This window comes from Pseudomonas anguilliseptica, from assembly GCF_021375795.1.
GTDB lineage: Bacteria > Pseudomonadota > Gammaproteobacteria > Pseudomonadales > Pseudomonadaceae > Aquipseudomonas > Aquipseudomonas anguilliseptica_A.
Genome location: NZ_JAEIOI010000001.1, coordinates 336,962 through 391,276 on the forward strand (window position 1 = coordinate 336,962; position 54,315 = coordinate 391,276).

Genomic DNA, 54,315 nt, shown 5'->3' on the forward strand with positions numbered 1-54,315 from the left:
GTCAGTGTTCTAGCCATTGCTGTGCTCCATTGCTTCTGCTTCTAGTTATGGGGTCAGGGTGTGCTGGCGGCGGGGCGATCCAGGGCCTGGCTGTCCTGCGGTAGCCAGGCCAGGGCGACTTCTTGCTTGGCGCTGAGTTGCGGGGCGCTGCTGTCGTTCATGTTCTTGACCACCAACTCGGTGCCGCCGGCGGTTTCGAAGTGGTAGCGGATGTATTCGCCAACGTAATGCCGGGTGACGAAGCGCGCCATGACCTGATTGCCGGCGCTGCCGAGGCGGTCGGTGAAGCTGAGTTTTTCCGGGCGGATCGACACTGTGGTGGGTTGGCCGATTTCGGTGCAGTTGGCTTTCAGGGTGCTGACCAGGCCGCCGTCATCCAGGCGTACCTGTACGTTGTCGGCCCCGACGCTTTCGATCACGCCCTTGAGCTTGTTGCTCTCGCCAATAAAGTCGGCGACGAACAGGTTGGCCGGGCGCTCGTAGAGCACGTGGGGCGGCGCGCACTGCTGGACGATGCCGTTGTTGAACACGGCAATACGGTCGCTCATGGTCAGCGCTTCGGTCTGGTCGTGGGTCACGTAGATCACGGTGAAGCCAAGTTGCTCGTGCAGGCGCTTGATCTCGAACTGCATCTGCTCGCGCAGTTTCTTGTCCAGCGCGCCGAGGGGTTCGTCCATCAGCACGATGTCCGGGGCAAAGATCAGCGCACGGGCCAGAGCCACGCGCTGACGCTGGCCGCCGGAGAGTTGGCCAGGGAAGCGGTTGCCGAAATCCAGCAGCTCGACCAGCGACAGGTACTCATCAACCTTGGCGCGAATCACGTCCTTGGGTTGCTTGCGGATTTTCAGTGGGTAGGCGAGGTTTTCGCGCAGGGTCATGTGCGGGAACAGCGCGTACTGCTGGAACACCATGCCGATATTGCGCTGGTAGGGGGCGATGCTGGTGACCGAGCGACCGTTGATCAGGATTTCGCCGCTGGTCACGTCCTCGAACCCGGCGAGCATCATCAGGCAGGTGGTTTTACCCGAGCCGGAGGGGCCGAGCAGGGTGATAAATTCGCCCTTGGCCACATCCAGGTTGAAGTCCTTGACCACCAGATGCTTGTGGTCGTAGGTCTTCTTGACGTTGGTGAATTGCAGGAATGCTTTATCCCCAGCCTGGTCAGCCATACCCCTCCCCGATTGTGCTCTGAACAGCCAGCCGCTTGTGGCCGTTGGCTGCATGCTTGGATCCGCAAGCCCGTCGTCTGTGGTAACGGGTACTTGTTTGAATGATCAAATTACGCAAGCACTGTGCCAGTGGACACCGCTGTGTTGCGATGGCGTGGTTACTGGGGGGTAAGCCTAGCCCAGGCGCGGGGTTGCGCCAGGCGGTGTGGGGAGTGGTAACAAGGCGGGAGAGAAAGAAGCACCTGCTGAGCTGCACTCAGCAGGTGCGTACTGTTCAACTGCTGGGCAGCAGGCGTACGGTCAGGCTCTTGATATAGCGGGTCTCGTTGATGGCTGGATGCACCGGATGATCCGGGCCCTGGGCGCCACGTTCGAGCAGCTGGATATTGCGATCCAGATGGCGCGCGCTGGTCAGCAGGATGTTCTGCAGGTTGTCTTCTTCCAGGTGCATGGAGCAACTGGCACTGACCAGGATGCCGTCTTTGTTGAGCAGGCGCATGGCTTGTTCGTTGAGGCGACGGTAGGCGCCTTCACCGTTCTTCTGGTCTTTCTTGCGTTTGATGAAGGCGGGTGGGTCGGCGATGATCACGTCGAAGCGTTCTTCGGCGGATTTCAGCTGTTTCAGCGCTTCAAACACATCGCCTTCGACGCAGGCGACCTGGTCGGTCAAACCGTTCAGTGCAGCGTTGCGTTCCACACCGTCGAGGGCAAAGCCGGAAGCGTCCACGCACATCACGTCGCTGGCGCCGAAGGCTGCCGCCTGCACGCCCCAGCCGCCGATGTAGCTGAACAGATCGAGAACGCGCTTGCCCTTAACGTAGGGCGCCAGGCGCGCGCGGTTCATGCGGTGGTCGTAGAACCAGCCGGTCTTCTGCCCCTCGATCACCGGTGCTTCAAATTTAACGCCGTTCTCTTCCAGGGCCACCCATTCCGGTACTACGCCGAAGGCGGTGTCGACATAGCGCTCCAGGCCTTCGGCATCACGGGCGGCGGAGTCGTTCTTGAACAGGACGCCGCTGGGTTTGCACACCTGGATCAGCGCAGCCAGCACGTCATCCTTGTGGCGTTCCATGGTGGCGGAGGCCAGTTGCACCACCAGAATGTCGAAGAAACGGTCAACCACCAGCCCCGGCAGCAGGTCGGAGTCGCCGTACACCAAGCGGTAGCAAGGCTTGTCGAACAGCCGCTCACGCAGGCTCAGGCAGACGTTGAGGCGGTGCACCAGCAGAGACTTGTCCAGCACGTGCTTGACGTCACGCGACAGCAGGCGCGCGCAGATCAGGTTGTTCGGGCTCATCGCGACGATGCCCAGCGGTTTGCCGCCTGCCGCTTCGAGGACCGCCTGGTCGCCTGCGGCAAAACCGCTCAGCGGCGTGGCGGTGACGTCGATTTCGTTGCTGTAGACCCACAGGTGGCCGGCGCGCAGGCGTCGATCGGCGTTGGCTTTCAGGCGCAGGCTGGGCAGGGACATGCTGGGGGACTCCGAAAAAAGAGCGGAATTATAGCGGTTTCATAAAGCGCGCGTCGGTTACAAAAGTCGCCTGTGGAAGTTTTGCGGCTTTAGCTAGACTGTGTCACACCTCACACTCCGGTTGTGCCTGTCATGCCTCAAGAGCTTTCCGCCGAATATATCCAGCAGGTGCTGCAAGGCATCAGCGTGCCGCCGCAGCCGCAGATCATGGTGGATTTGCAGATGGAACAGGTGATGCCCAGCCCAGACCTGCGCGCCATCGCCAAGCTGATCAGCCAGGATCCGGGGTTGTCAGGTGCGTTGTTGAAACTGGTGAATTCGCCGTTCTTCGGCCTGACCAATCGCATCGCCTCGATTCAGCAGGCGGTCAACCTGCTGGGCTGCAATACGGTAATCAACCTGATCAACGCGCAGTCGATCCGTGGCGAGCTGACTGACGAAGCCATCGTTACCCTCAACCGCTTCTGGGACACCGCCCAGGATGTGGCGATGACCTGCCTGACTCTGGCCAAGCGCATCGGCTATCACTCACCGGACGAGGCCTACACCCTCGGTTTGTTTCACAATTGTGGCATCCCGCTGATGCTCAAGCGCTTCCCCAATTACATGACGGTGCTGGAAGAGGCCTATGCCAGTGCTACTGATGAACGCCGGATAGTGGATACCGAGAACCGTCTGCTCAACACCAACCATGCTGTGGTCGGTTATTTCACTGCCAAGTCATGGAACCTGCCGTTGCACCTGTGCGAAGCCATCGCCAGTCACCACAACGCGCTGGCGATCTTCACCGAAGACTCCAGCCGCGATGCGCAGCTGAAAACCCTGTTGGCGATCCTCAAGATGGCCGAGCACATTTGCGCCAGTCACCGGGTTTTGGGTAACCAGTCCGATGATTTTGAATGGCAGAGCATCGAGCAGATGGTGCTTGAGTATGTCGGGCTCTCGGAGTACGACTTCGAGAACCTGCGCGAGAGTATCCGCGACATGGGCGCAAACTAGCCCAGGCTGCCTGTCTCGTCGCTTGTGTGCATTCCTGCTAAGGTGAGCGCCCGATTTTCGGCTCACCTGACGACCTGCCATGCCAGAACTTCCAGAAGTAGAAACCACTCGCCGCGGCATCGCGCCCTACCTTGAGGGCCAGCGCGTCAGTCGGGTTGTCGTGCGTGAACGGCGCCTGCGCTGGCCGATTCCCGAGGACCTGGATATCCAGTTGTCGGGGCAGCGCATCGAGGGCGTTGAGCGACGTGCCAAATACCTGTTGATCAAGGCTGAAACCGGCACGCTGATCAGCCATCTGGGAATGTCCGGCAGCCTGCGTCTGGTCGAGTGCGGCCTGCCGGCGGCCAAGCATGAGCACGTGGATATCGAACTGGAATCCGGTCTGGCCCTGCGCTACACCGATCCACGGCGCTTCGGTGCGCTGCTCTGGAGCCGTGAGCCGCTGGAGCATGTGCTGCTCAGTAAGCTAGGCCCAGAGCCTCTGACCGATCTGTTCGATGGCGAACGGCTGTTTCAGCTGTCCCGTGGTCGCGCCATGGCGGTCAAACCGTTCATCATGGATAACGCGGTGGTGGTGGGCGTGGGCAACATCTACGCCAGCGAAGCGCTGTTTGCCGCCGGTATCGACCCGCGCCGTGAAGCCGGTTCGGTATCGCGGGCGCGTTATCTAAAATTGGCGGATGAAATCAAGCGCATCCTCGCCTATGCCATCGAGCGTGGTGGCACCACGTTGCGCGACTTTGTCGGCGGCGATGGTCAGCCGGGGTATTTCCAGCAGGAGCTGTTCGTCTACGGGCGCGGCGGTGAGTTCTGCAAGAACTGCGGCAGCACCCTGCGCGAGGTCAAACTGGGCCAGCGTGCCAGTGTTTATTGTCCGCGCTGCCAACGCTAGGGTTGTTGCGCCGGGCTAGAGTCGCACCGGTAACCAGCTGCGAAACGGATTACACAACAATAAGAAACACCGAGGTTTATTGATGTCCGGTAACTATCTGCCCCGTAACCCGTTGGCTGAGTGGGTCGGTCGTGTGGCGCTGAAACTGATGGGTTGGCGTATCGAAGGCGAACTGCCGAAGCTCGACAAGTTTGTGGTGATTGGGGCGCACCACACCTCCAACTGGGATTTCGTGATTTTTATCGCGGTGAAGTTCGTTTTGCGCCTCAATGCCCGCTGGTTCGGCAAGCACACCATCTTCCGCTGGCCGTTCGGTGCTCTGATGCGCCTGTGGGGCGGTATCGCCATCCGCCGTGAACGCCAGGGCAATACTGTCGAGCAGGCAGTACGGGCCTTTGCCGAGCATCAGCAATTTATGCTGATCCTCTCGCCCGAAGGCACGCGTAAGAAGGTCGAGCGCTGGAAGATGGGTTTCTATCATATTGCCCTCGGCGCCGGCGTACCGATTGTGCTGGGAGCGCTGGACTATCAGAATCGCCGGGTTTTTATCGGCCCGACCTTTGTACCGACGGGAGATGAAGCGGCCGATATCAAGGCAATTCTGGCGTTTTACCGCCCCTTCATTCCGAAAAAACCTGAATATGCCTTTTATGGCGATTGACGGCCATCACGCTGACAATTGCCAATGCGCTGTTATAGTTAGTTCCACCGCCTCCTAATAGCTGAAGGATCGCCCCATGAAATTGTTCCGCTCCACCGCTGCTGCTCTGGCGCTGACCACTGGCTTGCTGGCCCTGCCAGCTCACGCTGACGTGGCGCAGCAGAACACTAGCGGCGACCCGATGTATACCACTGAATACCCAGCAGCATTTTCCATGGTTGGCGATCTACTGATTGCCCGTCCGCTGCTGATCGCGGCTACGGCTATTGGGGCGGGTGTGTTTGTTGTCACGCTGCCATTCTCAGCGGCGGGCGGCAATATCGCTGATGCTGGAAAAGCACTTGTTTTGGAGCCAGGCGAAGCTGCTTTTGTACGTTGCCTGGGTTGTACCACCAGCGGTTACAAGAAAGACTGATTCGGTTTTTCTGCCGCCAAACGGCCTCTCGTCTCTGACAGAGCGAGAGGCCGTTTGCATTTCAGCGGAGTCAAAAAAGGCCAGTAATTGAGGCCTCCGATGTGTCGCTGTGTTACTGCTTTGCGGGAACTGCCAGGCCGATGCCGCGTGGATCGCTGGCAGCCTTGACTGCGCCATTGACCTTGTTCCAGAGCAGCACTTGCTGGTTACCGTACGGCCTGCCTGTGGACTTCAGTTGATGGCCGAGCGCTGTCAGCGCTGAGGTTTCTGCGGCGGAGAAGGCCTGTGGCTCATGCTCGATCACGTCGGGCATAAACTGATGGTGGAAGCGCGCCGCCGGCCAGTGTTCGATTGGCTGCTTATCCAGATACTCCAGCATCGCCAGTAGCACCATGCTGGGTATGCGGCTGCCGCCCGGCGTGCCGAAGCTGGCGAACTCTTCAGCGTTTTCGATAAAGCTTGGGCTCATGCTCGACAGCGGCCGCTTGCCGGCGGCGATGCTGTTCGCCTGGCTGCCGCTTAGGCCGTAGGCATTACTGCCTTGTACATCGGCGGCAAAATCATCCATTTCATTGTTCAGCAGCACCCCGGTGCCGGGTGCTGTAAAAGCCGCGCCAAACGGCAGGTTGATCGATAGGGTCGCCGCCACCGCATTGCCCTCGCTGTCGAGCACCGAGAAGTGGGTGGTGTGATCACCTTCCTGCCAGGCCTTGCTGGGCGGCAGACTGCTGCTCGGTGTCGCGCGTTGTGGGTCGATGCTGCTGGCCAGTTGCTGCAGGTATGTCAGGTCGAGCAACTGCTGCACGGGGTTATGAACAAAGTCGGGATCGCCCAGCAAGCCGCGATCTCGATAGGCGCGTCGCAAGGTTTCGACGATCAGATGGGTGCGCTGCACGCTGTCTGCTTGCCGCCAGGGCAATTGCTGCAGGATCAGCAGGCTTTGCGCCAGGGCAATGCCGCCAGCCGATGGCGGCGGCGCGCTGATCAGCTCACGGCCCTGCTCCAGTGCAACGCGTAGCGGCTGGCGTTCAACGATGCGGTAGTCGGCCAGGTCCTTGAGGGTCCAGATACCGCCTGCATCATGCACAGCCTTGACCAGTTGCTCGGCCACCGTGCCGGCGTAGAAGCCCTGCAGGCCCTTTGTACCAAGCAATTCAAGAGTACGCGCCAACTCTGGCTGGCGCAGCAGGCCGTACTCCTCAGGAATTTCCCCCTTGTCGAGGAAGATTCGCGCGCTTTCCACGTCCTGGCGCATGGCTTCGAGACGCCAGCCCGCGCGTTCTCGGTAGACCCGGTCGATGCTCACGCCGCTGCTGGCCAGGCGGATTGCCGGGGCCAGTGAGTCGCGTAATGGTAGACGGCCGAAGCGCTCGGCCAGCTCGACCAGTGCGGCTGGCAGGCCGGGAATAGCGGCGGCCAGCGCGCCATTCAGTGAAAGGTCTTTATTGATCTTGCCGTCGACCCGGTACAGGTCGGCATGGGCGGCTTGCGGAGCGCGTTCGCGGGCATCGAGAAAGCGATAGGTCGGTGAGTCGCCGGCTTCGCGCAGCAGAAAGAAACCGCCGCCGCCCAAGCCTGAGCCGTAAGGCTCGACCACCGCCAGCGCGGCGCTGATGGCCACCGCGGCATCAAAGGCGTTACCGCCCAGGGCCAGGGTTTCCTGGCCGGCCACGGTGGCGGCGGGGTGGGCGCTGGCAATGGCGATGCGTTCAGGCTGAACGGCGGCCTGCAGCTCGAGGGCGCAAAGTAGGGCAAGCGCAGCAAACAGGGTGCGCCAGGGCAGAAGGCCGCGGATCAGGCGGCCGCTCTTCATGCTTTGCCGGTAATGATCAGGTACTTCTGCATCAACTCATCCTTGCTCTCGACATTGTTCTCGTCGAGTGGGATGCAATCTACCGGGCAGACCTGCTGGCACTGGGGCTCGTCATAGTGACCGACGCATTCGGTGCACAGATTGGGATCGATTTCGTAAATTTCTTCGCCCTGGGAAATCGCAGCATTGGGACATTCGGGTTCGCAGACGTCGCAGTTGATGCAGTCGTCGGTGATGATCAGGGACATGACAGAACCACTCCTGCTGCGCCCCGCAGGTGCAGCCTAGATGTGTACATAAAACGGTAGGGCAAATTGTGCCGCATCGAGGCCGCGCATGCACGCGGCCGTGCGGTAATGGCTCAGCGTTTGAAACGTTCGGTCAGCGCGGCGGCGACGGCCGGGTGCACGAAGTTGGAGATATCTCCGCCCAGTGCGGCGATTTCGCGGACCAGGGTCGAGGAGATAAACGAATACTTTTCCGACGGGGTGAGGAACAGGCTTTCCACGTTCGGCGCGAGCTGGCGGTTCATATTGGCCAGCTGGAATTCGTATTCGAAGTCAGACACCGCACGAAGACCGCGCAGAAATACGTTCGCGCCCTGCTCCTTGGCAAAGTGCGCCAGCAGGGTGGAGAAACCCACCACTTCCACGTTGGGCAGGTGCTTAGTGACTTCGCGGGCCAGCTCGACGCGTTGCTCCAGGCTGAACAGCGGGTTCTTCTTCGGGCTGGCAGCCACTGCAATGATCACGCTGTCGAACAGCCGTGCGGCACGCTCGACCAGGTCGCCGTGCCCCTTGGTGATGGGGTCGAAGGTGCCTGGGTATAACACTCGATTCATCGTGACGTCCTGGCGGGTCCGTTGGGGAGTCGGATGGTAGCGCAGCGTTTCCCCGTGGCCAAGTCAGGTGCCATCGATCCGCGCGATTCACGGGCCGACAAGGGCCCGTGAATACCTCGCTATCAGGCGGTCTTGAGGCGCTCGGCGAGTTTGCTCGCGAGTTTGGCGGTTAGCCCATAGATCGACAGCTGCGGGTTGGCGCCGATGCTGGTGGGGAACAGCGAGCCGTCATGGATCGACAGGTTGCTCAGCTGGTGGTGGCGACCCAGGCTGTCGGTGACGGCCTGCTGCGGGTCCTCACCCATGGCGCAGCCGCCCATCACGTGGGCACTACCCAGGCGGGTGCGGTACAGCTCCAGGCTGAGGTTATCGATCAGGCTCTTGGCCTCAGCCAGGGTTTTCACGTAACCGGCGTCAGCATGCAGCGGCAGCACCGCCTTGGCCCCGGCGGCAAACTGGATCTCGGCCATGGTGTGGAAGGCACGACGCACGCCGTCCCAGGTGTAGTCGGTCATCTGGTAGTCGAGCACGGGGCTGCCGTCGCCGCGCAGCTCCACACGGCCTTCGGCGCTCTCCGGGTGAAAGCCGTCGCGCAGCAGGGCAAGCATCACGTTGGTGTTGGGTAGCTGTTCCATGCGCATGGCATTGTCGATGCCGAAGCGGCCGAGCAGGGTGGCAGTAAGCGCCGGTTGCAGCGGCGGTACTTCGAGCTTGTAGGAGAGGCGCCCAGTGGTGCCGTCGTCCCATTGGAAATGGTCGGAGTAGATCGACTGCGGTGCGCCGTAGAACGGGTTGATCACCTGCTCGAACAGGGCGGCGGAGAAGTTCACCAGGTGCAGGAAGGTGCGTTTGCCGGTGCGTTGATGTGGATCCGGTGCATTCGAGCGCAGGAGAATCCCCGGCGTGTTGATGCCGCCGCCGGAGAGGACGTAATGCTTGGTCTTGACCGTGATCTTGCGGCCAGTGGGCGCAACGCTGCGCTCATCCATGCCGAAGCATTCGATGCCCGTGACCTTGTCGCCGTCGATCAGCAGACGCTCGGCGCGGGCCAAGTAGAGCAACTCGCCGCCTTTATCCAGGGTGGCCGGAATGGTGGTGACCAGCATCGACTGTTTGGCATTGGTCGGGCAGCCCATGCCGCAGTAACCGAGGTTCCAGCAGCCGCGCACGTTGCGCGGTATGACTTTCCACTCATAGCCGAGCTTTTCGCAGCCGCTGCTGATCACCGCGTTGTTGGCGTTCGGCGGTACGGCCCAGGGCGCGACACCGAGGCGCTGCTCCATCTGTTCGAACCAGGGCGCCATTTCGTCGGGGCTGTGGCCTTTGACGCCATGCTCCTTGGCCCAGTGCTCCAGGGTTGGGGCGGGAGTGCGAAAGCTCGAGGTCCAGTTGATCAGCGTGGTGCCGCCCACGGCGCGGCCTTGCATGATGGTGATGGCGCCATCCTTGCTCATGCGGCCGATGCCTTCCTGGTAGAGGCTGGCGTAGGCCTTGTCTTCGAGCATCTTGAAGTCGTCGCTGGTCTTCAGCGGGCCTTCCTCGATCAGCAGCACCTTGAAACCGGCGGCGCTGAGAATCTCCGCCGTGGTGCCACCACCAGCGCCGCTGCCGACGATGGCCACGTCGGCTTCCAGGGTCAGGTCGCTGTCCAGGCGTGAGCCGTTGTAAGTCTTCCAGCCACGGGCCAGGCCTTCTTTGAAACTGTCGGGTACAGGCATTTAGGGTGCTCTCAGGCGAATTCTTATTAGAGATGATGCAAGGTCAGACTGTAGGTGGCCCGGGGTAGCCGCAGTGTGCCCACGACTCGGCTCGGCTGTACCAGCTCATCATCACCAGTTGCAGCAGCGAGGCGTGGCCCATCTTAAGTAGGCCGATCGAGCTGTTCTGCCAGCGTTCGAGAAACGCCTGCACATCGGTCGGCGACGCATTTTCCCAGCTGCCCCAGACGCCGGTCAGCGGGCCACGGGTGATCGGCAGGGCCAGCACGTCAAACAGCTGCACGGTGAGCTTGAGCATCTCCGGCGACAGGTGGTTGAGGCTGTAATCAAGACTGGCGATGGTGCCGCTAACGGCCTGGGACATCTGCGCCGGGGTCACCGCTCCGGCGAGCATCACCGGGATCAGCGCCTGGAGAAACGCCAGGTCAGTTTCGCGAATCACGGCAAAGCCAGCTTTCGGTGTACTGGCCGAACAGCCGCTGAGGGTAGCCGTCAGCCCTGCCGTGCCGAGCAGCGCGGTGCCGAGCAGGCCGACCTTGAGCAGGCTGCGCCGTGACAGGGCCGGCGCGTCAAACGTGGTGTTGTGCATTTATTGTTATCACCGGATCAGGCCGTTGCCCTGGCAAGCCAGGGCAGGGTGGGGTTAGCGAACGAACAGCTTGTACACCAGCTTTTGCAGGGCTTTGCCGTAAGGCGGGTAGATCATCTTGGCGGCGTTGAAGCGCTGCTTGATAAACACGCCCTTGGCCTTGCTGAAAGTCAGGAAGCCTTCATGACCGTGGTAATGCCCCATGCCGGACGGGCCAACGCCGCCGAACGGCATGTCGTCCTGGGCCACGTGCAGCAGGGTGTCGTTGAGGCACACGCCGCCGGAGTGGGTCTCGTGCAGCACGCGCTGCTGCTCGGTCTTGTCGTAGCCGAAGTAGTACAGCGCCAGCGGCCGGTCGCGCTCGTTGATAAAGACGAAGGCGTCTTCCAGCGTGTTGTAGGGGATGATCGGCAGCAGTGGGCCGAAGATCTCGTCCTGCATCACCTTCATCTCATCGCTCACGTTGAGCAGCACGGCATGCGGCATGCGCCGGCCCTGGGCCTGTGGGTACAGCGGGATAATGGTTGCGCCTTTGCTCTCGGCATCTTGCAGGTAGCCATTGAGGCGCTGCTGCTGACGCTCGTTGATGATTGCGGTGTAGTCCGGGTTGTCCGCCAGCGCCGGGTAGAAGCCCTGCACCGCATTGCGGTAAGCCTCGACAAAGCCGTCGACGCGGTCTTTCGGTACCAGCACGTAATCCGGGGCGACGCAGGTCTGGCCGGCGTTCATGGTCTTACCGAAGGCGATACGTTCGGCGGCATCGCTCAGTGGTACGTCGGCACTGACAATGGCTGGTGACTTGCCACCCAGCTCCAGGGTTACCGGAGTCAGGTTGTCGGCAGCGGCGCGCATCACGTGCTTGCCGATGCTGGTGGCGCCGGTGAACAGCAGATGATCGAACGGCAGTTTGGAGAAGGCCATGCCGACTTCCGCCTCGCCGAGGGCCACGCTAACCAGGTCTTCCGGGAACACCTTGGCCAGCAGCTCCTTGACCAGCTGCGAGGTGGCCGGCGTCGATTCGCTCATCTTGATCATCACCCGGTTGCCGGCCGACAGCGCGCCAACCAGTGGGCCGATGGCGAGGAACAGCGGGTAGTTCCACGGCACGATCACCCCGACCACACCCAGCGGTTGGTAGATGACCTTGGCCGAGGCCGGCATAAATTGCATACCGACACTGCGCCGTGAAGGCTTCATCCATTTCTTGATGCGCTTGGTAGCGTAGTGGATGCCATGCAGGCTGGGCATCAGCTCGGCGAGCAGGGTTTCATCGGCGCTGCGGTTGCTGAAATCCTGGGAGATGGCGCGAATTAGTGCCTCACGCTCGTTGCTGAGCAGGTCGCGCAGGGCGTTGAGCCACTGGATGCGCTGCTCGGCTGAGGGCATCGGGTTGGCCTTGAAAGCCTGGCGCTGCAGGGCAAAGCTTTGCTGCAACTGACTGAGTTGTTGTTGGCTCTGCTGCAGGCTTTGTTCAAGGTAAGCGACGTCGGCGACCATGTTATTGCTCCTCGGCATTCCAGCGGTGCAGTGCGTCAGATGGGCTGAGGTCGCTGCAGGAAAGGTGTGCTGGATTTTTAGAGCAATTGCTCTAATCTGTCAAATAGGATGCCGTGGTCAGCCGACGGACGCAGCCGATCAAACAGTTGGTGCCGCAGGCCAATTGGCGCGCGGGTAACACTTTGGCTGTTTCTGCGTGTACCTTTGCCGGGCTTTTGAGTTGAGATCGAGCCGTTATGTCAGCCCCACTGAAAACCCGCGAACGCATCATTCAGGAAAGCCTGGCGCTGTTTAATGCGCAGGGCGAGCGCAGTGTCACCACCAACCATATCGCCGCGCACCTGGGGATTTCACCGGGCAACCTGTACTACCACTTCCGTAACAAGCAGGCGATCATCGCCGAACTGTTTGCTCTCTATGAAAGCCAGGTGGACACCTTTTTGCGCCGCCCTGAAGGCCGTGCGCTGACGGTGCAGGACAAGACTTTCTACCTCGAAGCGCTGCTGGCAGCGATGTGGCATTACCGCTTTCTGCACCGTGACCTGGAGCACCTGCTCGACAGTGACCCGGCCCTGGCCGAGCGCTACCGGCTGTTCGCTCAGCGCGGCCTGAGGCAGGCGCAGAGCATCTATCAGGGCTTTGTCGAGGCCGGCATCCTGCTGATGGATGCGGCGCAGATCGAGGCGCTGACCCTCAACAGCTGGATCGTCATGACCTCCTGGGTGCGCTTTCTCTGCACCACCCGCGGCAACCCCGGCGACCTCAGCCAGGAGATGCTGCGTCGTGGCATTTACCAGGTGCTGGCGCTGGAAGGCGGCTACACTGCCCCGCAATCACGCGAAGCGGTGGAAGCGCTGTATGCCAAGCTGCATGTGCCGCTGGATCAGGTGATCTGAGCCTAGAGCGGCTTGGCTGCCTGCTCGGCCAGCCACTGCGGAATGCGCCGCTCCAGGTAATAACCCGGTTTGCGCAGGCTGCCCTCGACAAAGCCGACATGACCGCCGTGGGCGTGCAGTTCGAAGTCGATGCTGGGCGACAGTTCGCTGGCTTCGGGCAGGCTGTGGGCGAAGACGAAGGGGTCGTCGGCGGCCTGGATAATCAGCGTTGGCGTCTCTATCCGGCCGAGGAAGTAGCGGCTGGAGGCGCGCCGGTAGTAGTCCTCGGCATCGGCGTAACCGTGCAGCGGTGCGGTGATACGGCCGTCGAAATCCCAGAAGGTGCGCATATTGTCCAGCGGGCCAAGTTTCTCCAGGGTGGACAGCCGGTCGGCCATGCCCTGATGAGCGAACAGGCGCTGCTTGTCTTTCACGTAGGCCACCATCTCGCGCATAAAGTGGCTCTGGTAGACCCTGGAAAAGCCCATGCCGATACGCTCGGCGCATTGATCCAGACGAAATGGCACCGACACCGCCACCGCGCCCTGCAACTGGCTGTCTGCGCCCGTTTCGCCGAGGTACTTGAGCAGCACATTGCCGCCGAGCGAATAACCCACGGTATACAACGGTGCCATGGGTCTCTGGGCGCGCAGGTGGCGCACGGTTTCTGCCAGATCCTCACTGGCGCCGGAGTGATAACCCCGCGCCAGCAGGTTCGGCTCGCCGGAGCAGCCGCGCCAGTTCAGCGCCACGCTGGCCCAACCCTGGGTCGCCAGTTGCTGCTGCAAGCCCAGCACATAGAGTGAGTCGGACGAGCCGGTCAGGCCATGCAGCACCAATACCAGCGGCGCGTCGGCCTGGTGCGGGCCGTGCCAGTCCAGGTCGAGAAAGTCGCCATCCTCCAACCACAGCCGCTCGCGGGTGCGCGTCAGTTTCGCCGGCTGGCGGCACATCGGGTTCCACAGGGTTTGCAAATGTGGGCCGGGCAGCCACCAGGCGGGTTTGAAGGGCGTGCTCATGGAATGGTATCGCTTGGGGAAAGCGCTCAGGCTAGGGCCCTGGGCGGTGAAACGGAAGCTATATGAGTAGGGCGAATAACAGAACCTGACCGAGGTTGGGCTTCACCGCGTGAAGCCCAAGGCTCCCATCAGGCTACGGCCGTGCGCTGCCACAGCGCGTAATACACCTGGCCGGCCTTCTGTTCGCGGTGCAAGCGCCAGTTGCCGGGCATGCCCAGGCTGGACGGCGAATTTTCGCTTTCGGTGTAGATCCAGGCGTCGGCCGCCAGCCAGCCGTTCTGCTCCAGCAGGGTACAGGCCGGCAGCAGCAGGTTCTGGTTGAACGGCGGGTCGAGAAACACCAGATCGAACGGCGTGGCGGCTGGGTTTTGCAGAAAGAGCAGGGCGTCGGTCTGCTGCAGTTGGCCGTTGTCGCACTTCAGCGTTTGCAGGTGGCCGCGCAGGCTGGTGATGGCCGCTGGATTGAGATCCAGGGCCAGGGCGCTGCCGGCGCCGCGCGACAGCGCTTCGAGAAACAGTGCGCCGCTGCCGGCAAACAGGTCGAGCACCTTGGCGCCCTCGACATAAGGCGCTAGCCAGTTGAACAGCGTTTCGCGTACGCGGTTTGGCGTAGGTCGCAGCCCGGCGGCCATGGGGAAGTTGAACTGACGCGAGCGCCACTGCCCGGCAATGATCCGCAGTTGACCATCACCACCATGGGCGGGAGCGGCTTTCGGCGGCTTGGGTCGTTTGCTCATCAGTGCTCCGGGACGCCTGTAGGTTGCTCGGCGGGGGTATCGGTGGGGGGGGGCAGTTCTTTCTGCGCCACTGTCGGCCCGGCTGTCACGATAACCAGCGCGTCGGGGTTCAGATGCTTGGCCATGGCGGCCTTGACCTGCTCCACGCTCAGCGCCTGCACGTCGCGCATAAAGTCTTCCAGATAGCTCAGCGGCAGGTCGTAGAAGCCCATGGAGCCGAGCTGGCCGACGATTGCCGCATTGCTCGCGGTGGACAGCGGGAAGCTGCCGGCCAGCTCGCGCTTGGCGTTGTTCAGCTCATCAGTGGTCGGGCCGTGGGCGATAAAGTCGGCGAGCATGCTTTTGACCAGTTGCAGGGTGCCATCGCTGAGTTCGGCGCGGGTCTGCAGGTTGATCATAAAGGGGCCGCGCGCCTGCATGGCGCTGAAACCGGAGTAGACACCATAGGTCAGGCCGCGCTTCTCGCGCACTTCGGTCATCAGGCGGGTGCCGAAGCCACCGCCGCCGAATACCTGATTACCCAGGTAGAGCGCGGCGTAGTCCGGGTCGCGGCGGTCGATGCCGAGCTGAGCGATCATCAGGTGAGTCTGGTTGGACGGGAACTCGATGTGTTGCAGCCCTGGCTTGGGCTCTTCCGGCTGGGCGATACGCGGCAGTGCCGGGCCTTTTGGCAGGGCGGCGGACACCTGGTTGGCCAGCGCTTCGGCGTCGCTGCGCGAGAGGTCGCCGACCAGTGCGATGATCGCATTGCTGGCGGTGTAGGCCTTGGCGTGGAAGGCCTGCAATTGCTCACGGGTGATGGCCGGTATCGACTCCGCCGTGCCGTCGCTCGGGTGGGCGTACGGGTGCGTACCGTACAAACGCTCGAACAGCGCCAGGCTGGCCAGCTTGCCGGGGTTCTGCTTCTGGTATTCGAAGCCGGCCAGCAGCTGGTTCTTGATCCGCGCTAGGGCGTCGTCCGGGAAGGTCGGCTGGCCGAGCACCTGATTGAACAGCTGCATGGCCGGTTCGCGTTTGTCCGCCGCGCTGAGGCTGCGCAGGCTGGCGATGGCCATGTCGCGGAACGCGCCGTTGCCGAAGTTGGCGCCGAGGTTTTCGAAGCCGGCGGCGATTGCGCCGACATCCTTGCCCGGTACGCCTTCGTTGAGCATGGCGTTGGTCAGCATGGCCAGGCCGGCGGTGCTGTCGTCATGGCTGCTGCCAGCGGCAAAGGTCAGTTGCAGGTCGAACATCGGCAGCTCGCGGGCTTCGACGAACAGCACCTTGGCGCCTTCGGCGGTTTGCCAGGTCTGGATATCCAGATTACGGCGGCTGGGCGGCTGATCGCCGAGGGCGTCCAGGGATTCGATGTGGGTCGATTCTGCGGCCGGGGCCGGGGTAGCGCGGTCATTCGGCCGGTTGATCACCAGAGCCAGCAGCGCCAGCAATATCAGTAGCGCCAGGCCGAGCAGGCCGTAGCGCAGGCCATTGCGCTCACTCATTGCGCTTCTCCTCAGGCAGAACATGGGCGACGCTCAGGCGGTCGCGGGTAAAGAAGGTGCTGGCGGCTTGCTGGATATCGGCCGGGGTGACGGCCTCCAGTTCAGCCAGTTCCTGGTCAATCAGCTGCCACGACAGACCGACGGTTTCCAGTTGGCCGATGGCGGTGGCCTGGCTGGTGATCGAGTCACGTTCGTAGACCAGGCCGGCAATCACTTGTGCGCGTACGCGGGCCAGTTCTTCGGCGCTTGGCGGGGTATTTTTCAAGTCTTCCAGTTCGCGCCACAGGCCGGTTTCGACCTGCTGCAGAGTCTTGCCGGTTTGCACGTTGGGCGTAGCGGACAGGATAAACAGGCTGTCGCCACGGGAAAAACCGTCGTACCAGGCCGATGCGCCGGATACCAGTTCCTCGCCACGTTCCAGGCGGGTTGGCAGGCGGGCGCTGTAGCCGCCATCGAGCAGGGCGGCGGCCAAGCGCAGGGCATGCACCTGACGCGGCTGTTCAGCGGTGGCCAGACCTGGCACGTTGAAGCCCATCATCAGGCTCGGCAGCTGGGTTTTCAGGTGCAGGGTGATGCGTCGTTCGCCCGGTGCGGCCAGCTCACGCGGCGCTTTCGCGGTCGGCACGCTGCGCTTGGGGATGGCGCCGAAGTAACGCTCGGCAAGGATCTTAACCTCGGCGACGCTGACGTCACCCACCACCACCAGGGTGGCGTTGTTCGGCGCGTACCAGGCTTCATACCAGGCGCGCAGTTCCTCGACGGTCATGCGTTCGAGGTCGGCCATCCAGCCGATGGTCGGCGTGTGGTAACCGCTGGCGGGGTAGGCCATGGCTTTGAAGCGCTCGTAGGCCAGGCTCGACGGTTTATCGTCGGTGCGCAGGCGGCGCTCCTCCTTGATGACTTCGATTTCTTTGGCGAACTCATCGGCCGGCAGCTTGAGGCTGGCCAGGCGGTCGGCTTCCAGCTCCAGGGCGATGGCCAGGCGGTCGCGGGCCAGCACTTGGTAATAGGCGGTGTAATCGTCGCTGGTAAAGGCGTTTTCCTCGGCGCCCAGTTCGCGCAGGATGCGTGAGGCTTCGCCAGGGCCGAGCTTGCGGCTGCCCTTGAACATCATGTGTTCGAGGGCGTGGGACAGGCCGGTCTGGCCGGGCGTCTCATAGCTGGAGCCGACCTTGTACCAGAGCTGGCTGACCACCACCGGGGCACGGTGGTCTTCACGGACGATGACCTTGAGGCCGTTGTCCAGGCTGAATTCGTGGGTCGGCTGCGGCTCGGCGGCCAGGGCCAGCAAGGGTGTGCAGAGTACGCCGAGCAGCAGGGCGGCAGTGCGTTGGGCAATCATATGCATGGGTTATCGACCTGTCGGACGGGCCCGCTTGGTCTTAGCGTCGGCGGGCGCGGAGGTGCTAGGATACGCATCCGTTTTACTGGCGACCACGCCTGCTAAGGCTTCTGATTGTTTCCGCGTGCACTCTTCAGCTTTTAATGCCGCGTGAGTAATGCCTTCAGAGTCTGTGGCCGGCGCGTCGCACCTTTGAGATAGCCGTCTCCATGTTTGGTTCCAACGACGACAAGAAGCCCACCTCCCCCTCTGCGCCGGCATCCACCGAGAAGCCAGCCGAGAAGAAAGATCTGTTCGGCTGGCTGCGCAAAAAGCCGCAAGCGTCGGCCAACCCTGAGCCGCAACCAGCGCCGGTTGGCGAGCAGCCGGTTGTAGCCACTGCCATCGAGCCCGCCGCTGCGCCCGTTACGCCGGCAAGCGAAGTTGCTGCGCCCGCCGTAGAACCGGTCGTTGTTGCCGAGGTGGCTGCCGAGCCTCAGCCTGCTCCGGTTGCTCCGGTTGCTCCGGTTGCTCCGGATGAACAGGCTGCCGCCGCGGTGCCTACGCCGGTTGAAGCCAGCGAAGCCAACCCGCAGCCACGGCCGTCGCGGTTCCGCATCAATGCCGGCAGCGAAGTCCTGCATGCGCATATTGAGGTGCCGGTAGTGGTTGAGCCGGTTAGCGCGCCACCTGTGGCCGAGCCAGCCGCCGTGCAACCTGCTGCTGCACTGGCCAAGAGCGCTGAGGAAAACCGCACGGGCTTTCTTGAGCGGCTCAAGCAGGGGCTGTCAAAAACCAGCGCCAGCCTCGGCGAGGGTATGGCCAGCCTGTTTCTCGGCAAGAAAGTCATCGACGATGACCTGCTCGAAGACCTGGAAACCCGCCTGCTGACTGCCGACGTCGGCGTCGAAGCCACCACCGCGATCATCGGCAACCTGACCAAGCGCGTGGCGCGCAAGGAGCTGGCTGACAGCGGTGCGCTGTACAAGGCCCTGCAGGACGAGTTGACCGCGCTGCTCAAGCCGGTCGAGCAGCCGCTGAAAATCGACAGCAGCAAACAGCCTTATGTGATTCTGGTAGTCGGCGTAAACGGCGCGGGCAAGACCACCACCATCGGCAAGCTGGCGAAAAAACTCCAGCAGGACGGCAAGAAGGTCATGCTTGCCGCCGGCGACACCTTCCGCGCCGCCGCCGTGGAACAGCTGCAGGTGTGGGGCGAGCGCAACCAGATCTCGGTGATCGCACAGCACACCGGTGCCGACTCTGCTTCGGTGATCTTCGATGCGGTGCAGGCGGCCAAGGCCCGCGGCATGGACGTGCTGATCGCCGATACCGCCGGGCGTCTGCACACCAAAGACAACCTGATGGAAGAGCTGAAGAAAGTCCGCCGGGTGATCGGCAAACTGGATGACACTGCACCCCACGAAGTGCTGCTGGTGCTGGACGCCGGCACCGGGCAGAACGCCATCAGCCAGGCTAAGCAGTTCAATCAGACGATCAACCTCACCGGTCTGGCCCTGACCAAGCTGGACGGCACCGCCAAGGGCGGGGTGATCTTTGCCCTGGCCAAGCAGTTTGCTTTCCCGATCCGTTACATCGGGGTGGGCGAAGGCATTGATGACCTGCGCACCTTTGAGGCCGATGCCTTCGTCCAGGCCCTGTTCGCGGAGAAATAGGATGATCAAATTCGAGCAGGTCGGTAAGCGTTACCCGAACGGCCACGTCGGGCTGCACGAACTGAGCTTCCACGTCCGGCGTGGCGAGTTTCTCTTCGTCACCGGTCATTCCGGGGCGGGCAAGAGCACGCTATTGCGCCTGCTGCTGGCGATGGAGCGACCGAGCAGCGGCAAGCTGCTGCTGGCCGGACAGGACCTGTCGCACATCACCAATGCACAGATCCCGTTCCTGCGCCGGCAGATCGGCGTGGTGTTCCAGAACCACCAGCTGCTGTTCGACCGCAGCGTGTTTGACAACGTGGCGCTGCCGCTGCAGATTCTCGGCCTGTCCAAGGACGAGATCGGCACCCGTGTGCGTACCGCCCTGGAGCGCGTGTCGCTGGCCGACAAGGCCGAGCAGTTCCCCGGTGACCTGTCCACCGGTCAGCAGCAGCGCGTCGGCATTGCCCGCGCTGTAGTGCACCGCCCGGCCTTGCTGCTGGCGGACGAACCTACCGGTAACCTCGACCCGCGTCTGGCCGCCGAGATCATGGGCGTGTTCGAAGACATCAACCGCCTGGGCACCACCGTGCTGATCGCCAGCCACGACCTGGCCCTGATCGCGCGCATGCGTCACCGCATGCTGACCCTGCAACGCGGCCGACTGATTGGTGATGGGGAGGCTTCTGTATGAGTGCCACACGCATGCCGCCTCCGCAGCCGGCGCAACGCGTCGGTGCGGCGCCGAAGAAATCCGAGGCGCCAACCCCGGGCGATGACGGCCCAAGCTTTACCCATCAGCTACATGCCTGGCTGGAAAACCACCGCGCCAGCCTGGTCGACAGTCTGCGCCGTCTGGGCAAACAGCCGATCGGCAGCTTCTTTACCTGTCTGGTGATGGCTGTGGCCCTGAGCCTGCCCATGGGCCTGGCCTTGTTGCTAGATAACGTCGAGCGCCTGGGTGTGTCCTGGCAGCGTGCGGCACAGATTTCCCTGTACTTGCAGATCGACGCCAGCGAAGCCCAGGGCCAGGCGCTGCGTGAGCAGATCGCCGCGATGGACGACGTTGAAGAAGCCGAATGGATCAGCCGCGAACAGGCGCTGGCCGAGTTTCAGCAGCAGTCGGGGCTGGGTGAAGCGCTCAAGGAACTGCCGGATAACCCGCTGCCTGGGGTGATCGTGGTCACGCCGCAGCAGGTCGACAAGATCGCCCTGGAAGCCCTGCGTCTGCGCCTGGCCGAGTTGCCACGGGTGCAGCAGGCGCAGCTGGATCTGCTTTGGGTCGAGCGCCTGAGCGCCATGCTCAAACTGGGTGAGCGCTTTGTTTTCGGCCTGACCCTGCTGTTGGTAATGGCGCTGCTGCTGGTGATCGGTAACACCATTCGTCTGCATATCGAGAACCGCCGTACCGAAATCGAGGTGATCAAGCTGGTTGGCGGCACCGACAGCTATGTGCGTCGTCCTTTCCTTTATATGGGCGCGCTGTATGGGATTGGCGCAGGCGTGTTCGCCTGGCTGTTGCTGGCCTTTGGCCTGGACTGGCTAAACGACGCCGTGGTGCGTCTGGCCGGTTTGTACGGCAGCGACTTCGCCCTGGATGGCGTGCCGATGGCCGATGGTCTGTCGCTACTGCTCGGCGCGGTGCTGTTGGGCTATATTGGCGCCTGGCTGGCCGTGGCAAGGCACTTGAGTGAGCTGGCCCCTAGGTAGTAAGTTATTGTTTTGATTGATATTGACTATGTGTAAGGGAACTTGTACCGCGGTATAAAGTCCCATGGGGCAGTGCTAGACTGCTCCACGATCTCGTAAGTCGGAGGATTCAAATGTCCACTTCTTTGCAACCTGTTCATGCTCTGGTTCCGGGTGCCAACCTGGAGGCATACGTGCATGCGGTAAACGGCATCCCGCTGTTGACCCCCGAGCAGGAGCGTGAACTGGCTGAAAATCTCTATTACAAGCAGGACCTCGAAGCCGCCCGGCAGATGGTGCTGGCTCACCTGCGTTTCGTTGTGCATATCGCCCGCAGCTACTCCGGTTACGGTTTGGCCCAGGCTGACCTGATTCAGGAAGGCAACGTCGGCCTGATGAAGGCGGTCAAGCGTTTCAACCCGGAAATGGGCGTGCGCCTGGTGTCGTTCGCCGTGCACTGGATTCGCGCCGAAATCCACGAGTTCATCCTGAAAAACTGGCGCATCGTCAAAGTCGCCACCACCAAGGCGCAGCGCAAGCTGTTCTTCAACCTGCGCAGCCAGAAGAAGCGTCTGGCCTGGCTGAACAACGATGAAGTGCATGCCGTGGCGGAAAGCCTGGGTGTTGAGCCGCGTGAAGTGCGCGAGATGGAAAGCCGTTTGACTGGCCACGACATGGCCTTCGATCCGGCTGCCGAGGCGGACGACGAAAGTGCCTTCCAGTCGCCAGCGCATTACCTGGAAGATCACCGCTACGACCCGGCGCGTCAACTGGAAGATTCCGACTGGAGCGACAGCTCCACCGCCAATCTGCACGAAGCACTGGAAGGCCTGGATGAGCGCAGCCGCGACATTCTCTACCAGCGCTGGCTGGCTGAAGAGAAAGCCACGCTGCATGACCTGGCCGCCAAGTACAACGTCTCGGCCGAGCGCATCCGGCAGCTGGAAAAGAACGCGATGAACAAGCTAAAGGGTTCGATCGCCGCGTAATCAGCAGGCAGCATGTCACAAAAAAGCCGCACTCAGGTGCGGCTTTTTTATGCCTGAAGAATTATGGCAGCCAGCTTGGCCACCACTCGGGCCGCTTGGGTTGCAGGCGATTGAGGTAATGACTGCCGCCCAGTTGCCACATCTGCTGGCGAATCCAGCTGGCTCGGCGACTGATGTGTGCACTTGGGCGGCTGGCGCTCCACTCGCGTGGGTTGGGTAGCACGGCCGCCAGCAAGCTGGCCTGTTGGCGGCTCATGTACGGCGCGCCGCGCTGGAAATGATGGCGCGCCGCTGCCTCGGCGCCGAACACACCATCACCCCATTCGACGCTGTTGAGGTACACCTCAAGAATCCGCTGTTTGGGCCAGAGCAGTTCAATCAGGCCGGTAAACCACACTTCGATACCCTTGCGCAGCCAACTGCGGCCGGACCAGAGAAACAGGTTCTTCGCCACTTGCTGGCTAAGGGTACTGGCGCCGCGCAGCGAGCCACCTTGCTGGTTGTGCTGCAGAGCGGCCTGGATGGCTGTGACGTCGAAGCCCCAGTGCTCGGCGAACTTCTGATCCTCAGCGGCAATCACTGCCATCTTCAGGTCGTCTGGCAGCTCCGCCCAGGGACGCCAACTGCGTTGCAGGTCGATGGGGTTGCCGTCGCCCCAGGACTCGATCTTGCGCTCGACCATCAGCGCGGTGCCGGGTGGCGGTACCCAGCGCAGTAACAACACCAGCAGAACCGAGCCGACGATCAGCCAGAGCAGGAGTTTGAGCAGGCGACGGAGGAGGGATCGAAACATGCGTGCTTGGCCGGGATGAGTTTGCCGGCCATTATAGCCAGCCCTATTTATATAGCTGGAGTGATGCATGGCTCGTCTGTGGTTATTGCTGTCTGCCTGCGCCGGTTTTACTGGTGTTGCCCTCGGTGCCTTTGCCGCCCATGGACTGAAGAGCCAGCTGACACCGGCCTATCTCGCGGTGTTTCAAACCGGTACCCATTACCAGCTGGTTCACGCCTTGGCGCTGTTCGGGGTTGGCTTGTTAGCCATCCTGCGGCCCGCGCCGCTGGTCAATTGCGCCGGCGCGCTGTTTACCCTGGGTATCGCGCTGTTTTCCGGCAGCCTGTATGCACTGACCTTGAGCGGTATCAGTGCGTTGGGCATGGTCACGCCCTTCGGTGGTGTGGCATTTCTCGCCGGCTGGCTGTGTCTGGGTCTGGCGGCCTGGAAGCTGGGTGCGCGCAGTAACGCCTGACCCATAAGTCAGAAAGCAGGACGAGCGGCAGCCTTTAGCCTTGGTCAGCGCCCATGATCAGGCTAGAATGCCGGCCCTTTTCCCAGTTGTGACCAACCCGTCATGCGTATTCAGTTAAACGGTGAAGCATTCGAATTGCCCGACGGGGAAACCGTCGCCGGGTTGATCGAGCGTCTGGATCTGGCCGGACGGCGCGTGGCGGTTGAGCTCAATCTGGATATCGTGCCGCGCAGCCAGCACGCCACCACCGCCTTGCGCGAGGGTGACCAGGTTGAAGTGGTCCATGCCATTGGCGGTGGTTGACCCCCGCTCATCGGTTTATCGCGTTCAGACAGCCGCCCACCTTCACGAGGATTACCCATGAGCCATGCGCCCAGCGACAAGCCCTTTACCCTGGCCGGCCGTACCTATCAGTCGCGCCTGCTGGTCGGTACCGGCAAGTACAAGGACCTCGAGGAAACCCGCCTGGCCATTGAGGCCTCGGGTGCCGAAATCGTCACCGTGGCGGTGCGCCGCACCAATATCGGGCAGAACCCGGGCGAGCCGAACCTGCTGGATGTGATCTCGCCGGACAAATACACCATCCTGCCGAACACCGCCGGTTGCTACGACGCCGTTGAGGCGGTGCGTACCTGCCGTCTGGCTCGCGAGCTGCTCGACGGCCACAAGCTGGTCAAGCTGGAAGTATTGGCCGACCAGAAAACCCTGTTCCCCAACGTGATCGAAACCCTCAAGGCTGCCGAAGTGCTGGTCAAGGACGGCTTCGACGTGATGGTGTACACCAGCGATGACCCGATCATCGCCCGTGAACTGGCGGCCATGGGCTGCATCGCGGTGATGCCGTTGGCCGGGCTGATCGGCACCGGGCTGGGCATCTGCAATCCGTACAACCTGCGCATCATCCTCGAAGAGGCTAGCGTTCCGGTATTGGTCGATGCCGGTGTCGGCACCGCGTCCGATGCCACGATTGCCATGGAACTGGGCTGCGAGGCGGTGTTGATGAACAGCGCGATTGCCCATGCGCAGAACCCGATCCTGATGGGCGAGGCGATGAAGCACGCGATCATCGCCGGGCGCATGGCCTACCTGGCCGGACGCATGCCGAGAAAACTTTATGCCAGCGCTTCGTCGCCGCTGGATGGCCTGATCAAGTAAGAGCACAGCATGACTGATTTGCCACAACAGCCCGAGTCGGCTGAAGACACCTCCAAGCATCGCGCGATCAAGAGTTTCGTGATGCGCGCCGGGCGTATGACCGAAGGCCAGCAACGTGGCCTCGATCAGGGCTGGCCGAAGTTCGGTCTGCAACTGGAGGATGGCCTGCGCGATTTCGACCAGGTGTTCGGTCGCAGTGCACCGCGTACCTTCGAGATTGGCTTCGGCATGGGCCATTCCACCCTGGAAATGGCCGCCGCCTCGCCCGAGCAGGACTTTATCGGCGTGGAAGTGCACCGTCCGGGTGTTGGCGCGCTGCTCAACGGCCTGATGACGCAGAACCTAAGCAATATGCGCGTCTACAGCTGCGATGCGATGGACGTGCTGCGTAACTGCGTGGCCGACGCCAGTCTGGATCGGCTGCTGCTATTCTTCCCAGACCCCTGGCATAAGGCCAAGCACAACAAGCGGCGTATCGTGCAACCAGCGTTTGCCGAGCTGGTGCGGCAGAAGCTCAAGGTCGGCGGTGTGCTGCACATGGCCACCGACTGGCAGCCCTATGCTGAATACATGCTGGAAGTGATGAACGCGGCACCCGGCTATCAGAACCTGGCCGCCGATGGTCAGTATGTGCCACGCCCGACAGAACGCCCGACTACCAAGTTCGAGCGTCGTGGCGAGCGGTTGGGGCATGGCGTATGGGATTTGAAGTTCCAGCGCATTGACTGATTGATCCACGCGCTGAGGTAACGGCGCAGCAAGACCATAAGCCCAGGGATGACTGCACTAGATCGGACTAATCCGACGCCCGCCAGGATGGCTCCTCACCAAGACGGCATATTTACCCGGCTACCACAGTCGGGTCATAAGAACAGCAGCCCTGCCTCTGGCCAGGTTGCGAGGAGATCGCTGTGTTGAGAACGCTTTCAATTCTGCTGCTGGCAACCTGCGCGCTACAGGCGCAGGCCAAAGTCGACAGTGCTCAGGCTGCACGCCTGGGCCAGGACCTGACGCCGCTGGGCGGTGAGCGCGCGGGTAACGCCGCCGGCACCATCCCCGCCTGGGACGGTGGCCTGGCGCAGCCGCCGGCCAACTACCAACCTGGCATGCACCACCCGGACCCTTACAGCGCTGATGTGCCCCTGTACCAGGTCAACAGCCAGAACCTGGCGCAGTACCAGGCGCAGCTGCCGGCCGGCCTCAAGGCACTGCTGGAAAAGAACCCGGACTACGCCCTGCGCGTATTCCCGACCCGTCGCAGTGCGGTCGCGCCGCAGCGGATCTATGACGCCACACGCTTCAATGCGCTGAACGCCGAGCTGATTTCCGGTGGTAACGGCGTGGCCGGTGTAGCGGCCGGGATTCCTTTCCCGTTGCCGCAGACCGGCCAGGAAGCCATCTGGAACCACATCATGCGTTACCGTGGCGACCAGATCAGCTTCGTCACCAACCAGGCCGCAGTACTGAGCAACGGTGCCTATAACCTGCTCAAACTGGAACGTGACATCTACTTCCTCTACGGCCGTGAAGGTGTCAGCCCGCAGGATCTGGACAACACCCTGTTCTACTACAAGTACAAGGTGGTTGCGCCGGCCAAGCTCGCCGGCTCGGCGCTGGTGGTGCAGGAAACCCTCGACCAGGTACTGGCGATCCGCAAGGCCTGGCGTTTCAACCGTGGCGAGCGCCGCGTACGTCGTCTGCCGATGCTGGCCTACGACACCCTGCAGCCGGACACCAACGGCATGGCCACCGCTGACGTAGTCGACTCCTATAACGGTGCACCGGACCGTTACGAGTGGACCCTGGTGGGCAAGCAGGAAATGCTGGTGCCTTACAACAGCTACGCCGTGCACCAGAAGGGCATCCCTTACGACAACATCCTGCGCAGTAACACCGTCAACCCGGAACTGCTGCGGTATGAGCTGCACCGTGTCTGGGTGGTCGATGCCGAATTGCGCAAGGGTTTCAGTCACCCGTATGCCAAGCGTCGCTTCTACATCGACGAGGACAGCTGGCAGATTCTCGCCGCCGACCTCTATGACAAGAGCGGCGAGCTGAGCGGTGTGCAGGAAAGCCACCCGATCAGCTACTACGACGTACCGATGTTCGGCAGCACCCTGGAGACCATCTACGACTTCAAGGGCAAGCGTTACTTTGTCGACGGCCTGGATAACAACGAGCCGATGTACAACTTCAACGCCAAGCTGACGCCGCGCGATTTCACCCCGCAGGCGCTGCGCCGCGAAGGTAACTGAGCCTCGGTAACCCTGAAAAACCGCCTCTTGCAGGCGGTTTTTTTATGCCTGGCGATCACTGGGCTGCGGCTTTGCAGCATTGCTCTGACGATGCCGGGCATTGATGCAGGACAAGGTGCCGGGGAAGCAAGCGACTACAGTCAGGTTCTCTGTGCTGATCCACACTAGGAGCCTGATCATGAGCATGATGAAAGCAGCGGTGTTTATCGAGCCTGGACGCATCGAACTGGTGGACAAGCCCATTCCGTCCGTTGGGCTCAATGATGCGCTGGTACGGATCACCACCACGACCATCTGCGGCACCGATGTGCACATCCTCAAGGGTGAGTACCCGGTGGCCAAAGGGCTGACCATCGGCCATGAGCCGGTCGGTATCATCGAGAAACTGGGCAGCAACGTGCGGGGCTATCAGGAGGGGCAGCGGGTGATTGCCGGGGCCATCTGCCCCAGCTTCAGCTCCTACGCCAGCCAGGACGGCTATTCCGCTCAGGATGGCGGTTGTAGCTGCCATGGTTACAAGCCCATGGGCGGCTGGCGCTTCGGCAACAGCATCGACGGCACCCAGGCCGAATACGTGCTGGTGCCAGACGCTCAGGGCAACCTGGCTCCGGTGCCGGATGGCCTGACAGACGAGCAGGTGCTGATGTGCCCGGACATCATGTCCACCGGCTTTGCCGGCGCGGAAGCCGCGAAAATCAAGATTGGTGATGTGGTGGCGGTGTTCGCCCAGGGGCCGATTGGCCTGTGTGCCACGGCGGGGGCCAAGCTGCGCGGCGCCAGCTGCATCATCGTGGTCGATGGCGTCGAACAGCGTTTGCAGATTGCCAGGCAGATGGGCGCGGACATCGCCCTCAATTTCAATCAGGTCGACGTGGTCGAGGAAATTTTGCGCCTGACCGGGGGCCGTGGCGTGGATGCGGCCATCGAAGCACTGGGCCTGCAATCCACCTTCGAAAGCGCATTGCGTGTGCTCAAGCCCGGCGGCACGTTGTCCAGCCTGGGCGTGTACTCCACGGATCTGGTGATCCCGCTGGCGGCGTTCCATGCCGGTTTGGGGGACCACAAGATCGTCACCTCACTGTGCCCGGGCGGCAAGGAACGCATGCGCCGGCTGATCAATGTGGTGGCCTCCGGGCGCGTCGATTTCGGCGCGCTGGTGACGCATCAGTATGTGCTGGATGAGATCGTCGCCGCCTATGACCTCTTCGCACATCAGCGCGATGGCGTACTCAAGGTGGCGATCAAACCGTTTACTTGAGTGCTGATTTAGCTGCGGTCGGCGAGGATGCCGATGATAAAGAACACCAGGATCAGCACCGGGGCCAGGGTGAAATTGTTGAAAAAGCCCAGGCCCTTGGCCAGATACGGCGTGGCGAAGACGATCAGCAGGCCGTAGCCCACCGCGCAGAGCAGCACGAATATCAGTGTGCGGAAGATGAAGTTCATGCTGGCGGTATTGCGTTGTACCCAGGCGTTGATGCCAGGGCCGAATAGCACCAGCAGGGTGGCCATGATCGCCAGGGAAATATCGTAGAGGTGGCTGCGGCTCCAGCGCGACAGGGTGACGATCAGGTCGAGTAGCAGGTCCATCCGGTGTCCTTAGCCGTAGCGGCGTGTACGTCAGGGTAGAAAATACTGCAGCAGGTCGTTGAGAAACAGCTGGCCTTCGCGGGTGGCGCACAAGCATGTCGGATCGCTGTGCAGCAGGCCGCGTTTTTGCGCTTCGATGCGCGCGGCCGCAAGCTGGCTGAGCGGCAGGCCGGTGCGCTGAGTGAACAATTCGCTGGCGACGCCGTCCGTGAGGCGCAGCACATTCATCAGAAATTCAAAGGGCAGTTCATCTGCGCTAAGGACGCGCTCGCCGGCGCTGAAGCGCTTGCTGGCGTCGAGGTAGTCCTTGGGGAGGCGGGTTTTCCAGCTGCGGCTGATGCGCCCGTCCGGCTGGCTGAGTTTGGCGTGAGCACCGGCACCGATGCCAAGAAAGTCGCCGAAGCTCCAGTAATTGAGGTTGTGCCGCGCCGCTTTGCCAGCCTGGGCGTAGGCCGACACTTCGTACTGCGCGTAACCTTCAGCGGCCAGCAGGGCCTGCCCGGCTTCCTGAATGTCCCAGAGAATATCGTCTTCCGGCACCTCGGGTGGTTGGTTCCAGAACACCGTGTTTGGCTCCACCGTCAGCTGATACCAGGACAGGTGTGTCGGCCCCTGGGCAATGGCGGTGCGCAGATCGCTCAGAGCATCCTCGATGGACTGCTCTGGCAGGCCGTGCATCAGATCCAGGTTGAAGTTGTCGAAGCCGGCAGCACGGGCCATATCGGCGGCGTGCACCGCTTCATCGCCGTCGTGGATGCGACCCAGGGCGATCAGTTTGGGCGCCTGGAAACTCTGCACGCCAATCGACAGGCGATTGATGCCCAGGCGGCGGTAGTCCTTGAACTTGGCCTGCTCGAAGGTGCCGGGGTTGGCTTCCAGGGTAATTTCGATATCGGCGGCAAACGGTATGCGCCGCTCCACGCCCTCAAGCAGGCGGCCGAGGGCCTTGGCGGAAAACAGGCTGGGGGTGCCGCCGCCAAAGAAGATCGAACTCAGCGGGCGGTTGTATACCTGCGCCAGATCATCATCCAGATCGGCCAGCAGGGCGTCGACGTATTCTTCTTCCGGCAGGTTGGGCCCGGCGGTGTGGGAGTTGAAGTCGCAATACGGGCACTTCTTCACGCACCAGGGAATGTGCACATAGAGTGCAAGTGGCGGCAGCGCGAAGCCGCCGCCGGATGCGGTGGTCATGCCAGGCCCAGCCGCTGTTTCAGCAGGGCCATGGCGCGGGCGCGGTGGCTGATCTGGTTTTTCTCGGCAGCCGGCAGCTCGGCGCTGGAGCACTCGCGCTCGGGCACCCAGAACAGCGGGTCATAGCCGAAGCCTTCGACGCCCTGTGCGGCGTGCAGGATGCGTCCGTGCCAGAGACCTTCGCAGATGATCGGCAGCGGATCATCGGCATGCCGCACCAGCGCCAGGCAGCAGACGAACTGCGCGCCGCGTTCGGCGTCCGGCACCTCTTTCAGCGCTTCGAGCAGCTTGGCGTTGTTCGCCGCGTCACCCTGGCCATCGGCGTAGCGCGCCGAATAGATGCCCGGCGCACCGCCGAGAAAGTCCACGGCTAGGCCGGAGTCGTCGGCCAGCGCTGGCAGGCCCGACAGACGTGCAGCGTTGCGCGCTTTGAGGATGGCGTTCTCGATAAACGACAGGCCGGTTTCTTCCGGCTCGACCATCGAGAACTCGCCGACTGAGCGCACACGTACGCTGCTGCCGAGCATGGCTTGCAGCTCCTTGAGTTTGCCGGCGTTATGGCTGGCGAGTACAAGCTCGTTGAAATGCATCATTCGTCTGGGAAGAATTCCTGGTTGAAGTCGAAGCTGTGTGCCACGCCATCGGCGGCACGCACGTTGATGGTGAAGCGCAGCATCTCGCGCTGGGTGAAGTTGAATTGCGCCAGGTAATAGATGGCGTCACCTTCATTGACCTGCTTGAAGGTCAGTGGTTGGCTGCGGCCGACCAGGTCCTTCACTTCGCCACTGACGCTGGCGCTGCTGGCTTTGCCGGCCTTGAGCACGGAGATGTTCACCACACCCTGGGTCTTACTGCGCACCAGGCTGTTGGCGGCGGCGATGTCCGGCTGCAGAAAGCTGGAATTGAAGGCGATGTAATGCACGTCGAGGTCGCCGAAGGTCTGCTTGCGTTCAGCCAGCGCGGGCAGGCTCAGGCACAGGGCGATCAACAGTAGCGCGATGCGACGCATAAGGGTTCTCCAGGTAGCAAGTCTTGCGAGGCAGATCGTCTAGTTGGCGATCTGCACGTCTTTGGCGGTGGGCCCGCTGATCCGGTAAATGCCGATTTCACCTAACAGATTAGGCCAGATGCGGCTGGCCCAACCGTGCCGGTGGTCGCGGTCCACGGCCAAACGGTCCATGACTTTCGCACCTTGATCGTGGCAGAGGTTTTCGAAGTCCTCGAAGGTGCAGAAGTGGATGTTCGGCGTGTTGAACCAGGTGTATGGGAGGAAATCCGACACCGGCATGCGGCCCTTGGTGGTGAGGTACCAGCGGCACTGCCAATGGCCGAAGTTGGGGAAGGTGATGATGCAGGTCTTGCCGACCCGCAGCATTTCCGCCAGCACCTTGTCCGGGTAATGCAGGGCTTGCAGCGACTGGGTCATGACCACCACGTCGAAGCTGTTGCTGGCGAAGTTGCCCAGCCCCTTGTCGAGGTTCTGCTCGATCACGTTGACGCCCTTGCTCACGCACTGGGCGATGTTGTCTGCATCGATTTCCAGGCCGTAGCCGGACACCTGCTTGTGTTCGGCTAGCCAGGCGAGCAACTCGCCATTGCCACAGCCCAGGTCGAGGACACGGCTGCCTGCGGGAATCCACTCTTGGATGATTTCGAGGTCCGCGCGCATGACTTACACCTTGATCCGTTTCATATAGCTGTCGAATGCCTGCAGATAACGCGGAATCGGCATGAGGAAGGCGTCGTGGCCCTGGGGCGCATCGATTTCCAGGTAGCAGACGTTTTTCCGCGCGGCGGTCAGCGCATCGACGATTTCCCGCGAACGTGCCGGCGAGAAACGCCAGTCGGTGGTAAAGGACATCACGCAGAAATCTGCCGTGGCCAGTGCCAGGGTCTTGGCTAGGTCGCCGTCAAACGCGGCCGCCGGATCGAAGTAGTCCAGTGCCTTGGTCATCAGCAGGTAGGTGTTGGCGTCGAAGCGTCCGGAGAACTCTTCACCCTGGTAGCGCAGGTAGCTTTCCACCTGGAATTCGACACTGTGGAAGTCGTAGTTGAGCTTTTCGCTCTTCAGGCCACGGCCGAATTTTTCGCCCATGGCGTCGTCCGACAGGTAGGTGATGTGCCCGACCATGCGCGCCAGCATCAGCCCGCGTTTGGGGATCACGCCCTGTTCCTGGAAGTGCCCGCCATGGAATTGCGGGTCGGTGAGGATCGCCTGGCGCGCCACTTCGTTGAAGGCGATGTTCTGCGCCGAGAGCTTGGGTGCCGAGGCAATCGCCAGGCAGTGGCGCACGCGTTCGGGGTAGCTGATGGTCCATTGCATGGCCTGCATGCCACCGAGGCTGCCGCCGATCACCGCGGCCCACTGGCTGATGCCGAGGTTATCGGCCAGTCGCGCCTGGCTGTGCACCCAGTCTTCCACGGTCATTACCGGGAAGTCGGCGCCGAAGGGTTTGCCGGTGGCCGGATTGATGCTGCTGGGGCCGGTGGAACCGTTGCAGCCGCCGAGGTTGTTCAGGCTGACTACAAAGAACTTGTTGGTGTCGATGGGTTTGCCAGGGCCGATGCAGCTGTCCCACCAGCCCGGTTTACGGTCTTCTGCACTGTGATAACCGGCAGCGTGGTGGTGGCCGGAGAGGGCGTGGCAGATCAGCACGGCGTTGCTTGCCGTGGCATTCAGCTGACCGTAGGTTTCGAAGATCAGTTGGTAGTCGGCCAGGCTGCGTCCACAGGCGAGCGCCAACGGCTCGGCGAAGTGCATCACTTGGGGCGTAACCAGGCCAACAGAGTCTTGAGGAAAGGCAGTCGACATCAACCCTGCTCGCAGTAAAGGAAGAGCCGCAGTCTAAAGAGCACCGCCCCAGGCGGCAAGCGCATGGGGCGGCTGGGTAGTGCTGATGAGGGAGGCTATTCGCCGATGCTATGCGGGCGCGCAGCCCCTGGCAGATTGACCACCTTGCCCTGACGCTGCACCGGGGCAGGGCGGCGCAGGATGCGCAGCATGTCGTTAGCCTGCGCCAGTTGCTGCTCCAGTTCGCCACTGTAGCGGGCCAGTTGTTGACCGCGCTGGCGCGCCTGCTGGGTTTCCTGGGCCAGGGCTTTAAGCCGCAGCATGTGGGTTTCCAGCAACTGCTTGTGCTCTAGGGTGTGCTGCATCAGCGGCATCAGCGCATCGCTGGCCCATTGTTCGGCTTCCTGGCGCATGCGCTGGTGCAGGCCGATCACTTCCTGCACCAGGGTGGCGAAGAAGCGTCTGGTCAGGCTGCGCTGTTCGGTCAGCAGGGTTTTCAGTTGCAAGCGAAACTGGTCGGCCTTGGCCTGCTGCTGCTTGAGTTCGCGCAGGTAGCGGTTGACGTTGAACTGCGGGGCGTCGACGCCGTGCAGCGGGTTTTCTTCGTTGTGTCGACGGTAGATGGCCGCGACCATCTTGTTGGCCATGTCGGCTTCCTGGGCCAGGTTGTGCAGGTCCTGCTCCACGCTGCGGAAGAAATGCAGGATGGCGTGGTTGATACCCAGGGTGGTCCAGCTGCCGGTGAGGTTTTTGCGCACCTTGTTCAGGTGTTCGTCCAGGCGCTCATGGCGGGCCGCATGGCGCAGCAGATCGCCCTGGCGCTTGAGCAGGCGCTGGTTGGTTTTCAGGCCGAGCAGGCGTTTGTGGTGCTGGCTGTGATCTTCCTTGGTTTTGGCGGTCAGCTCGAACAGCATCTGGCCGTTGTCGTGCTGGTGGTTGCTCAGCAACGCCTGTTGTTCGTTGACCTTTTCCAGGCGCAGGTTGAGCACGTGCTGGCTGTTCTGCAGCAGCCTCAGCACCTGATTGACCACGCGGTCTTCAAGCAGACGTTCCTTCTGCGCGATGATTCGCTCGCAGAGCAGGCTTTCCAGGTTGTTCATCTGGCTGCGGGCCAGCAGTTCGGTGTCCTTGCGCACCTTGGCCAGCATCGCCTGCTTGGCCGACAGCGGCAACACGTCCTCAACGCGGATGCCGAGTTGGCGCGCGGTGCTGGTCTGGATCTGGCGGATTGCGTTCTGCACAAAGGCTTCGCCGGCCAGGTCATCCCAGAGCACGTCGATCTTGTTCAGCACGGCGAACAGGCTGGTCTGGGTGTCTTCGTCGAGCTGGCGGATATGTTGCTGCCACACGGCCATGTCGCTGGCGGTTACGCCGGTATCAGCGGACAGCAGGAAGATGATCGCCTGAGCGCTCGGCAGCATCGACAGGGTCAGTTCCGGTTCGCTGCCGAGGGCGTTCAGGCCGGGGGTGTCGAGGATGCGCAGGCCCTGGCGCAGCAGCGGATGATCGAAGTTGACCATAGCGTGACGCCAGGCCGGTACCAGCACTTCGCCGGGTTTGCTGGTGCTTTCCAGCATGTCCGGGTGAAAGCCCAGGGCAATTGCCTGTTCCACCGGCATCGGCTTGGTCCGCGCCACCTGGTTGAAGGCCTGCACCATGTTGTCCGGGTCGCTGAGGTCCAGCGGGATATTTACCCAGTGCCGTGGAATGCGCTTGAACTGCGCGACGCTGGCTTCGGCGACGCGGGTTTCGATGGGCAGCAGGCGGATATAAGAGCGTTCCGAGCGTGGGTCGAAGAACAGCTCGGTGGGGCACATGGTGGTGCGCCCGGCCTGGGACGGCAGCATGCGCTGGCCGTAAGAAGAGAAGAACAGGCTGTTGATCAGCTCGGTTTTGCCGCGCGAGAACTCGCCGACAAAGGCCAGGGTGATGTGGTCGGTGCGCAGCAGTTTCAACGCGCGCTCAAGTTTGACTTCCACGGCCTCGGAGTTCAGCCGATTGTTCACCAGCCAGCTGCGATAGCGGGTGATCTCGCGCATCAGCTCGCGCTTCCAGGCGACGTAGGCATCGACCTGCTGACTGAGACGTTCCATGCTCATCCTGGGCTTTCCTCCGGTTGGCGCATTCAGTGTGGGGCGACTGGGGCTTGCGGCACCCAGGTTAAGTCGGGCACAGATTGAACGCTGTCACACAGCAAGCAGGTGCGGCAGATCACGCTTTAAAGCCTGTGGAATTACGCCAGATCCGCGAAGTTCGTGGATTGACCTGTTTGGCATTATGCGGGTCGCAGCTATGGCGTCAATTGCATGTCGTCGCACGCCCGCCTTATGGTCGGTCAGAGTGACTGAGCGGTCAGTGCGAGTTCGCTGGGCAGGCGTTGTGGTTTTTTGATGCGCACGCGTTTTTGCCGGCTCTGCTGGCCGCTCTTCAGGCTGACCTGGCTTTTGCTGACAGCAAACACGCTGGCCAGAAAGGCCAGCAGGTGGGCGTTGGCCTTGCCGTCCACAGGAGGGGCCGTGAGACGGATTTTCAGCCGATCACCGTGCAGCCCGGCGAACTCATCACGGCTCGCTTTGGGCTGCAGGTGGCATTCGAGGATCAGGTCGGCGCCGTCCCAGCGAAAGTGGCTCATCCGGCGTTCGTGATCAGAACGCCAGGCTCAGGCCTTTGTACATGCCGGTCATCACCGCCAGGTTGCGGATCACCAGCATGTCGATCAGGTTGAGAATCAGAAAGGCCACGATCGGCGACAGATCCAGCCCGCCCATGCTCGGCAGGATGCGGCGAATTGGCGCGAGCAGCGGCTCGCAGATCTGGTTGATCAACATAGCCGTCGGGTTATGACTGCCTTGGGCGACCCAGGAGAGGATCACGCTGATGATCAGGGCAAAGAAGAACACCTTGAGGAACAGCGCGGTGACGCCAATGATCGACCAGACCAGCAGTTGCAGCGGGTTGTCCACGCCATAGCCGAGCAGCATCAGGGTTAGCGCCATCAGTACCAGCTGCACCACGATGGCCAGCACCAGCGAGGCCAGATCAAGCCCGGCGATGCTCGGAATCACCTTGCGCAGCGGTTTCAGCAACGGGTGGGTGGCGCGCACGATGAACTGGCTGAGCGGGTTGTAGAAATCCGCCCGTACCAGTTGCAGGATAAAACGCAGCAGCACAATCAGCAGGTACAGGCTGCCGATGGTTTGCAGGATATAAACGGCGGCGCTATCGAGTCCGGTCATGGTCGCTCCTTATTGACCCAGTTGTTCGGCCAGCTCGGCGGAACGCTGGGCGGCGGCGGTGAGGGCTTTTTCGACCAGGGCCTCGAAGCCGTTGGCCTGGAAGGTCTTGATCGCTGCTTCGGTGGTGCCGGCCGGCGAGGTGACGCGGCGGCGTAGTTCGCTGGCCTCGACATCACTGGCCACGGCCATGCGTGCGGCGCCCAGCGCGGTGTGCAGGGTCAGTTGGGCGGCGGTGTCGCGTGGCAGGCCGAGCTTCTCGCCGGCGGCGGTCATGGCTTCAATCAGCAGGAAGAAATAGGCCGGGCCGCTGCCGGAGACGGCGGTGACGGCATCGATCTGTGCTTCCTGATCCAGCCACAGCGCCAGGCCGACGGCGCTGAGCAGTTGCTCGGCCTGCTGGCGTTGGGTTGGCGATACCTGGGCATTGCCATACAGGCCACTGACGCCCTGACGCAGCAGTGCTGGCGTATTGGGCATGCAGCGCACAATGGCGCGCGGGCCGAGCCAGCTTTCCAGGCTGGCGCAGCTGATGCCGGCGGCAATCGACACCACCAGCTGCTGTTCGCCGATATGTGCGGCGAGATCCAGGCAGACGTCCTTCATCACCTGCGGTTTGACCGACAGTACGATCACATCCGCGCCCTGGATCGCTTCGGCATTGGCTTCGAAGGTGGCGATGCCGTACTCGGTGCTGATCTTGCTGCGCTGTTCGGCGCCGCGGTCACTGGCGCGAATCGCGCTGGCGTCTATGCCCTGGGCGCGCAGGCCGCCGATCAGGCTGGCGGCCATATTGCCGGCACCGATAAAGGCAATGCGGGGAGTGGTCATAACGGGCTTCCTTAATAAGGCTGAAGGCAAACTCAATTAGGTCTTGCTGTAATCACGCGCGCCGAATAACGCCGTACCGATGCGCACCCAGGTCGCGCCTTCGGCAATCGCCGCTTCCAGGTCATGGCTCATGCCCATCGACAAGGTGTCGAGGTCCAGGTTCAGGCTCTGCTGCAGCTCACGCAGGCGGGCGAAAGCGGCACATTGCTCGCTGGGGTCATCGGTGGGCTCGGGAATTGTCATCAATCCGCGTAGGCGCAGGTTGGGCAGTTGTGTAACCGCTTGTGCCAGTTCCGGCAGCTCGTCCGGGTTGCAGCCGGATTTGCTGGCTTCACCGCTGACATTCACCTGCAGGCAGATGTTCAACGCCGGCAGGTGCGCCGGACGCTGATCAGACAGGCGCTGGGCGATTTTCAGGCGATCCACCGAATGCACCCAGGCGAAGTGCTCGGCGATGGGCTTGGTTTTGTTCGATTGGATCGGGCCGATAAAGTGCCAGGTCAGCGCCAGGTCGCTCAACTCGGCCTGCTTTTCCAGAGCTTCCTGCAGGTAGTTTTCGCCGAAATCCTGCACGCCAGCGGCAAAGGCTTCGCGGATCGCGGCGGCGGGTTTGGTTTTGCTCACTGCGAGCAGGCCAACCGCTGCACAATCTCGCTGCGAGGCTTGCGCCGCCTCACGGATGCGCACTCCGACCTTTGCAATATTCTCTGCTATCGTGGACATTACTTGCGCCCGCCGCCTGGGTTTCGCGGCATTCTACCTGCTTGTCTGTCATTAGGGAGTCCCATGGATATCACTGAATTGCTGGCCTTCAGCGCCAAGCAAGGTGCATCGGACCTGCATCTCTCCGCTGGCCTGCCTCCGATGATTCGGGTCGACGGTGATGTTCGCCGGATCAATTTGCCTGCGCTGGACCATAAACAGGTGCACGCACTGATCTACGACATCATGAACGACAAGCAGCGCAAGGATTTCGAGGAGTTCCTCGAGACCGACTTCTCCTTTGAAGTGCCCGGCGTGGCGCGTTTCCGGGTAAACGCCTTTAACCAGAACCGCGGTTCTGGCGCGGTATTCCGGACCATTCCGTCGAAAGTGCTGAGCATGGAAGACCTCGGCATGGGCGAGATCTTCCGCAAGATTTCCGATGTGCCGCGCGGCCTGGTGCTGGTAACCGGGCCGACCGGTTCGGGCAAGTCGACCACCCTGGCGGCGATGCTCGACTACATCAACAGCAACAAGTATCACCACATCCTCACTGTCGAAGACCCGATCGAATTCGTTCACGAATCGAAGAAGTGCCTGGTCAACCAGCGTGAAGTGCACCGTGACACCCTGGGCTTCACCGAAGCCCTGCGCTCGGCACTGCGGGAAGACCCGGACATCATTCTGGTCGGTGAGATGCGTGACTTGGAAACCATTCGCCTGGCGCTGACCGCTGCAGAAACCGGTCACCTGGTGTTCGGCACCCTGCACACCACCTCGGCGGCCAAGACCATCGACCGTGTGGTCGACGTGTTCCCGGCGGAGGAGAAATCCATGGTACGCTCCATGCTCTCCGAATCGCTGCAATCGGTGATTTCGCAGACCCTGCTGAAGAAGATCGGCGGCGGTCGTGTGGCCGCCCACGAAATCATGATCGGCACCCCGGCCATCCGTAACCTGATCCGTGAGGACAAGGTGGCGCAGATGTATTCGGCGATCCAGACCGGCGGCTCGCTGGGCATGCAAACCCTCGACTCCTGCCTGAAAACCCTAGTCTCCAAAGGTATCGTCACGCGCGAAGCTGCGCGGGAAAAAGCCAAAACCCCGGAAAATTTCTAGACCGACAGCACCTAGGTGGTTACGCCACCGGGGCCACACCAGCGGCAATTCACGCGCCTGCCGCTGGCCTTTGCATAACCGCGTGATGCACATGGGCGAACAACGATGGAATTCGAAAAACTGCTGCGCCTGATGGTGGAAAAGGGCGGCTCTGACCTGTTTATTACCGCTGGCGTGCCACCGTCGATGAAGGTCAACGGTAAGATCATGCCGATCACCAAGACGCCCATGTCGCCGGAGCAGACCCGTGAAACCGTGCATGCGGTGATGAACGAGCAGCAGCGCCGCGACTTTGCCGAGAACCATGAGTGCAACTTCGCCATCAGCGCCCGTGGCGTTGGTCGTTTCCGTGTCAGTGCGTTTTACCAGCGCAACCTGGCCGGCATGGTGCTGCGTCGCATCGAGACCAATATCCCGACGCTGGACGAGCTGAAACTGCCGGAAATCCTCAAGAAACTGGCGCTGACCAAGCGCGGTCTGGTGCTGTTTGTCGGTGCGACCGGTACTGGTAAGTCGACTTCCCTGGCGGCGATGATCGGTTACCGCAACAAGAACAGCAGCGGCCACATCATTTCCATCGAAGACCCGATCGAATACATCCATCAGCACCAGAGCTGCATCGTCACTCAGCGTGAGGTGGGTATCGACACCGAGTCCTTCGAGGTGGCGCTGAAGAACACCTTGCGCCAGGCACCGGACGTGATTCTCATCGGTGAGGTGCGTACTCGCGAGACCATGGATCATGCCGTGGCCTTCGCCGAAACCGGGCACCTGTGCCTGGCCACACTGCACGCCAACAACGCCAACCAGGCGCTGGACCGCATCATCAACTTCTTCCCCTCCGACCGGCAGAACCAGGTGTGGATGGACCTGTCGCTCAACCTCAAGGCCATCGTCGCCCAGCAACTGATCCCGACCCCGGATGGCAAAGGCCGCCGTGCGGTGATCGAGGTGTTGATCAACACCCCACTGGCGGCTGACCTGATCCGCAAGGGCGAGGTGCATGAGCTCAAGGCGCTGATGAAGCGTTCCACCGAGCAGGGTATGCAGACCTTCGACCAGGCGCTGTACAACCTCTACAGCCAGGGCGAGATCACCTACGAAGATGCGCTGCTGTACGCCGACTCGGCCAACGACCTGCGTCTGATGATCAAGCTCGGTTCGGAAACCGATGGCGACCACTTGAGCAGCATGGCCCAGGGCCTGTCGCTGGAAATCAGCGACGAAGAGCCGGGTCGCCGCTTCCGCTGACGTCCGGCACTTGCGCGCCGGTGTGGCGAATACGTTTGCCGCCCTGGCGCGCCACGGCCTCGGCCTGACCATCACGTTGCGCGCCGGCGCGGGCCTGGCTCATCAGTTGCGGGATCAGCGGGCCTTCCGGCAGGTTTTTCCAGAAGCGCACAGGCATGCTGGTTTCCAAGGCGCTGCGATTTAGCCGCGCCGGGTTAAAGGTGCTGCCGTAATAGGCCAGCCACAGCGCTTCTCCCTCATCCTCTGGCGCTTGCGCCAGGCGTTGCCACTCACTCGGGCACGGCCGCTGGTAATGCAGGCGCTGGCCATCCCAATACACGCCGTCATCCGGCGTGGCAATCAGCCAGGTGGTTCGCCCCAGGCGTTCGGCAAAATGCCCGCTGGCACTGGCGAGGATGTCATGGGCCGGTTCGTGCCAGGCCACCAGCTGCGGGCCTTCGGCGTTTTCTGGGCGCGGATGAAAGCGTAAGAAAGCATGCAGGTGATGGGCCTCGCGGCGTATCGCCTTGAGCCGTTTATGCAGTTGGCTGCCGTCAATGTCGCCCGGCAGCATGGCGGCGCGATCGCCCTGAGCAACGCGCCAGAGAATCCGATAGAGCAGGCTCCAGCGATCCTCGACGCGAAAGCGTGCAGCGCTCTGCAGCAGTTCCAGCAGCTGCTTGGGGATTCGCAGTGGCGGTGTCGCGGCTGATGCATTGTTGGGTACTGGTGCGTGGTCGAATAGCCCGCCACTGTCGCCGTCCGTTAGCCAGGTGATCTGATGCGGCGGCACACACTGTTGTATCAGGCTTCTGGCGACCTCTCGCCAGCCGGCAAAGCTGCCGTCGAATGAGGCGCTGTGCATTACCACAACGCCATCTGTGCGGGTGTTTCGCTGAGTTGCTGGCGCAGCAGCAGGGATTCGCGGCTGGCCTGCAGGGGGCGATAATCCTGGGTGACGATAAAAGGCTTGGCCTTTTCCAGCGCGCAGCGCAGGCGCGTCAGGTCGTCGAAACGAATGCGTTTCTGCCGGCGCAGGGCGACCAGGCGCTTGGCGCTGAGCACGCCGATGCCAGGTACGCGGGCAATCATGGCCGGCTCCGCGCGATTGAGGTCGACGGGGAAGTGCTCACGGTTGTTCAGCGCCCAGGCCAGTTTCGGGTCGATATCCAGGGCCAGGTTGCCGGGGCCCTTGAGCAACTCACCCACTTCGAAACCGTAGCCGCGCAGGAGAAAATCGGCCTGATACAGGCGGTGCTCGCGTAGCAAGGGCGGCGCTTCAAAGGGCACAGTATTCGGGCTTTGCGGGATCGGGCTGAACGCCGAGTAATACACCCGGCGCAGGCGATAGTTGCCGTAGAGCGAGGCGGCGGTGTGCAGGATGGTGCTGTCATCGGTGGCGTCGGCACCGATGATCATCTGCGTGCTCTGGCCGGCAGGAGCGAAGCGCGGCGCTCGTAGCTCTGCGCGGGCCTCGCTCTCACCCTGATGAATCGAGTGCATGGCCTGCTTGATGGTGCGCACCTGCTTTTCCGGGGCCAGGCGGATCAGGCTGCTTTCGGTGGGCAGTTCGATATTCACACTGAGGCGATCGGCATAACGGCCGGCTTCGGCGATCAGTAGCGGGTCGGCGTCGGGAATGGTCTTGAGGTGAATATAGCCACGGAACTCATGCTCTTCGCGCAGCAGTTTGGCGACACGGATCAGCTGCTCCATGGTGTAGTCGGCCGAGCGGATGATCCCCGAGCTGAGAAACAGCCCGCTGATGCAGTTGCGCTTGTAAAAATCCAGGGTCAGGGCCACCACTTCTTCCGGGGTAAAGCGCGCTCGCGGCACGTCGCTGGAGCGGCGGTTGACGCAGTACTGGCAGTCATACAGGCAGAAGTTGGTCAGCAGGATCTTCAGCAGCGCCACGCAGCGCCCGTCCGGGGTAAAGCTGTGGCAAATGCCCATGCCGTTGGTCGAACCAATACCGCTCTTGCCCTTGGAGCTGCGGTTGGGCGCGCCGCTGCTGGCGCAGGAGGCGTCGTACTTGGCGGCGTCGGCGAGAACGGTGAGTTTTTCGATCAGTAGCATGGTGCTGTCTGTGTAACTGGTTATGCATACAGTATTTAACAATCTCTGGCAGGCTTCAAGTGTGAATATGACCGTGCTCGCGCTGGGTTTCCCCGGGCAGCGAACCTTGCGTAGAGTGTGACGTCAAAGCGTTACCAGCCATCAGGAGGCACACCCATGCAGCGACAGGACACGCACAGCAAACTTATCGGTTATCTGCTGTGGATTTTCGGTTTTCTCGGCGCGCACCGTTTCTATTACGGCAAACCGGTGACCGGCACCATCTGGTTCTTCACCTTCGGTCTGCTGTTTATCGGCTGGATCGTCGACCTGTTTCTGATACCGGCGATGGATCGTGAGGCCGATCTGCGTTTTACCGCCGGCGATACCGATTACAACGTCGCCTGGATTCTGCTGACCTTCCTCGGCATCTTCGGTGTGCACCGCATGTACCAAGGCAAGTGGATCACCGGGATCATCTACCTGTTTACCGGTGGCCTGTTCCTACTCGGCGTGCTGTATGACTTCTGGACGCTTAACACCCAGGTGTCGATCAAGAACGCTGAGCGCGCCTGAATCTCAGACAACAAAAAGCCCGCCAATTGGCGGGCTTTTTGTTGTCTGGCTGATCCATAGCCTGTTTTTAACACCCCTGGGCCGACGCGTAGCAGATCGTAAGTAGGCTCTCAGGCCTGATAGCTGATACGGCCATCCACCAGGGTGTAACGCACGGCACCTGGCAGACAGTGGCCAATAAACGGGCAGTTGGCACCTTTCGAATACCAGGTCTCGCCGGCCAGGGTGGATGCTTTGGGGTCAAACAGCAGCAGGTCGGCGGCTGCACCTGCGCTCAGTTTACCGGCGGGCAGGCGCAGCGCTTGTGCCGGGCCGGCACTCAGGCGGGCGAGCAGGGTGGGCAGGTCAAGCAGGCCGTCCTGTACCAGGCTCAAGGCCAGCGGCAGCAGCAGTTGTACGCTGCTGATGCCCGGTTCGGTAGCACCGAAGGGCGCCAGTTTGGCGTCACGCTCGTGCGGCTGGTGATGGCTGGCAATCGCCGAGATTACCCCGCTCTTTACCGCCGCGCGCAGACCGTCACGGTCTGCGGCGGTGCGCAGGGGCGGTTGCACGTGGTACAGGCTGGAGAAGTCGCCAAGTGCCTCATCGGTGAGGATCAGTTGGTACAGCGCCACGTCGGCGGTGACCGGCAGGCCACGGGCCTGGGCATCGGCGATCAGCTGGGCACCGCGCGCGCTGGTCAGTTGGCTGAAGTGCGCGCGCACGCCGGTCTGCTCGACCAGCAGCAGGTCGCGGGCCAGGGCCACGGTTTCCGCACTTTCCGGAATGCCCGGCAGGCCGAGGAAGCTGGCGGTGGCGCCTTCGTGCGCCAGACCGCCTTCGGCGAGGTCGTGGTCCTGGGAGTGGAAGATCACCGTCAGGTCGAAGGTGGCGGCGTATTCCAGAGCACGGCGCAGGGTGCGGTTATTGCGGAAGCTGTCCAGGCCATTGCCGAAGGCCACGCAACCGGCGTCGCGCAGGGCAACCAGTTCGGCCAGCTGCTCGCCTTCCAGGCCTTTGCTCAACGCGCCAATCGGGAACACCTTGGTGTGCCCGGCTTCGCGGGCGCGGTCGAGGATCAGCTCGGCCACGGCCGGAGTATCCAGCACCGGTTTGGTAAAGGGTGGGCAGCACAGGCTGGTCACACCGCCGGCGGCGGCGGCCAGGGTTTCCGTGGCGATGCTGCCTTTGCGGCTGTAACCCGGCTCGCGCAGGGCGACGTTAAGGTCGACCAGTCCAGGCGCGGCAACCAGGCCTTGGGCCTCGATGCTCTGCTCGGCGACGAAACCGGTCGGCGCCTGGCCGATGGCGACAATTTTGCCGCCTTCGATGTACAGATCAGCTTGCTGATCGAGGCCGCTGCTGGGGTCGATCATGCGGGCTCCGAGGATACGGATACGCATCAGTTCTGCTCCTCGGCATCTTGATTGAGTTGGCGCTGCGCGGTCTGCCCGCTCATGGCCATGGACAGCACAGCCATGCGGATAGCGATGCCGTAGGTGACCTGGTTGAGGATCACCGACTGCGGGCCGTCAGCCACCGCCGATTCGATTTCCACGCCGCGGTTGATCGGGCCTGGGTGCATCACCAGTGCATCCGGTTTGGCTAGTTTGAGGCGTTCTTCGGTTAGGCCGAACAGGCGATAGAACTCGCCTTCGCTGGGCAGCAGGCCGCCGGTCATGCGCTCACGCTGCAGGCGTAGCATGATCACCACGTCGACGTCCTTGAGGCCGGTGGTCATGTCGCTGTAGACGGTCACGCCGTATTGCTCGATGCCGATCGGCAGCAGGGTTTTCGGCGCGATCACGCGAATGTCCGGGCAGCCGAGGGTCTTCAGCGCAAGCATATTCGAGCGGGCTACCCGCGAATGCAGGATGTCGCCGACGATAGCCACTGAAAGGTTCTCGAAGCTGCCCTTGTGCCGCCGAATCGTCAGCATGTCGAGCATGCCCTGGGTCGGGTGGGCGTGACGGCCGTCGCCGCCGTTGATGATCGCCAGGTTGGGGCACACGTGCTCGGCGATAAAGTGTGCAGCGCCGGAGTCGGCGTGGCGCACGACGAAGATGTCGGCGGCCATGGCTTCCAGGTTGCGCAGGGTGTCGAACAGCGTTTCGCCCTTGCTGGTCGAACTGGTCGACACGTTCAGGCTGATCACGTCCGCGGACAGGCGCTGGGCGGCCAGTTCGAAGGTGGTGCGGGTGCGTGTGGAGTTCTCGAAGAACACGTTGCACACAGTCTTGCCGCGTAGCAGCGGGACTTTCTTCACGGCACGGGCGCCGACTTCAAGGAAGGAGTCGGCGGTGTCGAGGATTTCCGTCAGCAGCTCGCGCGGCAGGCCGTCGAGGGACAGGAAGTGGCGCAGTTGGCCTTGGTCATTCAGCTGCAGCGGGCGCTTGGCGGCTATGGTCGTCATCTGGCGAGTCTCAGTGGGCAAGCGTCTGGAGTTCGAGGGTCAACGGCGTGGGGCCGGACAATTTTACCCGCTGATCTGCTGCCAGCGACAGGGTGGCGCCGACCACGTCCGGGCGGATCGGCAGCTCGCGAGCATTCAGGTCAAGCAGGCTGACCAGGGTTACGCTGGCCGGGCGGCCGTAATCGAACAGTTCATTGAGAGCCGCACGGATGGTACGGCCGCTCATCAGTACGTCATCGATCAGTACCAAGTGCTGACCTTCGATTTCGAACGGCAGTTCGGACGGTTGCACCTGCGGATGCAGGCCATTCTGGGTGAAGTCGTCACGGTAGAAGGACACATCGAGAATACCCAGTGCATCCTGGCGACCGAGGGCTTCGAGCAGCGCCTGGGCAACCCAGACGCCGCCGGTGCGGATGCCGATAAAGCGCGGTTCGCCGATCTGTCGGCTGTTCAGGTGCTGGGTGAGCGCGGCGGCCATTTGCGGCAGCAGGTCGGCGGGTGTGGGCAAATGCATGGCAAAACTCCTTGGTGCGGGCTTAGCCCAGGCAATTTTCTTCGAGCCAGCCTTGCAGCAGTAGCGCCGCAGCAATGGCATCGACCGGGCGCTCGCGGTAGCCGCCACTTTGTCCTTCGCGCAAACGCTGGCCCTTGGCCTCAAAAGTGGTCAGGCGTTCGTCATGGGTGTGTACCGGCAGGTTGAAGCGGCCGTTAAGGCGCCGGGCGAATTTTTCCGCGCGCTCGCTCATCTCGCTTTTCGTGCCATCCATGTTCAGCGGCAGGCCGACGACAATGGCGTCCGGCTGCCATTCCTTGATCAGCGCTTCGACTTTCTGCCAGTCCGGCACGCCGTTCTGTGCTTTGAGGATGCACAGCTCGCGGGCCTGGCCAGTGATCACCTGGCCGACGGCAACGCCGATCTGTTTGCTGCCGTAATCGAAGCCCAGTAGCAGGCGTAGTGGTTTTGCCTCGGCCATCAGGCGTGCCCGGCTTGTGAAGTGAGCAGGCTGAGATTGATGCCCAGGCGCGCGGCTGCGGCGTTCAGGCGCTGGTCGAACGGCAGGTCGAAGAGGATCGCGTGGTCCGCCGGGCAGGTCAGCCAGGCGTTGTCGGCCAGCTCGGCTTCCAGCTGCCCGGCTTCCCAGCCGGCATAGCCGAGGGTGATCAGGTATTTTTCTGGGCCGGTGCCGTCGGCGATGGCGAATAGCACGTCCTGTGAGGTCGACAGGCCCAGCTCGCCCAGCTCCAGGGTCGCCTGAAACTGCGGGCCGCTGGAGTGCAGGACGAAACCGCGGTCGGTCTGTACCGGGCCGCCAGTAAAGATCGGCAGGCTCTGGCAGAGCACGGGCGGCTCGTCATCCGGGCGCAGTTGTTCCAGCACATCGGCCAGGTTGAGGCCGTTGGGCTTGTTGATCACCAGGCCCATGGCGCCGTGTTCGTTGTGATCAATCAGGTAGGTAACGGTTTGCGCAAAATTCGGATCGGCCATGTGTGGCATGGCGATCAGGAAGTGATGCTTGAGGTAGCTGGGGCTGGCGTCTTTCATGGCGTTAGTTTGGAGCTTCGGGCGGCAAGCCTCAAGCAGTGCGCGCAGATTCAGTTGCTCGACAGGCGGTCGCCGCGCTCGAAACGCCAGGTGCGGATGATTTCCAGGCGGTCGACATCGGCCAGATCGCCAGTGAACGGGGCAAACGGCGCGGCCAGGCGCACGATGCGCAAGGCAGCCTGGTCGAGCAGGCGCTGGCCGGAGGACTCCAGTACCTGCACTTCGTACAGGGTGCCGTCACGGTTGATCGACACCAGCAGGCGCAGGCTGCCGTAGATGCCCTGGCGGCGTGCTTCATCCGGGTAATTAAGGTTGCCGACGCGTTCGACCTTCTTGCGCCATTCATCTTTGTACCAGGCACCTTTGTCGCGCATGGTCGAGGCGGCGTTGAGGCGGTGGATCTTCGGCCGCTTGGCGTATTGCTGAACTTCCTGGGCCAGTTCGGCTTCCAGGCTGGCGATCTCGGACGACAACTGGGCGCTGTCAAAAACCGGCGCCGGACGTGCTTGCGGGTTGGGCTTGGCTTCTTCGCGCTTGACCGGGGTTTTCTGCTGCTGTGGGGCGCGGGTGGCGACGGCAGCTTTCGGCGCCTGCTGGCGTGCTGCGGGTTGTTGCGGTGCGGCAGGCGGCGTAACGCGCTTGACTTCACTGTCCTGAAACAGTGCCTGTTCGGTGGTCTTCGGCGCGGCCTTGTGTTCCAGAGTACCGCTGCCTTGCTGGTTGTCCTGGGCGAGGAAGTCGGCCTCTTTGGGCTTTTCCTCGCTCTTGAAGGTGGACAGGGTGATTTCCAGGGTTTTGCTGATCTGGCTCGGCTCGGCCAGGGTAAAACCCAGGCCGAGGATTAGCGCGGCATGCAGCACGGCAGCGAGAAACAGGGTAAAGCCCAGGCGATCCGCCGGCTTTACGCCGGCGCTGGAAAGTTCTGGGAGTTGGGCGGCTGCGTTCATCGCATATCGGGTCTGCTCAGGTTGCCGCGCAGTCTGCCGAGGGCGCATGGAAAAGTCTATGAAGCACTGCGCGCATTGAGCTTCTCGGCAATCTTGTCCATCAGGCGTTCACCGATGCGTGTGTCGAAGGCTGCGTCGATTTCGCGGATGCAGGTCGGGCTGGTCACGTTGATTTCGGTCAGGTGCTCACCGATTACGTCCAGGCCGACGAACAGCAGGCCCTTCTCGCGCAGTGTCGGGCCGACGGCAGCAGCGATTTCGCGGTCGCGCTCGCTCAATGGGCGGGCTTCACCGCGTCCGCCGGCGGCAAGGTTGCCACGGGTTTCTCCGGCCGCTGGGATGCGTGCCAGGCAGTAGGGTACCGGCTCGCCGTCAATCATCAGAATGCGCTTGTCGCCATCCTTGATCGCTGGCAGGTAACCCTGGGCCATGATCTGCTGCTGTCCGTGGTTGGTCAGTGTCTCGAGAATCACCGAGAGGTTGGGGTCGCCCTCGCGGTGACGAAATATCATCGATCCGCCCATGCCATCGAGGGGTTTGAGAATGATGTCACGCTGCTCTTTGGCAAACTCGCGCAGAATGTCGGCCCTACGGCTGACTACAGTCGGCGGTGTGTATTGGCTGAACTGGGTAGCAAAGTATTTCTCATTGCAGTCGCGCAGGCTCTGCGGGCGGTTGACCACCAGCACCCCGGCCTGCTCGGCTTGTTCAAGCAGGTAAGTGGAGTAGACGAACTCGTTGTCGAAGGGCGGATCCTTGCGCATCAGGATCACGTCCAGCTCGCTCAGGGCGATGTCCTGTTCGTCGCCGAGTTCGAACCAACGCTGCGGATCGTTGAATACGCTAAGCTCTGAAAGTCGAGCGCGGGCTTGGCCTTTGCTCTGGTAAAGGTCTTTCTGCTCCATATAGAAGAGAGACCAGCCGCGTGCCTGGGCAGCAAGCAGCATGGCCAGCGAGCTGTCCTTCTTGAAACTGATCTGGGCGATGGGGTCCATGACAATGCCGAGGCGGACGCTCATGGCGGTGTTCTCCGTAAAAATGGCAGCGGTTTAGGTGGGCTGCGACTGTGATGTGGCGTCAGGGTGGCGCTGGCAGGTCGGGTGGTCAAGGAAAAACCTTGGCCCCGCGCGGCTTATAGATTGCATCAGGAGAGTGTGCTAAAAAGGCCCGACGATTGGGTTGTAGCCCGTCGGTGACAGGGCCTCAGGCGCACTGATATAACGCAAAAATAACGACTCACCGAGGCGATGGTAGGGCAAACATGGAACAGCATTCCGAGGGTTTGAGGGTGATGGTGATCGACGATTCGAAAACGATTCGTCGTACCGCGGAAACCCTGCTGAAAAAGGTGGGCTGCGAGGTAATTACCGCAGTTGACGGCTTCGATGCCTTGGCAAAGATCGCCGATACCCATCCGAACATCATTTTTGTCGACATCATGATGCCGCGGCTCGATGGCTATCAAACCTGTGCCTTGATCAAGAACAACAGCGCTTTCAAATCCACTCCGGTGATCATGCTGTCCTCCAAGGACGGCCTGTTCGATAAAGCCAAGGGGCGCATCGTCGGCTCCGATCAATACCTGACCAAGCCCTTCAGCAAAGAAGAGCTACTCGGTGCGATCAAAGCTCATGTGCCTGACTTTACGCCGGTTGAACAAGCGTCCTGACGCCTGGCTGAATAGCTGAGCGCCTTTTTAAAGTATTGGGAAACACCATGGCTCGAATTCTGATTGTTGATGACTCGCCGACTGAAATGTACAAACTGACCGCCATGCTGGAAAAGCACGGTCACCAGGTACTCAAAGCGGAAAATGGTGCTGACGGCGTTGCTCTGGCGCGCCAGGAAAAGCCTGATGCCGTGCTGATGGATATCGTCATGCCGGGCCTCAATGGCTTCCAGGCCACTCGTCAGCTGACCAAAGATGCTGATACCAGCCATATCCCGGTGATCATCGTCACCACCAAGGATCAGGAAACCGACAAGGTCTGGGGCAAGCGCCAGGGCGCGAAGGACTACCTGACCAAGCCAGTTGACGAAGAAACCCTGGTTAAAACCTTGAATGCGGTATTAGCCGGCTAATACCTGGTTTGTCCGCAATTAAAAAAGAATAAGGCCGCAGCTGGCATGTCGGACGCGCAAACACCTTTTCAGACTCTTCAGGATATCGACAGGCTCTGTCGCTCACTGGCTGCTGGCTTGCCTTCGCAGCAGGCAGTGGTGCAGACCTGGAGCGGTATCGGCTTTCGCATGGGCGAGCGCTTCTTCGTCGCGCCGATGGGCGAGGTGGGCGAGGTGCTGCATGAGCCGCGGCACACTTTGCTGCCTGGCGTGAAAAGCTGGGTCAAGGGCGTGGCCAACGTGCGGGGCCGCCTGTTGCCAGTGATGGATCTGTGCGGCTTCTTCGGCAATGAGCTGTCGCCGCTGCGCAAAAAACGCCGCGTACTGGTGGTTGATCACCAAGACGTATTTGCCGGCCTGACGGTCGATGAAGTATTCGGCATGCAGCATTTTCCTGTGGATACCTTCTCCGAGCAGCTGCCGCCGCTCGAGGCGTCCATAGCACCCTTTATCCACGGAGTCTTTCAACGTGAACAGCCCTGGTTGGTGTTCAGCCCACACGCGCTGGCCCAGAACCCGGGTTTTCTCGACGTGGCGTATTAACAGTTTATCGGTGGGGTCGGTATTGCCGGCCTTTTGGCGTTACATGGGAACCGTAGTGCGGTCGGTCCAGGCGGGGGCCAGTAAATGAAAAAACTAAATGCAGGTAATTTGTTAGCAGGTGCGCGCAGTAGCACATTGATCGCAGGGCTGTTTATTGTCCTGATCGTTTCGATCGTGCTGTTGTTCGCCAACTTCGCCTACATCAACACGCAGTCCAACTACGACACGGAGTACATCGGTCACGCCGGTGAGCTGCGCGTACTGTCCCAGCGTATTGCGAAGAACTCCACGGAAGCGGCAGCCGGTACGGCCGAAGCCTTCGGTTTGCTGCGCGATGCGCGCAACGACTTCCAGGCACGTTGGGGTTACCTGACTGACGGTAACGAAACCACCGGCCTGCCAGCGGCACCTGAGTCACTGCAAGCACAGATGGCCGTGGTGCAGCAGGACTGGGATACCCTGCGGCAGAACACCGACGCCATTCTGGCGAACGAACAGACCGTACTGTCGCTGCACCAGGTAGCAGCCACACTGGCTGAAACTATTCCGCAACTGCAGGTCGAGTACGAGGAAGTGGTCGACATCCTGCTGGAGAGCGGTGCTCCCGCTGCCCAGGTTTCGGTTGCCCAGCGTCAATCGCTGTTGGCGGAACGTATCCTCGGTTCGGTGAACAAGGTACTGGCCGGTGACCAGGACTCGGTACAGGCCGCTGACATGTTCGGTCGCGACGCCAGCCTGTTCGGTCGCGTACTGGCCGCGATGCTGGAAGGCAACGCCGCCATGGAAATCTCCAAGGTGACCGACGAGGAAGCTCTCGAGCGTCTGGCGGAAATTTCCGAACTGTTCGAATTCGTATCCGGTTCGGTGGACGAGATTCTCGAAACCTCGCCGGAACTGTTCCAGGTGCGTGAATCGGCGAACGTTATCTTTACCGTATCCCAGACCCTGCTGGACAAGGCTTCTGACCTGGCTGTCGGCTTTGATGACCTGGCCACCGGCCGTGCCATCAACACCCTGTTCGGCTACGTGCTGGGTGCCCTGGCGCTGGGCTCGATTATCCTCATCGGTCTGGTGATGGTGCGTGAAACCAACCGTCGTCTGGCCTCCACCGCAGAGAAGAACGAACGTAACCAGGCGGCGATTCTGCGACTGCTCGACGAAATCGCCGACCTCGCCGACGGTGACCTGACCGTGGCCGCGACGGTAACCGAGGACTTCACCGGTGCCATCGCTGACTCCATCAACTACTCCATCGACCAGCTGCGTGACCTGGTAGCCACCATCAACCTGACCGCCGTTCAGGTAGCTGGTGCTGCCCAGGAAACCCAGGCCACGGCGATGCACCTGGCCGAAGCATCCGAGCACCAGGCGCAGGAAATTGCCGGTGCTTCTGCGGCGATCAACGAAATGGCCGTGTCGATTGACCAGGTATCGGCGAACGCCTCGGAGTCCTCTGCGGTAGCGGAACGTTCCGTAGCCATCGCCAACAAAGGCAACGAAGTCGTACACAACACCATCACCGGCATGGATAACATCCGTGAGCAGATTCAGGACACCTCGAAGCGGATCAAACGCCTCGGTGAATCGTCCCAGGAGATCGGTGACATCGTTAGCCTGATTAACGACATTGCCGACCAGACCAACATCCTCGCCCTGAACGCCGCGATCCAGGCCTCCATGGCCGGTGACGCGGGCCGAGGCTTCGCCGTGGTAGCGGACGAAGTACAACGCCTCGCAGAACGTTCGTCTGCTGCAACCAAGCAGATCGAGGCACTGGTTAAGACGATTCAGACCGACACCAACGAAGCCGTTATCTCGATGGAGCAGACGACGTCGGAAGTGGTGCGCGGTGCACGTCTGGCGCAGGACGCCGGGGTGGCACTGGAAGAGATCGAGAAGGTATCGAAAACCCTCGCGGCCTTGATTCAGAACATTTCCAACGCCGCTCGCCAACAGGCCTCTTCGGCGGGCCACATTTCCAACACGATGAACGTGATCCAGGAGATCACCTCGCAAACCTCGTCCGGTACCACTGCCACCGCCAAGAGCATTGGTAACCTGGCCAAGATGGCCAGTGAAATGCGTAAGTCGGTATCCGGCTTTACCCTGCCGGGTGGGGAACAGGCTTAACCAGGTGCTGGGTGGCAGGCTGAAAGTCCTGTCGCCCAAGGACTATGGCCGTGAGCGAGGGGCACGACATGCAGTCAGGCGTCTGGGCCTTGCAGCCTTTGGCAGACATGACAGCCACGGAGTTTCGTGACTGGCAGGTGTTGCTTGAGGAACGTACCGGGGTCGTTCTCAACGAGCGACGACGAGCGTTTTTGCAGACCAATCTGAGTGCGCGGATGCGCGAACTGGGTGTCATGGACTATGCCGCCTATTACCGGCAGGTCACCGATGGGCCGCGTGGTGCGGTGGAGTGGTCGACGCTGCTGGATCGCTTGACGGTTCAGGAAACACGCTTCTTTCGCCACCGCGCATCTTTTGACGTACTGGAAAGCTACCTGCGTGAGCGTCTGCAGCAAGGCATGACGCAACCCTGGGAGTTGTGGAGCGTTGGCTGTGCCAGCGGTGAAGAGCCGTATTCGCTGGCCATCAGCGCTGCCGAAGTGCTGCGCGACACGCAACACCCTGATTTTTTTGGGGTGACGGGTACCGATATCAGCCTCAATGCCCTGAGTAAGGCGCGGGATGGGCAATACGGTGCGCGCCGCCTGGAGTTGTTGGACAGCGACCTGTGCCAGCGTTATTTCCTGGCCCAGGACGATGGACGTTTCAAAGTGGTGCCGACCCTGGCCGCACGTGTGTGTTGTGCGCGGCTGAATGTGCTGGAGCTGGCCAAGGCACCCATGTCCGGTATGGACGTTATTTTTTGTCAGAACTTGCTGATCTATTTTCGTCGCTGGCGTCGCCGCGAGATCCTCAACCGCCTGGCCGAGCGCCTGGTGCCTGGAGGTTTGCTGGTGGTTGGAGTGGGCGAAGTGGCGGGTTGGCAGCATCCGGAGTTGATCCCGGTGGCCGACGAGCGAGTCCTGGCGTTTACCCGCAAGGGATAAGGCAGAGCCAAGTTTATGAGTGGAGTGGCTATGGGTGATCGGCACGATTATGTCGCCCTGGAATGGGTCAAGGGCGAGATCGCGGAAACCCTGAAGCAGGCGCGTCAGGCACTGGAGGCGTTCGTCGAGAACCCCCAGGACGCTACGCGCATGCGTTTCTGCCAGACTTATGTGCACCAGGTGCTCGGCACCTTGCAGATGGTCGAGTTTTTCGGCGCAGCCCTGCTGGCCGAAGAAATGGAACAGCTGGCCGGGGCTTTGATCGAGGAGCGGGTGACCAATCAGGGTGAAGCCCTGGAAGTGCTGATGCAGTCGATTCTGCAGCTGCCGGTTTATCTCGACCGTATCCAGACTGCCCGCCGCGACCTGCCGATGGTCGTGCTGCCTCTGCTCAATGACCTGCGCGCTGCGCGTGGGGAAAAACTGCTCTCGGAAACCAGCCTGTTCGCTCCGGATATGTCCGGTCGCACGCCAGCGCTGCCCCATGAAGCCATTGACCAACTGCGCACTGCCGAACTGCCGGTGTTGCTGCGCAAACTGCGGCAAATGCTGCAAATGGCCTTGGTCGGGGTGATCCGCAACCAGGACCTGCCGACCAACCTGGGTTATATGGCACGGGTGTTCGCGCGCCTGGAAAATCTCTGCAAGGATTCGCCGCTCGGTCCGTTGTGGCAGATCGCTTCGGGGGTGGTCGAAGGTCTGGCCAACGGCAGCGTGAACAATGGCACCTCGATTCGGACGTTGTTGCGTCAGGTTGATAAGGAACTCAAGCGGCTGCTCGAGCAGGGCGCCGATGGCCTTAACCAGGCCGCTCCCGATGAGCTGAGCAAGAACCTGCTGTTCTATGTGGCCAAGTCGTCGGCGCAGTCGCCGCGCGTGCGCACCCTCAAAGAGCAATATCGCCTCGACGATGCGCTGCCGGACAACGATGTTGTCGACGAAGAACGGGCCCGCCTGGCCGGGCCGGACCGCGACGCCATGCGCTCCGTGGTCGCCGCATTGTGTGAAGAGCTGGTGCGGGTCAAGGACAGCCTTGATCTGTTCGTGCGCAGTGATCGCACCCAGGTCGCTGATCTGGATGCACTCGCCGCGCCGCTCAAGCAGATTGCCGACACTCTCGCGGTACTGGGCTTCGGTCAGCCGCGCAAGGTCATCGCCGATCAGCTCGATGTGGTCAGCAGCCTGGCCAAGGGCCAGGGTGAGCCAAGTGATGCCGTGCTGATGGATGTCGCCGGCGCGCTGTTGTACGTCGAAGCGACCCTGGCTGGCATGGTCGGCCCGGCGCAGGATGGCGGACGTGAAGAAAGCCATCTGCCGACCACCGATGTGGCGCAGATTCACCAACTGGTGATCAAGGAAGCGCGCAACGGCCTGGAACAGGCTAAAGACGCGATCATCGAGTTCATTGCCTCGCAGTGGAACCACGAGCACCTGGCCCGCGTGCCCGAGTTGCTGACCCAGGTGCGTGGCGGTTTGGCGATGATCCCGCTGCAGCGTGCCGCCGATCTGCTAAACGCGTGCAACCGTTATATTCAGGAACAATTGCTGGCGCGCAAGGCTGTGCCTAACTGGCAGAACCTCGACACCCTGGCTGACGCCATCACCAGCGTTGAGTACTACCTTGAGCGTTTGGCTGAAGACCACGCAACCCAGGGCGACCTGATTCTCGACGTAGCCGAGGAAAGTCTGGAAAGCCTGGGGTACCCGCTCAAGGAAAAGCCCTCGATCCTCGATCGCATCGAGCCTGAGGCGGAGTCCTTCGCGCCATTGGCCGACCCGCTGGACGATCTCGACGTGCTCGGCGCCGAGCCGGAGCCTGAGACGCAAACCGAGCCAACGTCGCCAGTCGCCGAGGAATCGCTGAGCCTGGAGCTGGCAGACGATTTCAGTGCCGAGTTCGCTGA

At 61.8% G+C, this 54,315-nt stretch carries 58 protein-coding genes (2 of these 58 only partly in view); 24 read left to right on the plus strand and 34 right to left on the minus strand.

Features of this window, described 5'->3' with window-relative positions:
* The 3 genes from IOD17_RS01555 to IOD17_RS01565 form a co-directional block, all read right to left on the minus strand.
* Positions 1 to 17: the start of an ABC transporter substrate-binding protein gene (locus IOD17_RS01555; protein WP_233683359.1), read on the minus strand. 1,057 nt of this gene lie to the left of the window's left edge; the window shows 17 of its 1,074 coding nt (coding positions 1-17); it begins with the start codon at positions 15 to 17; the stop codon falls past the left edge of the window.
* A 36-nt stretch (positions 18 to 53) separates the two neighbouring features.
* Positions 54 to 1,169: an ABC transporter ATP-binding protein gene (locus tag IOD17_RS01560; RefSeq protein WP_233683360.1), complete on the minus strand. Its 1,116-nt coding sequence runs from the start codon at positions 1,167 to 1,169 to the stop codon at positions 54 to 56.
* Between the two features lie 274 nt (positions 1,170 to 1,443).
* Positions 1,444 to 2,640 (minus strand): class I SAM-dependent rRNA methyltransferase, encoded by a 1,197-nt coding sequence (locus IOD17_RS01565; protein WP_233683361.1) that lies wholly within the window; start codon positions 2,638 to 2,640, stop codon positions 1,444 to 1,446.
* 186 nt (positions 2,641 to 2,826) lie between these two features.
* On the opposite strand from IOD17_RS01565, the gene IOD17_RS01570 reads away from it, so the two are divergent.
* The 4 genes from IOD17_RS01570 (at position 2,827) to IOD17_RS01585 (ending at position 5,607) form a co-directional block, all read left to right on the plus strand.
* Positions 2,827 to 3,639: an HDOD domain-containing protein gene (locus IOD17_RS01570; protein ID WP_233684491.1), complete on the plus strand. Its 813-nt coding sequence runs from the start codon at positions 2,827 to 2,829 to the stop codon at positions 3,637 to 3,639.
* A gap of 79 nt (positions 3,640 to 3,718) precedes the next feature.
* Complete coding sequence (gene mutM, locus IOD17_RS01575; RefSeq protein WP_233683362.1) at positions 3,719 to 4,531, plus strand: bifunctional DNA-formamidopyrimidine glycosylase/DNA-(apurinic or apyrimidinic site) lyase; 813 nt, start codon at positions 3,719 to 3,721, stop codon at positions 4,529 to 4,531.
* A gap of 82 nt (positions 4,532 to 4,613) precedes the next feature.
* Positions 4,614 to 5,192: a lysophospholipid acyltransferase family protein gene (locus IOD17_RS01580; protein WP_233683363.1), complete on the plus strand. Its 579-nt coding sequence runs from the start codon at positions 4,614 to 4,616 to the stop codon at positions 5,190 to 5,192.
* Between the two features lie 76 nt (positions 5,193 to 5,268).
* Entirely contained in the window at positions 5,269 to 5,607 is a 339-nt protein-coding gene (locus IOD17_RS01585; protein ID WP_233683364.1) for a multidrug transporter, read from the plus strand.
* 112 nt (positions 5,608 to 5,719) lie between these two features.
* Here IOD17_RS01585 and ggt read toward each other — a convergent pair whose 3' ends face one another.
* From ggt to IOD17_RS01615, 6 genes are all read right to left on the minus strand, one after another.
* Positions 5,720 to 7,420 (minus strand): gamma-glutamyltransferase, encoded by a 1,701-nt coding sequence (gene ggt, locus IOD17_RS01590; protein ID WP_233683365.1) that lies wholly within the window; start codon positions 7,418 to 7,420, stop codon positions 5,720 to 5,722.
* Positions 7,417 to 7,668, minus strand: coding sequence for a YfhL family 4Fe-4S dicluster ferredoxin (locus IOD17_RS01595; protein ID WP_090250215.1), 252 nt, complete (start codon positions 7,666 to 7,668; stop codon positions 7,417 to 7,419). The genes ggt and IOD17_RS01595 overlap by 4 nt, the downstream gene beginning before the upstream one ends.
* A 113-nt stretch (positions 7,669 to 7,781) precedes the next feature.
* A complete protein-coding gene (gene coaD / locus IOD17_RS01600; RefSeq protein ID WP_233683366.1) occupies positions 7,782 to 8,261 on the minus strand; it encodes a pantetheine-phosphate adenylyltransferase in 480 nt (159 codons plus the stop codon).
* A 122-nt stretch (positions 8,262 to 8,383) separates the two neighbouring features.
* On the minus strand, positions 8,384 to 9,979 hold the full coding sequence (locus IOD17_RS01605) for a GMC family oxidoreductase (protein ID WP_233683367.1): 1,596 nt from the start codon (positions 9,977 to 9,979) through the stop codon (positions 8,384 to 8,386).
* A gap of 43 nt (positions 9,980 to 10,022) precedes the next feature.
* Positions 10,023 to 10,568, minus strand: a complete 546-nt coding sequence (locus IOD17_RS01610) for a twin-arginine translocation pathway signal protein (RefSeq protein WP_233683368.1) — start codon at positions 10,566 to 10,568, stop codon at positions 10,023 to 10,025.
* A 54-nt stretch (positions 10,569 to 10,622) separates the two neighbouring features.
* Entirely contained in the window at positions 10,623 to 12,065 is a 1,443-nt protein-coding gene (locus IOD17_RS01615) for a coniferyl aldehyde dehydrogenase (protein ID WP_233683369.1), read from the minus strand.
* A 236-nt stretch (positions 12,066 to 12,301) separates the two neighbouring features.
* Here IOD17_RS01615 and IOD17_RS01620 point away from each other — a divergent pair, with 236 nt between their 5' ends.
* On the plus strand, positions 12,302 to 12,961 hold the full coding sequence (locus tag IOD17_RS01620) for a TetR/AcrR family transcriptional regulator (RefSeq protein WP_233683370.1): 660 nt from the start codon (positions 12,302 to 12,304) through the stop codon (positions 12,959 to 12,961).
* A 2-nt stretch (positions 12,962 to 12,963) separates the two neighbouring features.
* Here IOD17_RS01620 and IOD17_RS01625 read toward each other — a convergent pair whose 3' ends face one another.
* The 4 genes from IOD17_RS01625 to IOD17_RS01640 form a co-directional block, all read right to left on the minus strand.
* A complete protein-coding gene (locus tag IOD17_RS01625) occupies positions 12,964 to 13,959 on the minus strand; it encodes a hydrolase (protein ID WP_233683371.1) in 996 nt (331 codons plus the stop codon).
* A 128-nt stretch (positions 13,960 to 14,087) separates the two neighbouring features.
* Positions 14,088 to 14,696 (minus strand): 16S rRNA (guanine(966)-N(2))-methyltransferase RsmD, encoded by a 609-nt coding sequence (gene rsmD / locus IOD17_RS01630; RefSeq protein ID WP_233683372.1) that lies wholly within the window; start codon positions 14,694 to 14,696, stop codon positions 14,088 to 14,090.
* On the minus strand, positions 14,696 to 16,177 hold the full coding sequence (locus IOD17_RS01635; protein WP_233683373.1) for a M16 family metallopeptidase: 1,482 nt from the start codon (positions 16,175 to 16,177) through the stop codon (positions 14,696 to 14,698). The genes rsmD and IOD17_RS01635 overlap by 1 nt, the downstream gene beginning before the upstream one ends.
* Positions 16,170 to 17,525 (minus strand): M16 family metallopeptidase, encoded by a 1,356-nt coding sequence (locus IOD17_RS01640; protein ID WP_233683374.1) that lies wholly within the window; start codon positions 17,523 to 17,525, stop codon positions 16,170 to 16,172. Before IOD17_RS01640 ends, IOD17_RS01635 begins: the two co-directional genes overlap by 8 nt.
* A 203-nt stretch (positions 17,526 to 17,728) precedes the next feature.
* On the opposite strand from IOD17_RS01640, the gene ftsY reads away from it, so the two are divergent.
* The 4 genes from ftsY to rpoH all read left to right on the plus strand — a co-directional run bounded on the left by ftsY (position 17,729) and on the right by rpoH (position 21,831).
* Entirely contained in the window at positions 17,729 to 19,174 is a 1,446-nt protein-coding gene (ftsY, locus tag IOD17_RS01645) for a signal recognition particle-docking protein FtsY (protein ID WP_233683375.1), read from the plus strand.
* Between the two features lies 1 nt (position 19,175).
* Positions 19,176 to 19,847 (plus strand): cell division ATP-binding protein FtsE, encoded by a 672-nt coding sequence (gene ftsE / locus IOD17_RS01650; RefSeq protein ID WP_233683376.1) that lies wholly within the window; start codon positions 19,176 to 19,178, stop codon positions 19,845 to 19,847.
* Positions 19,844 to 20,863, plus strand: coding sequence for a permease-like cell division protein FtsX (ftsX, locus tag IOD17_RS01655; protein ID WP_233683377.1), 1,020 nt, complete (start codon positions 19,844 to 19,846; stop codon positions 20,861 to 20,863). Before ftsE ends, ftsX begins: the two co-directional genes overlap by 4 nt.
* Positions 20,864 to 20,976: 113 nt before the next feature.
* Positions 20,977 to 21,831, plus strand: coding sequence for an RNA polymerase sigma factor RpoH (gene rpoH, locus IOD17_RS01660; protein ID WP_233683378.1), 855 nt, complete (start codon positions 20,977 to 20,979; stop codon positions 21,829 to 21,831).
* A gap of 61 nt (positions 21,832 to 21,892) precedes the next feature.
* On the opposite strand, the gene mtgA is transcribed toward rpoH, so the two are convergent.
* Positions 21,893 to 22,624 (minus strand): monofunctional biosynthetic peptidoglycan transglycosylase, encoded by a 732-nt coding sequence (gene mtgA, locus IOD17_RS01665; protein WP_233683379.1) that lies wholly within the window; start codon positions 22,622 to 22,624, stop codon positions 21,893 to 21,895.
* A gap of 67 nt (positions 22,625 to 22,691) precedes the next feature.
* Between mtgA and IOD17_RS01670 the strand changes: the two genes are divergently transcribed.
* The 6 genes from IOD17_RS01670 (at position 22,692) to IOD17_RS01695 (ending at position 27,746) form a co-directional block, all read left to right on the plus strand.
* Entirely contained in the window at positions 22,692 to 23,078 is a 387-nt protein-coding gene (locus IOD17_RS01670) for a DUF423 domain-containing protein (protein ID WP_233683380.1), read from the plus strand.
* A 102-nt stretch (positions 23,079 to 23,180) separates the two neighbouring features.
* Positions 23,181 to 23,381, plus strand: a complete 201-nt coding sequence (gene thiS, locus IOD17_RS01675) for a sulfur carrier protein ThiS (RefSeq protein WP_233683381.1) — start codon at positions 23,181 to 23,183, stop codon at positions 23,379 to 23,381.
* A 57-nt stretch (positions 23,382 to 23,438) separates the two neighbouring features.
* Positions 23,439 to 24,233 (plus strand): thiazole synthase, encoded by a 795-nt coding sequence (locus IOD17_RS01680; protein ID WP_233683382.1) that lies wholly within the window; start codon positions 23,439 to 23,441, stop codon positions 24,231 to 24,233.
* 9 nt (positions 24,234 to 24,242) lie between these two features.
* A complete protein-coding gene (gene trmB, locus IOD17_RS01685) occupies positions 24,243 to 24,962 on the plus strand; it encodes a tRNA (guanosine(46)-N7)-methyltransferase TrmB (RefSeq protein ID WP_233683383.1) in 720 nt (239 codons plus the stop codon).
* A gap of 182 nt (positions 24,963 to 25,144) precedes the next feature.
* On the plus strand, positions 25,145 to 26,488 hold the full coding sequence (locus tag IOD17_RS01690) for a DUF1329 domain-containing protein (protein WP_233683384.1): 1,344 nt from the start codon (positions 25,145 to 25,147) through the stop codon (positions 26,486 to 26,488).
* A 175-nt stretch (positions 26,489 to 26,663) separates the two neighbouring features.
* On the plus strand, positions 26,664 to 27,746 hold the full coding sequence (locus tag IOD17_RS01695; RefSeq protein WP_233684492.1) for an NAD(P)-dependent alcohol dehydrogenase: 1,083 nt from the start codon (positions 26,664 to 26,666) through the stop codon (positions 27,744 to 27,746).
* An 8-nt stretch (positions 27,747 to 27,754) separates the two neighbouring features.
* Here the strand turns inward: IOD17_RS01695 and IOD17_RS01700 are convergent, their stop codons facing one another.
* The 11 genes from IOD17_RS01700 to IOD17_RS01750 form a co-directional block, all read right to left on the minus strand.
* Positions 27,755 to 28,078: a DUF3392 domain-containing protein gene (locus tag IOD17_RS01700; protein WP_233683385.1), complete on the minus strand. Its 324-nt coding sequence runs from the start codon at positions 28,076 to 28,078 to the stop codon at positions 27,755 to 27,757.
* A 30-nt stretch (positions 28,079 to 28,108) separates the two neighbouring features.
* Positions 28,109 to 29,269, minus strand: a complete 1,161-nt coding sequence (gene hemW / locus IOD17_RS01705; protein ID WP_233683386.1) for a radical SAM family heme chaperone HemW — start codon at positions 29,267 to 29,269, stop codon at positions 28,109 to 28,111.
* Positions 29,266 to 29,862, minus strand: coding sequence for an RdgB/HAM1 family non-canonical purine NTP pyrophosphatase (gene rdgB / locus IOD17_RS01710; protein ID WP_233683387.1), 597 nt, complete (start codon positions 29,860 to 29,862; stop codon positions 29,266 to 29,268). The genes hemW and rdgB overlap by 4 nt, the downstream gene beginning before the upstream one ends.
* Complete coding sequence (locus tag IOD17_RS01715; protein ID WP_233683388.1) at positions 29,859 to 30,278, minus strand: DUF4426 domain-containing protein; 420 nt, start codon at positions 30,276 to 30,278, stop codon at positions 29,859 to 29,861. Before IOD17_RS01715 ends, rdgB begins: the two co-directional genes overlap by 4 nt.
* A gap of 39 nt (positions 30,279 to 30,317) precedes the next feature.
* Positions 30,318 to 30,938, minus strand: a complete 621-nt coding sequence (gene metW / locus IOD17_RS01720; RefSeq protein WP_233683389.1) for a methionine biosynthesis protein MetW — start codon at positions 30,936 to 30,938, stop codon at positions 30,318 to 30,320.
* Between the two features lie 3 nt (positions 30,939 to 30,941).
* The gene (metX, locus tag IOD17_RS01725) at positions 30,942 to 32,081 is read right to left on the minus strand and encodes a homoserine O-succinyltransferase MetX (RefSeq protein ID WP_233683390.1); all 1,140 of its coding nucleotides are present in this window, start codon (positions 32,079 to 32,081) and stop codon (positions 30,942 to 30,944) included.
* Between the two features lie 95 nt (positions 32,082 to 32,176).
* A complete protein-coding gene (locus IOD17_RS01730; protein ID WP_233683391.1) occupies positions 32,177 to 34,159 on the minus strand; it encodes a dynamin-like GTPase family protein in 1,983 nt (660 codons plus the stop codon).
* Positions 34,160 to 34,395: 236 nt separating this feature from the next.
* Entirely contained in the window at positions 34,396 to 34,692 is a 297-nt protein-coding gene (locus IOD17_RS01735) for a DUF167 domain-containing protein (RefSeq protein WP_233683392.1), read from the minus strand.
* A gap of 13 nt (positions 34,693 to 34,705) precedes the next feature.
* On the minus strand, positions 34,706 to 35,296 hold the full coding sequence (locus IOD17_RS01740) for a YggT family protein (RefSeq protein ID WP_233683393.1): 591 nt from the start codon (positions 35,294 to 35,296) through the stop codon (positions 34,706 to 34,708).
* 9 nt (positions 35,297 to 35,305) lie between these two features.
* Entirely contained in the window at positions 35,306 to 36,124 is an 819-nt protein-coding gene (proC, locus tag IOD17_RS01745) for a pyrroline-5-carboxylate reductase (protein WP_233683394.1), read from the minus strand.
* A 36-nt stretch (positions 36,125 to 36,160) separates the two neighbouring features.
* Entirely contained in the window at positions 36,161 to 36,847 is a 687-nt protein-coding gene (locus IOD17_RS01750) for a YggS family pyridoxal phosphate-dependent enzyme (RefSeq protein ID WP_233683395.1), read from the minus strand.
* A 63-nt stretch (positions 36,848 to 36,910) separates the two neighbouring features.
* Here IOD17_RS01750 and IOD17_RS01755 point away from each other — a divergent pair, with 63 nt between their 5' ends.
* Positions 36,911 to 37,945, plus strand: coding sequence for a type IV pilus twitching motility protein PilT (locus IOD17_RS01755; RefSeq protein WP_233683396.1), 1,035 nt, complete (start codon positions 36,911 to 36,913; stop codon positions 37,943 to 37,945).
* 105 nt (positions 37,946 to 38,050) lie between these two features.
* On the plus strand, positions 38,051 to 39,196 hold the full coding sequence (locus IOD17_RS01760) for a PilT/PilU family type 4a pilus ATPase (protein ID WP_233683397.1): 1,146 nt from the start codon (positions 38,051 to 38,053) through the stop codon (positions 39,194 to 39,196).
* On the opposite strand, the gene IOD17_RS01765 is transcribed toward IOD17_RS01760, so the two are convergent.
* Positions 39,162 to 40,040 carry a TIGR03915 family putative DNA repair protein gene (locus IOD17_RS01765; RefSeq protein ID WP_233683398.1) on the minus strand — a complete coding sequence of 293 codons (879 nt, stop codon included), beginning with the start codon at positions 40,038 to 40,040 and terminating at the stop codon, positions 39,162 to 39,164. The two genes, IOD17_RS01760 and IOD17_RS01765, sit on opposite strands and share 35 nt — an antisense overlap.
* Positions 40,040 to 41,251, minus strand: coding sequence for a putative DNA modification/repair radical SAM protein (locus tag IOD17_RS01770; RefSeq protein ID WP_233683399.1), 1,212 nt, complete (start codon positions 41,249 to 41,251; stop codon positions 40,040 to 40,042). Before IOD17_RS01770 ends, IOD17_RS01765 begins: the two co-directional genes overlap by 1 nt.
* Before the next feature lie 156 nt (positions 41,252 to 41,407).
* On the opposite strand from IOD17_RS01770, the gene IOD17_RS01775 reads away from it, so the two are divergent.
* The gene (locus tag IOD17_RS01775) at positions 41,408 to 41,806 is read left to right on the plus strand and encodes an NINE protein (RefSeq protein ID WP_233683400.1); all 399 of its coding nucleotides are present in this window, start codon (positions 41,408 to 41,410) and stop codon (positions 41,804 to 41,806) included.
* A gap of 110 nt (positions 41,807 to 41,916) precedes the next feature.
* On the opposite strand, the gene IOD17_RS01780 is transcribed toward IOD17_RS01775, so the two are convergent.
* The 7 genes from IOD17_RS01780 to gshB are packed head-to-tail and all read right to left on the minus strand — an operon-like array spanning position 41,917 to position 47,710.
* Complete coding sequence (locus tag IOD17_RS01780; protein WP_233683401.1) at positions 41,917 to 43,188, minus strand: dihydroorotase; 1,272 nt, start codon at positions 43,186 to 43,188, stop codon at positions 41,917 to 41,919.
* Positions 43,188 to 44,198 carry an aspartate carbamoyltransferase catalytic subunit gene (locus IOD17_RS01785; protein WP_233683402.1) on the minus strand — a complete coding sequence of 337 codons (1,011 nt, stop codon included), beginning with the start codon at positions 44,196 to 44,198 and terminating at the stop codon, positions 43,188 to 43,190. The genes IOD17_RS01780 and IOD17_RS01785 overlap by 1 nt, the downstream gene beginning before the upstream one ends.
* Positions 44,199 to 44,208: 10 nt before the next feature.
* Positions 44,209 to 44,715 (minus strand): bifunctional pyr operon transcriptional regulator/uracil phosphoribosyltransferase PyrR, encoded by a 507-nt coding sequence (gene pyrR / locus IOD17_RS01790; RefSeq protein ID WP_233683403.1) that lies wholly within the window; start codon positions 44,713 to 44,715, stop codon positions 44,209 to 44,211.
* A gap of 22 nt (positions 44,716 to 44,737) precedes the next feature.
* Positions 44,738 to 45,175 (minus strand): Holliday junction resolvase RuvX, encoded by a 438-nt coding sequence (gene ruvX / locus IOD17_RS01795; protein WP_233683404.1) that lies wholly within the window; start codon positions 45,173 to 45,175, stop codon positions 44,738 to 44,740.
* Positions 45,175 to 45,744 carry a YqgE/AlgH family protein gene (locus IOD17_RS01800; protein WP_233683405.1) on the minus strand — a complete coding sequence of 190 codons (570 nt, stop codon included), beginning with the start codon at positions 45,742 to 45,744 and terminating at the stop codon, positions 45,175 to 45,177. The genes ruvX and IOD17_RS01800 overlap by 1 nt, the downstream gene beginning before the upstream one ends.
* Positions 45,745 to 45,794: 50 nt before the next feature.
* The gene (locus IOD17_RS01805) at positions 45,795 to 46,691 is read right to left on the minus strand and encodes an energy transducer TonB (RefSeq protein WP_233683406.1); all 897 of its coding nucleotides are present in this window, start codon (positions 46,689 to 46,691) and stop codon (positions 45,795 to 45,797) included.
* Between the two features lie 56 nt (positions 46,692 to 46,747).
* Positions 46,748 to 47,710: a glutathione synthase gene (gene gshB, locus IOD17_RS01810; RefSeq protein ID WP_233683407.1), complete on the minus strand. Its 963-nt coding sequence runs from the start codon at positions 47,708 to 47,710 to the stop codon at positions 46,748 to 46,750.
* A gap of 242 nt (positions 47,711 to 47,952) precedes the next feature.
* Here gshB and pilG point away from each other — a divergent pair, with 242 nt between their 5' ends.
* The 6 genes from pilG to IOD17_RS01840 all read left to right on the plus strand — a co-directional run.
* Positions 47,953 to 48,360 carry a twitching motility response regulator PilG gene (gene pilG / locus IOD17_RS01815; protein ID WP_108094981.1) on the plus strand — a complete coding sequence of 136 codons (408 nt, stop codon included), beginning with the start codon at positions 47,953 to 47,955 and terminating at the stop codon, positions 48,358 to 48,360.
* A 47-nt stretch (positions 48,361 to 48,407) separates the two neighbouring features.
* Complete coding sequence (gene pilH / locus IOD17_RS01820; RefSeq protein ID WP_108485952.1) at positions 48,408 to 48,773, plus strand: twitching motility response regulator PilH; 366 nt, start codon at positions 48,408 to 48,410, stop codon at positions 48,771 to 48,773.
* A gap of 45 nt (positions 48,774 to 48,818) precedes the next feature.
* Complete coding sequence (locus IOD17_RS01825) at positions 48,819 to 49,355, plus strand: chemotaxis protein CheW (RefSeq protein WP_233683408.1); 537 nt, start codon at positions 48,819 to 48,821, stop codon at positions 49,353 to 49,355.
* A gap of 84 nt (positions 49,356 to 49,439) precedes the next feature.
* Positions 49,440 to 51,485, plus strand: coding sequence for a methyl-accepting chemotaxis protein (locus IOD17_RS01830; protein WP_233683409.1), 2,046 nt, complete (start codon positions 49,440 to 49,442; stop codon positions 51,483 to 51,485).
* A gap of 68 nt (positions 51,486 to 51,553) precedes the next feature.
* A complete protein-coding gene (locus tag IOD17_RS01835; protein WP_233684493.1) occupies positions 51,554 to 52,411 on the plus strand; it encodes a CheR family methyltransferase in 858 nt (285 codons plus the stop codon).
* 30 nt (positions 52,412 to 52,441) lie between these two features.
* Positions 52,442 to 54,315 carry the start of an Hpt domain-containing protein gene (locus tag IOD17_RS01840; RefSeq protein ID WP_233683410.1) on the plus strand. The gene runs 5,605 nt beyond the window's last position, so the window shows 1,874 of its 7,479 coding nt (coding positions 1-1,874); it begins with the start codon at positions 52,442 to 52,444; the stop codon falls past the right edge of the window.

What these genes read in the sequence shown, in the direction of transcription:
- IOD17_RS01640 (WP_233683374.1), bottom strand. Translation starts at nt 17,525, where the DNA reads ATGCATATGATTGCCCAACGCACTGCCGCCCTGCTGCTCGGCGTACTC.
- proC (WP_233683394.1), bottom strand. Translation starts at nt 36,124, where the DNA reads ATGACCACTCCCCGCATTGCCTTTATCGGTGCCGGCAATATGGCCGCC.
- IOD17_RS01765 (WP_233683398.1), bottom strand. Translation starts at nt 40,040, where the DNA reads ATGCACAGCGCCTCATTCGACGGCAGCTTTGCCGGCTGGCGAGAGGTC.
- IOD17_RS01605 (WP_233683367.1), bottom strand. Translation starts at nt 9,979, where the DNA reads ATGCCTGTACCCGACAGTTTCAAAGAAGGCCTGGCCCGTGGCTGGAAG.
- mutM (WP_233683362.1), top strand. Translation starts at nt 3,719, where the DNA reads ATGCCAGAACTTCCAGAAGTAGAAACCACTCGCCGCGGCATCGCGCCC.
- IOD17_RS01635 (WP_233683373.1), bottom strand. Translation starts at nt 16,177, where the DNA reads ATGAGTGAGCGCAATGGCCTGCGCTACGGCCTGCTCGGCCTGGCGCTA.
- IOD17_RS01740 (WP_233683393.1), bottom strand. Translation starts at nt 35,296, where the DNA reads ATGACCGGACTCGATAGCGCCGCCGTTTATATCCTGCAAACCATCGGC.
- IOD17_RS01680 (WP_233683382.1), top strand. Translation starts at nt 23,439, where the DNA reads ATGAGCCATGCGCCCAGCGACAAGCCCTTTACCCTGGCCGGCCGTACC.
- metX (WP_233683390.1), bottom strand. Translation starts at nt 32,081, where the DNA reads ATGTCGACTGCCTTTCCTCAAGACTCTGTTGGCCTGGTTACGCCCCAA.
- rpoH (WP_233683378.1), top strand. Translation starts at nt 20,977, where the DNA reads ATGTCCACTTCTTTGCAACCTGTTCATGCTCTGGTTCCGGGTGCCAAC.
- IOD17_RS01775 (WP_233683400.1), top strand. Translation starts at nt 41,408, where the DNA reads ATGCAGCGACAGGACACGCACAGCAAACTTATCGGTTATCTGCTGTGG.
- IOD17_RS01755 (WP_233683396.1), top strand. Translation starts at nt 36,911, where the DNA reads ATGGATATCACTGAATTGCTGGCCTTCAGCGCCAAGCAAGGTGCATCG.
- IOD17_RS01585 (WP_233683364.1), top strand. Translation starts at nt 5,269, where the DNA reads ATGAAATTGTTCCGCTCCACCGCTGCTGCTCTGGCGCTGACCACTGGC.
- trmB (WP_233683383.1), top strand. Translation starts at nt 24,243, where the DNA reads ATGACTGATTTGCCACAACAGCCCGAGTCGGCTGAAGACACCTCCAAG.
- IOD17_RS01770 (WP_233683399.1), bottom strand. Translation starts at nt 41,251, where the DNA reads ATGCTACTGATCGAAAAACTCACCGTTCTCGCCGACGCCGCCAAGTAC.
- ftsE (WP_233683376.1), top strand. Translation starts at nt 19,176, where the DNA reads ATGATCAAATTCGAGCAGGTCGGTAAGCGTTACCCGAACGGCCACGTC.
- IOD17_RS01620 (WP_233683370.1), top strand. Translation starts at nt 12,302, where the DNA reads ATGTCAGCCCCACTGAAAACCCGCGAACGCATCATTCAGGAAAGCCTG.
- IOD17_RS01830 (WP_233683409.1), top strand. Translation starts at nt 49,440, where the DNA reads ATGAAAAAACTAAATGCAGGTAATTTGTTAGCAGGTGCGCGCAGTAGC.
- IOD17_RS01670 (WP_233683380.1), top strand. Translation starts at nt 22,692, where the DNA reads ATGGCTCGTCTGTGGTTATTGCTGTCTGCCTGCGCCGGTTTTACTGGT.
- IOD17_RS01800 (WP_233683405.1), bottom strand. Translation starts at nt 45,744, where the DNA reads ATGAAAGACGCCAGCCCCAGCTACCTCAAGCATCACTTCCTGATCGCC.
- metW (WP_233683389.1), bottom strand. Translation starts at nt 30,938, where the DNA reads ATGCGCGCGGACCTCGAAATCATCCAAGAGTGGATTCCCGCAGGCAGC.
- IOD17_RS01610 (WP_233683368.1), bottom strand. Translation starts at nt 10,568, where the DNA reads ATGCACAACACCACGTTTGACGCGCCGGCCCTGTCACGGCGCAGCCTG.
- IOD17_RS01760 (WP_233683397.1), top strand. Translation starts at nt 38,051, where the DNA reads ATGGAATTCGAAAAACTGCTGCGCCTGATGGTGGAAAAGGGCGGCTCT.
- hemW (WP_233683386.1), bottom strand. Translation starts at nt 29,269, where the DNA reads ATGACCACCGCATCCGGCGGCGGCTTCGCGCTGCCGCCACTTGCACTC.
- IOD17_RS01560 (WP_233683360.1), bottom strand. Translation starts at nt 1,169, where the DNA reads ATGGCTGACCAGGCTGGGGATAAAGCATTCCTGCAATTCACCAACGTC.
- IOD17_RS01580 (WP_233683363.1), top strand. Translation starts at nt 4,614, where the DNA reads ATGTCCGGTAACTATCTGCCCCGTAACCCGTTGGCTGAGTGGGTCGGT.
- gshB (WP_233683407.1), bottom strand. Translation starts at nt 47,710, where the DNA reads ATGAGCGTCCGCCTCGGCATTGTCATGGACCCCATCGCCCAGATCAGT.
- pilH (WP_108485952.1), top strand. Translation starts at nt 48,408, where the DNA reads ATGGCTCGAATTCTGATTGTTGATGACTCGCCGACTGAAATGTACAAA.
- IOD17_RS01595 (WP_090250215.1), bottom strand. Translation starts at nt 7,668, where the DNA reads ATGTCCCTGATCATCACCGACGACTGCATCAACTGCGACGTCTGCGAA.
- ftsY (WP_233683375.1), top strand. Translation starts at nt 17,729, where the DNA reads ATGTTTGGTTCCAACGACGACAAGAAGCCCACCTCCCCCTCTGCGCCG.
- IOD17_RS01625 (WP_233683371.1), bottom strand. Translation starts at nt 13,959, where the DNA reads ATGAGCACGCCCTTCAAACCCGCCTGGTGGCTGCCCGGCCCACATTTG.
- rdgB (WP_233683387.1), bottom strand. Translation starts at nt 29,862, where the DNA reads ATGATGCATTTCAACGAGCTTGTACTCGCCAGCCATAACGCCGGCAAA.
- mtgA (WP_233683379.1), bottom strand. Translation starts at nt 22,624, where the DNA reads ATGTTTCGATCCCTCCTCCGTCGCCTGCTCAAACTCCTGCTCTGGCTG.
- IOD17_RS01750 (WP_233683395.1), bottom strand. Translation starts at nt 36,847, where the DNA reads ATGTCCACGATAGCAGAGAATATTGCAAAGGTCGGAGTGCGCATCCGT.
- IOD17_RS01780 (WP_233683401.1), bottom strand. Translation starts at nt 43,188, where the DNA reads ATGCGTATCCGTATCCTCGGAGCCCGCATGATCGACCCCAGCAGCGGC.
- thiS (WP_233683381.1), top strand. Translation starts at nt 23,181, where the DNA reads ATGCGTATTCAGTTAAACGGTGAAGCATTCGAATTGCCCGACGGGGAA.
- rsmD (WP_233683372.1), bottom strand. Translation starts at nt 14,696, where the DNA reads ATGAGCAAACGACCCAAGCCGCCGAAAGCCGCTCCCGCCCATGGTGGT.
- IOD17_RS01825 (WP_233683408.1), top strand. Translation starts at nt 48,819, where the DNA reads ATGTCGGACGCGCAAACACCTTTTCAGACTCTTCAGGATATCGACAGG.
- IOD17_RS01805 (WP_233683406.1), bottom strand. Translation starts at nt 46,691, where the DNA reads ATGAACGCAGCCGCCCAACTCCCAGAACTTTCCAGCGCCGGCGTAAAG.
- ggt (WP_233683365.1), bottom strand. Translation starts at nt 7,420, where the DNA reads ATGAAGAGCGGCCGCCTGATCCGCGGCCTTCTGCCCTGGCGCACCCTG.
- pyrR (WP_233683403.1), bottom strand. Translation starts at nt 44,715, where the DNA reads ATGCATTTGCCCACACCCGCCGACCTGCTGCCGCAAATGGCCGCCGCG.
- ruvX (WP_233683404.1), bottom strand. Translation starts at nt 45,175, where the DNA reads ATGGCCGAGGCAAAACCACTACGCCTGCTACTGGGCTTCGATTACGGC.
- IOD17_RS01730 (WP_233683391.1), bottom strand. Translation starts at nt 34,159, where the DNA reads ATGAGCATGGAACGTCTCAGTCAGCAGGTCGATGCCTACGTCGCCTGG.
- IOD17_RS01565 (WP_233683361.1), bottom strand. Translation starts at nt 2,640, where the DNA reads ATGTCCCTGCCCAGCCTGCGCCTGAAAGCCAACGCCGATCGACGCCTG.
- pilG (WP_108094981.1), top strand. Translation starts at nt 47,953, where the DNA reads ATGGAACAGCATTCCGAGGGTTTGAGGGTGATGGTGATCGACGATTCG.
- IOD17_RS01615 (WP_233683369.1), bottom strand. Translation starts at nt 12,065, where the DNA reads ATGGTCGCCGACGTCGCTTACCTTGAACAAAGCCTGCAGCAGAGCCAA.
- coaD (WP_233683366.1), bottom strand. Translation starts at nt 8,261, where the DNA reads ATGAATCGAGTGTTATACCCAGGCACCTTCGACCCCATCACCAAGGGG.
- ftsX (WP_233683377.1), top strand. Translation starts at nt 19,844, where the DNA reads ATGAGTGCCACACGCATGCCGCCTCCGCAGCCGGCGCAACGCGTCGGT.
- IOD17_RS01785 (WP_233683402.1), bottom strand. Translation starts at nt 44,198, where the DNA reads ATGACGACCATAGCCGCCAAGCGCCCGCTGCAGCTGAATGACCAAGGC.
- IOD17_RS01735 (WP_233683392.1), bottom strand. Translation starts at nt 34,692, where the DNA reads ATGAGCCACTTTCGCTGGGACGGCGCCGACCTGATCCTCGAATGCCAC.
- IOD17_RS01715 (WP_233683388.1), bottom strand. Translation starts at nt 30,278, where the DNA reads ATGCGTCGCATCGCGCTACTGTTGATCGCCCTGTGCCTGAGCCTGCCC.
- IOD17_RS01835 (WP_233684493.1), top strand. Translation starts at nt 51,554, where the DNA reads ATGCAGTCAGGCGTCTGGGCCTTGCAGCCTTTGGCAGACATGACAGCC.
- IOD17_RS01700 (WP_233683385.1), bottom strand. Translation starts at nt 28,078, where the DNA reads ATGGACCTGCTACTCGACCTGATCGTCACCCTGTCGCGCTGGAGCCGC.